Origin of the sequence: Paenibacillus catalpae (genome assembly GCF_900112695.1) — a bacterium.
Lineage (GTDB): Bacteria > Bacillota > Bacilli > Paenibacillales > Paenibacillaceae > Pristimantibacillus > Pristimantibacillus catalpae.
Window position 1 is genome coordinate 807,400 of the sequence record NZ_FOMT01000001.1, and the last position, 57,671, is coordinate 865,070.

The 57,671-nt window shown below is 48.7% G+C and carries 44 protein-coding genes (1 of these 44 running past the window's edge); 34 read left to right on the top strand and 10 right to left on the bottom strand.

The genetic code is table 11. The annotated features are described in order from the left end of the window. The first annotated feature begins 199 nt into the window (after nt 1-199). Both BM200_RS03225 and BM200_RS03230 read left to right on the top strand, forming a co-directional pair. Nucleotides 200-661 (top strand): carboxymuconolactone decarboxylase family protein, encoded by a 462-nt coding sequence (locus tag BM200_RS03225; protein WP_091181271.1) that lies wholly within the window; start codon nt 200-202, stop codon nt 659-661. A gap of 4 nt (nt 662-665) precedes the next feature. Further along, on the top strand, nt 666-1,367 hold the full coding sequence (locus BM200_RS03230) for a YjjG family noncanonical pyrimidine nucleotidase (RefSeq protein WP_091181272.1): 702 nt from the start codon (nt 666-668) through the stop codon (nt 1,365-1,367). 57 nt (nt 1,368-1,424) lie between these two features. Here the strand turns inward: BM200_RS03230 and BM200_RS03235 are convergent, their stop codons facing one another. Further along, nucleotides 1,425-2,834 carry an MFS transporter gene (locus BM200_RS03235; RefSeq protein WP_091181274.1) on the bottom strand — a complete coding sequence of 470 codons (1,410 nt, stop codon included), beginning with the start codon at nt 2,832-2,834 and terminating at the stop codon, nt 1,425-1,427. Nucleotides 2,835-3,017: 183 nt separating this feature from the next. On the opposite strand from BM200_RS03235, the gene BM200_RS03240 reads away from it, so the two are divergent. Next, nucleotides 3,018-3,977: an AraC family transcriptional regulator gene (locus tag BM200_RS03240; protein ID WP_091181277.1), complete on the top strand. Its 960-nt coding sequence runs from the start codon at nt 3,018-3,020 to the stop codon at nt 3,975-3,977. Between the two features lie 71 nt (nt 3,978-4,048). Here the strand turns inward: BM200_RS03240 and BM200_RS03245 are convergent, their stop codons facing one another. Next, nucleotides 4,049-4,885 carry a helix-turn-helix transcriptional regulator gene (locus BM200_RS03245; RefSeq protein WP_245772876.1) on the bottom strand — a complete coding sequence of 279 codons (837 nt, stop codon included), beginning with the start codon at nt 4,883-4,885 and terminating at the stop codon, nt 4,049-4,051. A gap of 149 nt (nt 4,886-5,034) precedes the next feature. Between BM200_RS03245 and BM200_RS03250 the strand changes: the two genes are divergently transcribed. Continuing rightward, nucleotides 5,035-6,978, top strand: coding sequence for a glycoside hydrolase family 127 protein (locus BM200_RS03250; protein ID WP_425434514.1), 1,944 nt, complete (start codon nt 5,035-5,037; stop codon nt 6,976-6,978). 134 nt (nt 6,979-7,112) lie between these two features. Beyond that, on the top strand, nt 7,113-7,334 hold the full coding sequence (locus BM200_RS03255) for an alpha/beta-type small acid-soluble spore protein (protein ID WP_091181282.1): 222 nt from the start codon (nt 7,113-7,115) through the stop codon (nt 7,332-7,334). Nucleotides 7,335-7,542: 208 nt separating this feature from the next. Here the strand turns inward: BM200_RS03255 and BM200_RS03260 are convergent, their stop codons facing one another. Further along, nucleotides 7,543-9,048: a cobyric acid synthase gene (locus BM200_RS03260; RefSeq protein WP_245772931.1), complete on the bottom strand. Its 1,506-nt coding sequence runs from the start codon at nt 9,046-9,048 to the stop codon at nt 7,543-7,545. A 418-nt stretch (nt 9,049-9,466) separates the two neighbouring features. On the opposite strand from BM200_RS03260, the gene BM200_RS03265 reads away from it, so the two are divergent. From BM200_RS03265 to BM200_RS03280, 4 genes are all read left to right on the top strand, one after another. Beyond that, nucleotides 9,467-11,497: a GxGYxYP domain-containing protein gene (locus BM200_RS03265; RefSeq protein ID WP_245772877.1), complete on the top strand. Its 2,031-nt coding sequence runs from the start codon at nt 9,467-9,469 to the stop codon at nt 11,495-11,497. Between the two features lie 197 nt (nt 11,498-11,694). Then, nucleotides 11,695-12,171 (top strand): GNAT family N-acetyltransferase, encoded by a 477-nt coding sequence (locus BM200_RS03270; protein WP_091181288.1) that lies wholly within the window; start codon nt 11,695-11,697, stop codon nt 12,169-12,171. Between the two features lie 39 nt (nt 12,172-12,210). Further along, the gene (locus BM200_RS03275) at nt 12,211-12,618 is read left to right on the top strand and encodes a VOC family protein (protein ID WP_091181289.1); all 408 of its coding nucleotides are present in this window, start codon (nt 12,211-12,213) and stop codon (nt 12,616-12,618) included. Between the two features lie 218 nt (nt 12,619-12,836). Further along, on the top strand, nt 12,837-16,709 hold the full coding sequence (locus tag BM200_RS03280) for a discoidin domain-containing protein (RefSeq protein ID WP_091181292.1): 3,873 nt from the start codon (nt 12,837-12,839) through the stop codon (nt 16,707-16,709). Nucleotides 16,710-16,875: 166 nt separating this feature from the next. On the opposite strand, the gene BM200_RS03285 is transcribed toward BM200_RS03280, so the two are convergent. Beyond that, nucleotides 16,876-18,171 carry an epoxide hydrolase family protein gene (locus tag BM200_RS03285; RefSeq protein ID WP_245772878.1) on the bottom strand — a complete coding sequence of 432 codons (1,296 nt, stop codon included), beginning with the start codon at nt 18,169-18,171 and terminating at the stop codon, nt 16,876-16,878. Nucleotides 18,172-18,359: 188 nt separating this feature from the next. On the opposite strand from BM200_RS03285, the gene BM200_RS03290 reads away from it, so the two are divergent. Genes BM200_RS03290 through BM200_RS03300 form a run of 3 tightly spaced genes read left to right on the top strand, consistent with a single transcriptional unit; the run spans nt 18,360 to nt 22,098 of the window. Continuing rightward, nucleotides 18,360-19,850, top strand: a complete 1,491-nt coding sequence (locus BM200_RS03290) for a spore germination protein (protein WP_091181293.1) — start codon at nt 18,360-18,362, stop codon at nt 19,848-19,850. Continuing rightward, nucleotides 19,847-21,016 carry a Ger(x)C family spore germination protein gene (locus BM200_RS03295; RefSeq protein ID WP_091181296.1) on the top strand — a complete coding sequence of 390 codons (1,170 nt, stop codon included), beginning with the start codon at nt 19,847-19,849 and terminating at the stop codon, nt 21,014-21,016. Before BM200_RS03290 ends, BM200_RS03295 begins: the two co-directional genes overlap by 4 nt. Further along, complete coding sequence (locus tag BM200_RS03300; protein ID WP_091181298.1) at nt 21,013-22,098, top strand: GerAB/ArcD/ProY family transporter; 1,086 nt, start codon at nt 21,013-21,015, stop codon at nt 22,096-22,098. Before BM200_RS03295 ends, BM200_RS03300 begins: the two co-directional genes overlap by 4 nt. 56 nt (nt 22,099-22,154) lie before the next feature. On the opposite strand, the gene arfA is transcribed toward BM200_RS03300, so the two are convergent. After that, the gene (gene arfA, locus BM200_RS03305) at nt 22,155-23,666 is read right to left on the bottom strand and encodes an arabinosylfuranosidase ArfA (protein ID WP_091181301.1); all 1,512 of its coding nucleotides are present in this window, start codon (nt 23,664-23,666) and stop codon (nt 22,155-22,157) included. A 149-nt stretch (nt 23,667-23,815) separates the two neighbouring features. Between arfA and BM200_RS03310 the strand changes: the two genes are divergently transcribed. The 3 genes from BM200_RS03310 to BM200_RS03320 all read left to right on the top strand — a co-directional run bounded on the left by BM200_RS03310 (nt 23,816) and on the right by BM200_RS03320 (nt 27,613). Beyond that, nucleotides 23,816-24,715: an ArsR/SmtB family transcription factor gene (locus BM200_RS03310; protein ID WP_091181304.1), complete on the top strand. Its 900-nt coding sequence runs from the start codon at nt 23,816-23,818 to the stop codon at nt 24,713-24,715. A gap of 86 nt (nt 24,716-24,801) precedes the next feature. After that, on the top strand, nt 24,802-26,400 hold the full coding sequence (locus tag BM200_RS03315) for a spore germination protein (protein WP_091181306.1): 1,599 nt from the start codon (nt 24,802-24,804) through the stop codon (nt 26,398-26,400). Further along, the gene (locus tag BM200_RS03320; RefSeq protein WP_091181309.1) at nt 26,393-27,613 is read left to right on the top strand and encodes a Ger(x)C family spore germination protein; all 1,221 of its coding nucleotides are present in this window, start codon (nt 26,393-26,395) and stop codon (nt 27,611-27,613) included. Before BM200_RS03315 ends, BM200_RS03320 begins: the two co-directional genes overlap by 8 nt. Nucleotides 27,614-27,616: 3 nt before the next feature. Here BM200_RS03320 and BM200_RS03325 read toward each other — a convergent pair whose 3' ends face one another. Continuing rightward, nucleotides 27,617-28,705, bottom strand: coding sequence for a GerAB/ArcD/ProY family transporter (locus BM200_RS03325; RefSeq protein ID WP_091181310.1), 1,089 nt, complete (start codon nt 28,703-28,705; stop codon nt 27,617-27,619). A 301-nt stretch (nt 28,706-29,006) separates the two neighbouring features. Between BM200_RS03325 and BM200_RS03330 the strand changes: the two genes are divergently transcribed. The 14 genes from BM200_RS03330 (at nt 29,007) to BM200_RS03395 (ending at nt 47,525) form a co-directional block, all read left to right on the top strand. Further along, nucleotides 29,007-30,332 (top strand): ABC transporter substrate-binding protein, encoded by a 1,326-nt coding sequence (locus tag BM200_RS03330; RefSeq protein ID WP_091181312.1) that lies wholly within the window; start codon nt 29,007-29,009, stop codon nt 30,330-30,332. Nucleotides 30,333-30,336: 4 nt separating this feature from the next. After that, nucleotides 30,337-32,121 (top strand): sensor histidine kinase, encoded by a 1,785-nt coding sequence (locus tag BM200_RS03335; protein WP_091181314.1) that lies wholly within the window; start codon nt 30,337-30,339, stop codon nt 32,119-32,121. Then, nucleotides 32,106-33,725: a response regulator gene (locus BM200_RS03340; protein ID WP_091181317.1), complete on the top strand. Its 1,620-nt coding sequence runs from the start codon at nt 32,106-32,108 to the stop codon at nt 33,723-33,725. Before BM200_RS03335 ends, BM200_RS03340 begins: the two co-directional genes overlap by 16 nt. A gap of 36 nt (nt 33,726-33,761) precedes the next feature. Further along, nucleotides 33,762-35,123 (top strand): GntP family permease, encoded by a 1,362-nt coding sequence (locus BM200_RS03345; protein WP_091181321.1) that lies wholly within the window; start codon nt 33,762-33,764, stop codon nt 35,121-35,123. A gap of 23 nt (nt 35,124-35,146) precedes the next feature. Beyond that, the gene (gntK, locus tag BM200_RS03350; protein WP_091181323.1) at nt 35,147-36,685 is read left to right on the top strand and encodes a gluconokinase; all 1,539 of its coding nucleotides are present in this window, start codon (nt 35,147-35,149) and stop codon (nt 36,683-36,685) included. Between the two features lie 136 nt (nt 36,686-36,821). After that, nucleotides 36,822-37,982 (top strand): MalY/PatB family protein, encoded by a 1,161-nt coding sequence (locus BM200_RS03355; RefSeq protein ID WP_091181326.1) that lies wholly within the window; start codon nt 36,822-36,824, stop codon nt 37,980-37,982. A gap of 313 nt (nt 37,983-38,295) precedes the next feature. Further along, nucleotides 38,296-39,717 (top strand): ABC transporter substrate-binding protein, encoded by a 1,422-nt coding sequence (locus tag BM200_RS03360; protein ID WP_091181329.1) that lies wholly within the window; start codon nt 38,296-38,298, stop codon nt 39,715-39,717. Continuing rightward, the gene (locus BM200_RS03365) at nt 39,714-40,619 is read left to right on the top strand and encodes a carbohydrate ABC transporter permease (RefSeq protein WP_091181332.1); all 906 of its coding nucleotides are present in this window, start codon (nt 39,714-39,716) and stop codon (nt 40,617-40,619) included. The genes BM200_RS03360 and BM200_RS03365 overlap by 4 nt, the downstream gene beginning before the upstream one ends. Then, a complete protein-coding gene (locus BM200_RS03370; protein ID WP_091181335.1) occupies nt 40,616-41,449 on the top strand; it encodes a carbohydrate ABC transporter permease in 834 nt (277 codons plus the stop codon). The genes BM200_RS03365 and BM200_RS03370 overlap by 4 nt, the downstream gene beginning before the upstream one ends. A 106-nt stretch (nt 41,450-41,555) precedes the next feature. Then, on the top strand, nt 41,556-42,566 hold the full coding sequence (locus tag BM200_RS03375) for a LacI family DNA-binding transcriptional regulator (protein ID WP_091181336.1): 1,011 nt from the start codon (nt 41,556-41,558) through the stop codon (nt 42,564-42,566). 72 nt (nt 42,567-42,638) lie between these two features. Continuing rightward, nucleotides 42,639-43,676 (top strand): zinc-dependent alcohol dehydrogenase family protein, encoded by a 1,038-nt coding sequence (locus BM200_RS03380; protein WP_091181339.1) that lies wholly within the window; start codon nt 42,639-42,641, stop codon nt 43,674-43,676. Further along, the gene (locus BM200_RS03385; protein ID WP_091181341.1) at nt 43,673-44,716 is read left to right on the top strand and encodes a Gfo/Idh/MocA family protein; all 1,044 of its coding nucleotides are present in this window, start codon (nt 43,673-43,675) and stop codon (nt 44,714-44,716) included. The genes BM200_RS03380 and BM200_RS03385 overlap by 4 nt, the downstream gene beginning before the upstream one ends. Before the next feature lie 23 nt (nt 44,717-44,739). Continuing rightward, the gene (locus BM200_RS03390; RefSeq protein ID WP_091181343.1) at nt 44,740-45,522 is read left to right on the top strand and encodes an HAD family hydrolase; all 783 of its coding nucleotides are present in this window, start codon (nt 44,740-44,742) and stop codon (nt 45,520-45,522) included. Between the two features lie 32 nt (nt 45,523-45,554). Then, nucleotides 45,555-47,525, top strand: coding sequence for a glycoside hydrolase family 127 protein (locus tag BM200_RS03395; RefSeq protein ID WP_175532718.1), 1,971 nt, complete (start codon nt 45,555-45,557; stop codon nt 47,523-47,525). A 133-nt stretch (nt 47,526-47,658) separates the two neighbouring features. Here the strand turns inward: BM200_RS03395 and BM200_RS03400 are convergent, their stop codons facing one another. Continuing rightward, nucleotides 47,659-48,522, bottom strand: a complete 864-nt coding sequence (locus BM200_RS03400; protein ID WP_091181348.1) for a dihydrodipicolinate synthase family protein — start codon at nt 48,520-48,522, stop codon at nt 47,659-47,661. 177 nt (nt 48,523-48,699) lie between these two features. Between BM200_RS03400 and BM200_RS03405 the strand changes: the two genes are divergently transcribed. After that, nucleotides 48,700-49,383, top strand: a complete 684-nt coding sequence (locus BM200_RS03405) for an HAD family hydrolase (RefSeq protein WP_175532719.1) — start codon at nt 48,700-48,702, stop codon at nt 49,381-49,383. A gap of 41 nt (nt 49,384-49,424) precedes the next feature. Here BM200_RS03405 and lacZ read toward each other — a convergent pair whose 3' ends face one another. Then, complete coding sequence (gene lacZ, locus BM200_RS03410; protein ID WP_091181353.1) at nt 49,425-52,538, bottom strand: beta-galactosidase, LacZ type; 3,114 nt, start codon at nt 52,536-52,538, stop codon at nt 49,425-49,427. A 115-nt stretch (nt 52,539-52,653) separates the two neighbouring features. Here lacZ and BM200_RS03415 point away from each other — a divergent pair, with 115 nt between their 5' ends. Both BM200_RS03415 and BM200_RS03420 read left to right on the top strand, forming a co-directional pair. After that, nucleotides 52,654-53,481 carry an AraC family transcriptional regulator gene (locus tag BM200_RS03415; RefSeq protein WP_245772879.1) on the top strand — a complete coding sequence of 276 codons (828 nt, stop codon included), beginning with the start codon at nt 52,654-52,656 and terminating at the stop codon, nt 53,479-53,481. A 144-nt stretch (nt 53,482-53,625) separates the two neighbouring features. Beyond that, a complete protein-coding gene (locus BM200_RS03420) occupies nt 53,626-54,543 on the top strand; it encodes an AraC family transcriptional regulator (protein ID WP_091181355.1) in 918 nt (305 codons plus the stop codon). Here BM200_RS03420 and BM200_RS03425 read toward each other — a convergent pair. Then, entirely contained in the window at nt 54,523-55,305 is a 783-nt protein-coding gene (locus BM200_RS03425; RefSeq protein WP_091181358.1) for a phytanoyl-CoA dioxygenase family protein, read from the bottom strand. The genes BM200_RS03420 and BM200_RS03425 overlap by 21 nt on opposite strands. A 104-nt stretch (nt 55,306-55,409) precedes the next feature. Then, complete coding sequence (locus BM200_RS03430) at nt 55,410-56,273, bottom strand: helix-turn-helix domain-containing protein (RefSeq protein WP_091181361.1); 864 nt, start codon at nt 56,271-56,273, stop codon at nt 55,410-55,412. A 142-nt stretch (nt 56,274-56,415) separates the two neighbouring features. Between BM200_RS03430 and BM200_RS03435 the strand changes: the two genes are divergently transcribed. Beyond that, a complete protein-coding gene (locus BM200_RS03435; RefSeq protein WP_091181363.1) occupies nt 56,416-57,351 on the top strand; it encodes an aldo/keto reductase in 936 nt (311 codons plus the stop codon). 13 nt (nt 57,352-57,364) lie between these two features. Further along, on the top strand, nt 57,365-57,671 hold the beginning of the coding sequence (locus BM200_RS03440; RefSeq protein ID WP_091181366.1) for a zinc-binding alcohol dehydrogenase family protein. The gene runs 710 nt beyond the window's last position; 307 of the gene's 1,017 nt are visible here — the first part of the coding sequence; the start codon lies at nt 57,365-57,367; its stop codon lies beyond the right edge, outside the window.

Here is a 57,671-nt window from a genome sequence, read left to right on the forward strand (position 1 = left end):
AGCAAGATGACCTATGAAATGGGATTGACAGCCGGGAAGGAAAGAGATATATTGTAGACAACTTTAATCGACGATAATTACTGTCGTCGATTAAAGTTGTCCATGGGAAAAGCATTAACCGATTTGACTCTGGGGATACTTTCTCTGGGGAAATCAGAGACGGATTGGCATAATCAAAAATCGAAGGAGTGTATCTGTTATGGAATTGAGATTGGATTATATGAAAGTACAACCGGAATCTTTTCAGACATTATTGAAGCTGGAAGGGTATGTGAAGAAGAGCGGTCTTGACCATAAGCTTCTGGAGCTGATTAAAATTCGTGCCTCGCAAATTAACGGCTGCGCGTTCTGTCTCGATATGCATACAAAAGATGCGCTTGCGATGGGTGAGACTACGCAACGGCTGTTCCTGCTTAACGCATGGCGGGAAGCTCCTTTCTATACGGAGGCAGAGCGTGCTGCGCTAGCATTAACCGAAGCGGTTACCAAAATTTCGGATGCCGGCGTGCCGCAGGAATTATATGAGCAAGTCCGCAAACATTTCGACGAGGGCCAATATGTGAATTTGATTATGGCTATTAATGCGATCAACAGTTGGAACCGCATGGCGATTTCAACGGGTATGGTGCCAGGAGAATATCAGCCGGCTGTAAGCAAATAAGTAAATGAGCTATAACATACTCCTATTTGATTTAGATGATACGTTATTGGATTTTGGCGCCAATGAGACGGATTCGTTAAACCAATTGTTTGAGCATCACGGTTATACGCTGTCGGATGAACTGCTTCAAATCTACCGCTCCGTTAACAAGCAGCTATGGACTGATTATGAGAATGGGGTTATAGAATTACAGGTTGTGCTGAACTCGCGATTCTCGGAAACACTGTCGAGACTGGACAAAGTGGTTGATGGTTTACAATGGGAAAACAAGTACAGAGAGCTGTTAGGCAGCGGAGTTCAGCTGCATATGGACGGCGCTTTGGAGATCTGCCAGAGCTTATCCGCCTCTCACAGACTGTTTATTATTACGAACGGTATCACTCAAACTCAGATCAAGCGATTGAAGCAGGCAGGCTTATATCCTTTTTTCGAAGACATTTTTGATTCGCAAAGCATAGGATTTCAGAAGCCTTCAACACAATTTTTCGACTATGTGATGAGTCATATTAAAGACTTCAATAAAAAAGAAGCCCTTATAATCGGAGATTCGTTAAATACGGATATAAAAGGCGGTCTTCTGTCTGGGATTGATACCTGTTGGATTAACAGAAAGGGCCTAGAACATCCTGCGGAAATACCAAGCACTTTCACGATCAAGAGTTTATTGGAATTACCCGATATATGTTCCCGGGGCAGCAAGTCATAATTCGCGTGCCATAAGAAAAAGCTGATGAGGAATCCTCATCAGCTTTTTTGCTTACCATTACTTATTCACCTGTAAGGCTTGTTTCGGGCTGACCTGCCGTGCCGGAAGCAAGCAGAGAAGGGTCGCGGCCAGAGCTGCAATTACAAATACCACGGACCCAAGTATAGAATGCGAGATCGCGTTGGCAAATTGCACATTAGATGCTTGCTCTGCATGGCTGGATCCATTAAATACGGTTATTAGAACAGCCAAGCCTAATGAAGCACCGCTTTGATGCGCGACGTTGATCAGGCCGGAGGCTGCACCTGAATTTTGAGGCTCCACGCCGGCAAGCCCCATGACGGTAAGCGGCTGGAATACCATTCCGGCGCCAATGCCCATAATAGCGAGGAGAATAAACATCTCGGGGTAGAAATGAGCTTGCGCCGAGACGATTCGACTTAGCCATAGTGTACCTATGATTGCGATTAGTAAACCGGCAACCAGAACCTTTATATTGCCAAAACGGCGTACGAGTCCCTGCAACAGGTACATCATACCGAACTGGGCGACAGTAAAGGGCAGGAAGGCCATTCCTGCTTCAAACGAACTGAAGCCAAGGACGTTCTGTAAATATTGGGGGATGAAGAAAAAGAGTGAGAAGTTCCCGCCCACCATCAGAAATCGACCAAGATAAGCTCCGGACCGCTGGCGGCTTGCAAATAATCGAAGCGGGATGATTGGCTCGGCCGCCCGAGCTTCAATCAGCACAAACGTCGTTAACATAACAATCCCGGCTGCAAGCGGAATCCATGTTTCAGTCGTCCTCCAGCCGTAATCCGCAGCTTGAACAAAGCCATATACCAATGCCGTCATGCCAATGACTGATGTGAGTGCTCCCCATAGATCAAAACGTCCGGTTCTGATCTCGGTCTTCTGGATAAATTTCTGTACCAAATACAGCAAAGCAATCCCGATGGGAACATTAATAAACATACCGAGGCGCCAAGAAACGAAATCGGTGAAGAATCCGCCAAGAATGAGGCCGATACTGCCGCCGGCAGCCGAAACCGCGCTGTACATGGCGATCGCTCTGGAACGTTCCTTAGCCTCTACAAAGGTTGCTGACAACAGTGCCAGCGCTGCAGGTGTTGCGAGTGCAGCCGCAAAGCCCTGGAAGGCGCGGGAGACCAGCAAAAATTCAGCGGTTGGCGCTATGCCTGCCAGCAGAGAGGTCAGCGAAAATAATCCAATGCCTATAGCAAGCATTCTTCTGCGCCCCAGTAGATCCCCTGCCCGGGCACCAAGCAGCAAGAATCCGCCAAACGCCAGAACATAGCTGTTCTGAACCCAGGTCAAGCTGGTTGTAGACATATGAAGCGAGCGGCCGATCTCAGGAATTGCCGTTACCATAACAGAAGCGTCAAGCACAACGATAAGTTGGCACGCGATAATAATCATTAGAATGATCCATTTGGTCTGATGCATATGCACGTTCCTTTCCATAATTCGAGTTTGTGGTTCTGAATGCTATTATGGATGGAATCAACATCAGGAAGTAGACCGTTCCTGCTTAAAAATTGCACAAAACTGCAAGATCATCGTTCTTTCCCTTTGCAAGCTTCTCGAATGCTTATATAATCTAGAAACAGGATGGGAGGAGTTGAATAGATGCTGGAACATACCCGCACGACAGGTGGAAAAAGTGTTTCTATTCATAAGAAAGTACTGGATCAGCTTATTGTGATGACAGAACGGATTACGCTGACAGAGGGACGTACACCAACCATAGTGCCGTTTCTAACCATCGTCAGGCGCAATAGCGAAACACTGAGGAGCCCAGGTGTATTAACTCCTTCTTTTTGTCTAATTCTCCAAGGGGAGAAGAAGCTTTACCTTGGTCAGGATGTTTTCCTGTACGAAGCGGGCGATTTCCTGGCGTCGCTGATTGATATTCCGGCTTCCGCCCAGATTGTTGGAGCTACGGAAGATTCCCCTTATATTGGACTGCGCATCGACTTTACGACGCAAGAGATTGCTTCGGTCATGATGGAGGCAGAAATCAACGCGGAGCCCAAGGATAAAAAGCTGACGGCCGCAGCTTTCATTGGTAAATCGGATGCTGATCTGCTGGACATTTTTTACCGCCTAATGAAGCTGATCGACAAACCAAACGAAGTTCGGTTTCTATCCGAGCTCCTCAAGAAGGAAATGATTTTTAACCTGCTCTCAGGTGATTTCGGCCATTTGTTTATGCAGAAGGTACTGTTTGATCAAAGAGCAGATGGAATCGGCAAGGCGATTCAATGGATCCAGGAGAACTACAAGAGATCATTTACCATTGAGGAGCTGGCAAAGTCCTGTAACCTGAGCACCTCCGGACTTCATCATAAATTCAAAGCGATTACAACCATGGGGCCATTGCAGTATCAAAAGCAGCTTCGCCTGCAAGAAGCAAGGCGTATGATGTTAAGCGGTCCCGTAGGCGTTACGACGGCTGCGCTGACGGTAGGCTACGAAAGTCCGTCGCAATTCAACCGGGAGTACAGGAGGCTGTTTGGTCAATCTCCTCTGCAGGATATTAAAGCCATTCGCAAAGCTTCCGGCGCTTTGGGATTCGAGAATAGTTAACATAAGCGAGCGTGTGAATAACAAAAGGACATTGCCGAAATGGCAATGTCCTTTTGTTACTCATACCCGAATTACTGCTGTACCGACTTTCGATAACGAAGCGGCGATACGCCTTCTCTTCGCTTGAAGCAGGCGGAGAAATACGGCGCGTAGCGAAAACCTACTTCCTCGGCAACCCGTTCGATCGACCACTCCGAGGAAATGAGCAGTTTCTTGGCCTGCTCCAAGCGGAACTCGAGCAAGTAATGACTTGGCGTCATCCCATATTTCTTCTTCATGCAGCGGACAATGTAATTAGGGTGGAAATGGAGTTCTTCGGCCAGAATTTCATTCGTAATGTCTTCACGGAAGTTCTGCTGCAGATAAAAGGCGGCTTTCTCCGCGAGTCGCGTGGCCGGAGTATGGGTTCTGTTCAAGCTCTCGCCTTCAAGCAAGGCGAGAAGCCGAGCAAGTAAACGCTGCTCTTCCCAGAAAGAATCCCCGACTGTCAAGTTAAGCAGCTCGCGCATCAGCTTAAAGGCACTCTCAGGATCAGCCAGCGTGATGTGCTTCGGAATGCGAATGACGTGCGGGTTCGCGAAGGAAGTCGCGGAAGCCCCATCCTTCGCGTGTGTTCTCCAGGCTGTATGCTCGAAATGAACCCAATAAAAAATCGTGTTCTGCTCGCAGGGCTTAACCGAGTAGTGTTCGCCATCGGGCAGCAGGAGTATGGTATCTCCTTTCCGAAGGGACCATTCTTGCCCATTCTCTCCGATAAACAGCCCTCCCTCAGCCACAATGATCAAGTCAAACAGACCGAAGTTCCTTCGGTTGGGATGCCGGTCGCCGATTCGAAATTCCGAACGCCCGGACTCCCAATAATAGGGAAGCGGCGGAGTCTGCATGATTACGAGGTTGTTTTCATTCAAGGAAATCACGCGCCTTGCTGTGTCATTTTGTATAAGAAAAAGTTCAATCCGTTCCTATTTCATTAGATGGATAAAGCATATACTGGGTAGCATGCGGAGTCAATTTTTATCGTTTTGAGTCCATACTGCAGTAGTTTTTAAGGAGGATTATGATGACAAATATACAAACCGCTATTCAAGATCATTTTTGGAGTCATTATTCGGAGCTCGTTCGTCAAACGGTTATTCCCTATCAATGGGAGGCTCTGAACGATCGGATTCAAGACGCGGAGCCAAGCTACTCTATCCGGAATTTCCGGATTGCCGCGGGCTTAGAGGTGGGAGAGTTCGGCGGCTGGATTTTTCAGGACAGCGATCTCTACAAGTGGCTTGAGGCGGTTGCTTATTCGCTCAAGCGTTATCCCGACCCTGAGTTGGAGAAAATGGCAGACGGCGCTATCGGGCTAATCGGACAAGCACAGCACGAGAACGGGTATCTAAACACCTATTTCACGATTCAGGAGCCGGGAAAAGAATGGACCAACCTGTATGAAGCCCATGAGCTGTACTGTGCGGGTCACTTGTTTGAAGCAGCTGTTGCTTATTATGACGCGACGGGCAAGCGCAATTTGCTTGACATCGCCTGCCGGTTCGCCGATTTGATTGCCAGCCTGTTCGGCACGAACCCGGGACAGATGCGGGCTTATTGCGGCCATCCGGAGATTGAATTGGCTCTGGTTAAGCTGTATCAGGCTACGGGTGAAGAACGGTATCTGAACTTGAGTTTATATTTCATTGACGAACGCGGCAGCAAGCCAAGCTACTTCCTTGAGGAGTGGGAACGACGTGGACGGACAACGATCTGGGCTCAAGGGGAACCCAATCTCGAGGTTTATCAGAGCCATCTGCCGGTTCGCGAGCAGTCAGTCGCCGTCGGGCACTCTGTCCGGGCAGTATACCTGTACACGGCGATGGCGGATATTGCCCGTCTAACCGGCGACAGCAAACTTAGTGAAGCCTGCGAGCGGCTGTGGGCCAATACGACCGGCAAACAAATGTACATCACCGGAGGAATCGGGGCGACTCATCTCGGTGAAGCCTTTACATTCGATCACGACCTTCCGAACGACACCGTATATGCGGAGACCTGTGCTTCGATAGGTATGATATTCTGGGCACGGCGAATGCTGCAATTGGAGGCAAAGAGCGAATACGCTGACGTGATGGAACGGGCTTTGTACAATAACGTGCTTGGAAGCATGGCAAAGGACGGCAAGCATTTCTTCTACGTGAATCCGCTGGAAGTCTGGCCGGAAGCCAGTGCCAAGAGCCCGGATAAGTTCCATGTCAAGCCGGTCAGGCAGAAATGGTTCGGCTGCTCTTGCTGCCCGCCCAATGTCGCTCGTTTGATCAGCTCGCTGGACGAGTACATTTATGGCGTGTCAGAAGACGGCCAAGCCGTTCACGTCCACTTGTATATCGGAAGTGAACTGTCGTTTGAGACAGGAGGCCGAAAGGTGTCGTTAAGCCAGAAGTCAGAGCTGCCGTGGAACGGCCGTGTTGAATTCTCTGTAATGATTCCGGGAAGCACGAATGACGGAATTGCATTTAATCTCGCGCTTCGCATTCCGAATTGGTTCGGTAGTGAACGCCCGACATTAACGGTGAATGGTGAAACTCTGCAGTACCATGTTGAACAAGGATACGCCATAATAAACCGCGCATGGAATGACGGGGATAAGCTGGAGTGGCTGCTGCCTATCGAGACAAAGCTGATCGCTGCGAACCCGCTGATCCGCGCGGATGCTGGTAAAGCCGCCATTCAACGCGGTCCGCTCGTATACTGCGTGGAAGAAGCGGATAATGGGAAGCCGCTTGCCACCCTGTCGCTTGCTGATGAACCGGTACTGAGTGAAAGCGAAGCTTCCGGACTTCTTGGAGGCTGTGTCGTTGTGGAAGGAAACGGGGTCGTTGCAGATCAGTCCGGCTGGGAAGAAGGACTTCCTTACCGGCCGCTTAGCAAGAAGAGAAAAGCCGTTCGGTTCAAGGCTATTCCTTATTACCTGTGGGGCAACCGCGAGCCCGGCGAAATGAGCGTCTGGCTCCGCTATTAAGTTCATAACGGACGGCCTTTAGTGTCATGTTGCTCTAACAAGAAATAAAAGTTCCTTGCCGTTTGCATAATGTGGGTTTGATTGGAGAAATTAATCTCAGCACCATAAATTACATCACATTAGGAGGGCTTTTCATGGCTAAGAGCAATTCTTTAGTGGTACCACAGGCATCGCAGGCTTTGGATCAAATGAAATTCGAAGTTGCTTCACAACTGGGTATTCAGTTATCGCGTGATGGTTATAACGGTGATTTAACTACTTACAACGCTGGCAAAATTGGCGGATCGATTACTCGCCGTTTAGTTGAAATCGCTGAACAAAGTCTCGGCGGTGGATCCACAGCTTTCCGTAAATAACGTATACTTAGAAACAAGGCTGCCTATCTGTGATAGGCAGCCTTGTTCTTGTCTTTTTCAACAATTGCGGTCGTCCATACGCCATGTCCGTCTGGTCCATCAATTCATCAACGTCGACGTTTCGGCCTAAACAATCCGGCATTTATTATCAGTTAGCAAGCGTTGCGTTTGAACAGATCACGCAGGGAGAATCCTTTAAAGGGTTTACTTACAGTTGTACCTTCGATATGCCCAGGATGCTATAAATCTGCTCCATATCCAGATGAGCGCGGACATGCTCGGCCAATCGGTCAAAAGCCTCAATCTGCCTGCTGCGAAATGGCAATATCTCTTCGATTGGAGCGAGATGGTTATGAATGCGAACCATATTCAGGTACTGTCTCCGGAAAGCGTCGTTATGAAAAATACCGTGCACATACGTCCCGAATATGCGGCCATCCTCCGAGATTGTCCCTTCAGCTTGTCCGTTAATGGAGAGTAGGGAATGAGCCTGCGCGAGCGGTATTGTTTGGCCCATATGGATCTCATAGCCTTCAATCGGAAGTCCTTGCATGGCTGGCCAATCGGGATGAGTGCTTGCCACGCTTCCGCTAACCCGTTCCGTTCGCTTTTCTGTAAAAAACGTCGTGGCGAGCGGGAGATAATCAAGACCGTTCGCTTCTACATGAGCGGATTCGACCTGCTGCGGATCGTACAGATTCCGACCAAGCATTTGGTAGCCTCCACAAATCCCGGCAAGATAGCTGCCCTCCGCCACCAGTTTGGCGATAGCCTCCGCTATGCGTGACTGTTCCAGGAAGAGCAAGTCTTCAAGCGTGTTTTTCGAGCCTGGAATCATAATAATGTCCGGTTGTCCGAGTTGATCAACACTCTCTACGTAACGAAGCGAGACGTCCGGTTCTGCCTCAAGTGGATCAAAGTCGGTGAAATTAGAAATACGCGGAAGCCGAATAACCGCTATGTCTATCTCTTTATCTTCGTTTCCTGCCTGATCCTTCCGCTTCTCCAGAACAACGGAGTCTTCCGCTTCAATATCGAGCCTTGGCATATGAGGGATGACGCCAAGAACCGGAATACCGGTACGCTCCTCCAGCCAATCCAGACCGGGCTGCAGAAGACTGACGTCGCCGCGAAATTTATTAATAATAAATCCTTTCACCCGGTTTCGCTCGTCTTCTTCCAGCAGCTCCAGCGTTCCGACGATCGAAGCAAAGACGCCGCCGCGGTCAATATCCGCGACAAGCAGAACGGGTGCGTCGGCCCATTTTGCCATCCGCATGTTAACAATATCCCGGTCTTTGAGATTAATCTCGGCCGGACTTCCGGCACCTTCCAGCACAACGATATCATACTCTCCTCGAAGACGGTTAAGCGCGTCTGTCACGATGCCACCGGCAAGAGGAATATACTCCTCCCGGTAGCGCCATGCGCTCATTTCTTCCAACGGCTTGCCGTGCACGACGATTTGTGCCTTCATGTCTCCGGTCGGCTTAATCAGAATCGGATTCATATCGGTCGTAGCCGCAATACCGCAAGCTTCTGCCTGGACGCCTTGTGCCCGGCCAATCTCCTTGCCGTCAAGGGTTACATAGGAGTTAAGCGCCATATTTTGCGATTTGTAGGGTGCCGTTTTCCATCCGTCCTGTACGAAAATACGGCATAAAGCCGTACTGAGCACACTTTTTCCTACATCTGAAGCTGTTCCTTGTATCATAATGGTTGCTGCCTGTTTCAAGCTTCTGCCTCCTCGAGTTGCTTGCTTAACCCTTGAATAGTCTTGTATTTCAATATAAACCATGTTTTGTAGAAGTGAAAGAAACAGGCAATTAGACATATTTAATATATATAATATGAGTGATATAATATTTTACAAATAAAGCGCTTACATCATTTTGGGGATTTCATAGAGTCTCAGCGCTTATTGGGCAGCTTGATGTCGGCACACTTCAGTTTAGGGTGAAGGCAGGTGATACGAGTAACTGAATGATGAGACGTTCTTGAGCAACAGGTGAAAGGATTTCATTAATAGTCGAATTCGTATTGATTGAAACCTAATGCTTTCGATGTATGAATCACCACAAATAGCCTGATCCAGGCAACATTATGAGGTCATTCTTTTGAGGAGGATTAAGATGAAATGGAATAAGAAATTAGGTGCAGCCATCCTTGCAACGGTTATTGTGGCTGCCTCCGCTCCATTCGTAGGGCTTCCGAAAGCGGAGGCATCCGGATTGTCCTGGCCATCAGGACAAATCCTTCCGTCTTTTTCAGCGCCTGCATCCACGCTCGACGTTATGAATCTGGTTACGGAGTATAAATATGAAGCGGAGGGGACGCAGGTCGGACATGGTACCGGTCATTTGGACGGCAACGGCTGGCTTGCACAAACGTCGATTGATGCTCCTAATAAGCACATGGTATACGGGCCGTATGCTACCGATATTCCGGCAGGTGCGAACCAAGCCTTTTTTGATATGATTATCGATAATAACACGGCTAATAATGATGTTATTGTAACGGTTGATGTAAGAGACAATACGAACGGGCAAATACTGGCCACACGCGATATTACCCGGAAGGAATGGACGAAGGTCGGCTCCTACGAGAGATTTACGTTAAACTTCAATAACCCGACAGTCGGACACGCGATCGAATTCAGGGTCTATTGGTACGGTCGGGCTTATACGAAAGTAGATGCTGTTGGTACTAGTCTGCAGGGCAAATCGGACGAAACCGTTGTATTTACGACTCTTAAAGGACTCGTCAATAAAACGCAGCCAAGAATCTACACCTATGATGATAACGTCAAAAATGAAGACGGGAAGGACAAATGGCTGAATGATTTGGGCATTGGTCATGCGGACGTGGCGGACAATTGGTCGCTGATCACCAAATATGCCAGCGAAATTAACGGAATTGTCGTCTATGATGCTGCCGTTCCTGATACGGTGAACCTGGCTACAACAATCGCATCGCAATCCGGCGGAATAGTGGCACCTCCAAGCCTGGTGAGCAAGCTGACTTCTACTCCGTACAATTTGCCGATATTGGATGATTTGCGCGGAGATTTCAGCACAAAGCTGCAGGTGTATCAATATTTGCACGACCATTATTGGTCCTCGCTGCCGCATAAACTCCTTATCGGCTTAAATCCGGGAATTAAGGGGGCCTTGCGCGAGTATGCGTTGGCAACCGGGACGGCTGTCGTTTGGCTGGATCCGTCTGTTCCGGCAGAAAAAACGCTGCTGCAAAGTTTCTTCTCCGATATGCCGTATGGCAGCGGGATTTACATGGGCTGGTGGCCGGATGAGGCAATAGGTGTTCAAGCGGCTTCCGAATATGGCATTTCTACGATTGCAAGCGACTGGTCCTCCAATCTGACCGTATTCAGCGGCACTTCCAGAACGGTTAATGTGAAGCCGGTGCCGAGCAAACCGCCGCTTCAGAATAAAATCTATGTCTCGCTCATCTTGAGTGACGGCGACAATCTGCAGTACATGGAGCATCGCTTCAAGAAAATTTGGGATTCGCCTAACCGCGGAGCAGTGCCGCTGGGCTGGACGGTATCGCCGGCGATGCTTGACGCGATGCCAGGCGTGCTGAATTATTTGTATAATACCGCTACTCCTAACGACGCTCTAATAGCCGGACCTTCCGGTGTTGGCTATACGTATCCAAACTTTTGGGCGAATCAGACCTATCTGGATAACTTCGTTGCCTTATCTAATGATTACATGAACCGTGCCGGCTTAAAGGTGGCTACCATATGGAATACAATTACCGGCGGCATTAATCCAAACGTAGGAAACAGCTTTGCGCAATATGCTCCGTCGTTATTAGGCTTAACGGGACAAAACGCCGGCAGTCCAATCACCATCTACGGCAACTCGCTGCCGACTCAAGGGTTGAGTGCGACCTATTGTTACTCCGAAGCAACGATCATCTCCGAGATCAATAATGCAATTGCCGGCTGGAATGGTACAGCGCCGCGTTTTGTGAGCATTCAGTCTAATCCATGGGATGTCTCCTATCAGATGATCGTCAATGCGGCGAATAACTTCAGCAGCAACAGCAATATCGTGTTTGTCAGACCGGATACGTACTTCCAATTAATGCGGGAACAATACAACCTCCCGATTGATCCGTCTGCTGCAGTACAGTAATACGCGGTTGAAAACAACATTACGATTCATTAACAGTTTAGGTTAGTTGAAGCGAGAGGGGCGCATGGTAATCATGCGTCCCTCTTTTACTTGGGCTTCACTCAGGTAAATAAGTTTGACTACAATCCCTTCGTACTGTAATGTGCAAGGGAGCAGAGAAAGAATAAAAATGATGAATCAGCCAAAGGGAGATACAAATGCCTTCAATTATTACAAAACCATTCGATAAATACATGCAAAACCTATTAGGTGAGTTAAGCTCCGGTTATCATGCAGGAGAACTCAGCAAGAAGGACCAATCAGAAATTCCGGAAGAGATTTATATCATCGAGAAGGATGACGAAATGGTTGGATACGCCGTTATTCGGGAATACGCGCAGGGCAACCAGTTAATACAGAAGGCCGAGAAGGATTATTTTCATCCGGATGAAAGGTATCTGGAGAAGGACTTCTATATCGAGATCAAGTACGAGACGAACTTTGTGTTTATTGAAGTACTCGACGTACTGAAGGAGCATGAAGGAAAAGGGTATGCGGCCTATTTCATCAATTGGCTGAAAGCGAAATACCCGAATAAAAAGATGTACGTATACACGCTGGATAAATCGCGCAACTTCTGGTTTAAGCAGCAGTTCGAGGTTGTGGGAAATACGGTTTGGATGACTTATAATTAATAAGACTTGCAGCTTACGTAGAATAGGAAGTGGATGGTAATGGCAAAGCTGACCCCTTATTTTTACTCGGAGGATGCCAAAGGACAAGCCGGGTTTTATGTGCAGGCGCTTGGCGGAGAAATTCGCGATCAGATGACTTATGGACAAGCTCCGGGTACAGATGAAGCGATGAAAGACAAGATTATTCACATGTCCTTTACGGCGGCGGGCGTAAACTTCTTTATCGCCGATACGATGCATGAGCCTCCAGGCCGCAGCAGCGCATTGGACTTAAGCCTCGAATTCAAAACAGTTGAGGAAGCGCAGCAAGCATTCGCTAATCTGTCTGAAGGCGGAAAGGTCATTATGCCCCTTGAAAAGCAATTCTGGGGAACCTTATTTGGCCGTCTGGAAGACAAGTTTGGCATCAAGTGGCAGATCAGTACAGAGCCGCAAGCGCAGAATTGAATGAATGATTGATCAGACCGCGTCCATCGCGGTTTTTTTGTTGTCTATTTATCATCTTGGAATCACCTACATTATCCGTAGGATTGCATCTTATTGCCGTTACCATTATGTTCCTATAATTAGAGGTACGGTAATGAAAGGAGGGCTGGTAAAAGAGTAAGCTTGTAATCGCTTCCAGTATTGATATCCGTCAGCATTTATCATTGAGGAGGAATATAATGCGCAACAAGTATGTTGCATGGTTGCTAATTGCAACGATGCTGGTCACCAGCCTGCTTATTTCTGTTGGAGAGCCTGTCTCCGCAGCCGGTGGACAAAATTTAGCTCTCGGCAAGACGATTACCGCGAGCGGACAATCTCAAACGTATGCACCGAGCAATGTCAAAGATAGTAATCAAGCAACTTATTGGGAAAGTGCCAATAATGCCTTTCCGCAATGGATACAAGTTGATCTGGGTGCAAATACAAGCATGGATCAGATTGTACTGAAGCTGCCGGCAGGCTGGGGGACTCGGACACAAACCCTGGCAGTCCAAGGAAGTACAGACGGGTCCGCATTTACAAACATTGTGGGTTCAACGGGCTATGTGTTTGATCCTGCTGTTTCGAATAATACGGTTACGATTAATTTTACGGCAACAAGCACCCGTTACGTGCGCTTGAATGTGACAGCCAATTCAGGCTGGCCGGCAGCGCAGTTATCCGAGTTCGAAATTTATGGCGCCAGCGCCCCGGTAACTCCCGGTACATACCAAGCGGAATCGGCAGCTCTATCTGGCGGAGCGAAGGTGAATGCCGACCATACCGGCTTCTCCGGTACTGGCTTCGTAGATGGGTACTGGGCGCAAGGAGCAGCTACCGCATTTACCGCTAACGTATCCGCTGCTGGAAGTTATGAGGTTACATTGAAGTATGCGAATGCGAACGGCTCTGCAAGGACTATCAGCATTTATGTCAATGGAACAAAGATCCGTCAGTCATCGCTTCCTAATCTGGCGAATTGGGATACTTGGGGAACGAAAGCGGAGACTTTATCCCTTAATGCCGGTAACAATACGATTGCTTACAAATATGATGCGGGCGATTCCGCTAACGTCAACCTGGATGAGATCAAGGTAACAGCGTCCAGTACACCAACACCAACACCAACACCGACACCAACACCGACACCGACACCAACACCAACACCAACACCAACACCGACACCGACACCAACACCGACACCAACACCGACACCAACACCAACACCAACACCGACACCAACACCAACACCACCGGCAACCGATAACATCGCGATTGGCAAGAGCATAACGGCGTCCTCCAGCACCCAAACTTATACGCCTTCGAATGCTAACGATAACAATACGAGTACGTATTGGGAAGGCGGCAGCAATCCAAGTACGTTAACCCTTGATCTTGGCAAAAACCACGATGTCTCTTCCATCGTGCTGAAGCTGAATCCGGCAACGGAGTGGGGCACCCGCACGCAAACGATTCAAGTGCTTGGCCACAATCAGGCCACAACGAACTTCAGCAATCTGGTTTCATCGCAATCCTATTCCTTTAACCCGGCAACCGGCAATACCGTGACAATCCCGGTTACCGCAACGGTTAAACGCCTTCAATTAAACATCACATCCAATTCCGGCGCTCCCGCAGGTCAAATTGCCGAGTTCCAGGTATTTGGCACGGCCGCAGCTAATCCGGATTTGACCATTACCAGCCTTTCATGGTCGCCTGTATCCCCGGATGAATCCAGCAATATCACTCTTAACGCAACGGTTAAGAACAATGGCAATGCAAGCTCTTCAGCTTCTTCGGTGAATTTCTATTTGAATAATGAGCTTGCGGGATCTGCTTCTGTAAGTGCATTGGCGGCCGGAGCTTCAACTGCCGTGTCCCTGAATGTCGGGACAAAGACGGCGGCAGCCTATTCGGTCAATGCTAAAGTAGACGAGAGCAATGCCGTTATTGAACTGAACGATTCCAATAATAGCTACACGAACGCAACATCGTTGGTTGTCGCGCAGGTTGCAAGCGCAGATCTTATTGGAACGACGTCATGGTCGCCAAACAATCCTGTCGCCGGCAACGCAATCGCATTTACGGTGAATTTGAAAAACCAGGGAACCGTTGCCTCTGCCGGCGGATCGCATGCGATTACCGTAGTTCTGAAGAACTCGGGCGGCTCAACGGTTCAAACATTCAGCGGTTCATATAATGGGGCCTTAGTTTCCGGAGCCACTGCAAATGTGAGCATTCCAGGATCCTGGACAGCGGTTAACGGCAACTACACGGTTACCACGTCCATTGCAGCAGACGCTAATGAAGTCACGGCCAAGCAAGCGAATAATGTAAGCACAGCTAACCTGGTTGTTTATTCCGTACGTGGTGCAAGTGTACCGTACACTAAGTATGATACAGATGACGCAACCCGCGGCGGGGGCGCAACCTTGCAATCCGCACCAACCTTTGATCAAGCTCTTACGGCTTCCGAAGCATCCGGGCAAAAATATATCGCTCTTCCTTCAAACGGTTCCTATCTGCAGTGGACCGTGCGGCAGGGTGAGGGCGGTGCAGGAGTAACGATGAGATTTACAATGCCGGACTCGTCAGACGGCATGGGCCTTAATGGCTCGCTTGACGTCTATGTGAATAATGTGAAAGTAAAAACCGTCGCCTTATCCTCCTACTATAATTGGCAATATTTCTCCGGGGATATGCCGGCAGATGCTCCAGGCGGCGGACGTCCACTGTTCCGCTTTGATGAAGTGCATTGGAAGCTGGATACGCCGCTTCAGCCAGGAGATACCATTCGTATTCAGAAAGGTAACGGGGACAGCCTTGAATATGGGGTAGACTTTATCGAGGTTGAACCAATTCCAACAGCTATTGCCAAGCCGGCTAATGCCGTGTCAGTTACCGATTACGGCGCAATTGCCAATGATGGCCAAGATGATCTGACAGCCTTTAAATCCGCTGTCACTGCAGCCGTAGCAGCCGGCAAGACCTTGTATATTCCCGAAGGAACGTTCCATCTGGGCAACATGTGGGAGATTGGATCGGTCAGCAACATGATTAACAATCTAACGATTACAGGAGCCGGGTACTGGTATACGAATATCCAGTTTACGAATCCAAATGCGGCAGGCGGAGGCATCTCGCTCCGTATTACGGGCAAGCTGGACTTCAGCAATGTGTACCTCAATTCGAAGCTCCGTTCCCGTTACGGACAAAATGCGATATACAAAGGCTTCATGGATAACTTCGGAACGAACTCCAAGATCCATGATGTTTGGGTAGAGCATTTTGAATGCGGCTTCTGGGTAGGGGATTACGCTCATACACCGGCAATCTATGCCAATGGACTGACAATCGAGAACAGCAGGATTCGGAATAACCTGGCTGACGGTGTCAACTTCGCTCAAGGCACCAGCAATTCCATAGTCCGCAACAGCAGTGTCCGTAATAACGGAGATGATGCTCTGGCGGTCTGGACGAGTAACACGAATGGTGCGCCTGCAGGAGTGAACAATACGTTCTCCTACAACACGATCGAGAATAACTGGCGTGCGGCAGGCATAGCTTTCTTTGGCGGCAGCGGACACAAGGCTGATCACAACGTTATTATCGACACCGTTGGCGGGTCCGGCGTTCGTCTCAACACTGTCTTCCCGGGATACCACTTCCAGAACAATACCGGCATAACGGTTTCTGACACAACTATTATTAATAGCGGTACGAGTCAAGATCTGTACAACGGGGAACGCGGAGCCATTGATTTGGAAGCTTCCAATGATTCTATCAAAAATGTTACCTTTACCAACATAGACATCATGAATGCGCAGCGTGATGCCATCCAGTTCGGATATGGAGGAGGGTTTGAGAATATCGTCTTTAACGACGTGACCATCGATGGAACCGGCAAAGACGGAGTGACGACATCCAGATTCTCTACCGCTCATCTGGGCGCTGCCATCTACACCTATACGGGGAATGGTTCCGCTACGTTTAATAATCTGGTCACGAGAAATATCGCATACCCGAATGTGAATTTCGTGCAAAGCGGATTTCTTTTAACTTTTAATTAATGGGCTGAAAATATCGAATCATTCCGTAAGGTAGTGTTGACAACTTCTCCGCAAATGACGGCTATATCGCAAAGCAAATGAAAAGAGCAGTCCCATTGTCATCTAGAATGACGATGGGACTGCTCTTCTTCGTTTGCAAACAGACGGATAACGCTCCAGCCGGCAATCAGCGCAGCGACCTGAAGGCCGCACGGAGTTCATTCGTAAATAACAACGGTTGTTCCCATGCCGCGAAGTGTCCGCCTTTATCGAGCACATTGTAATAGAACAGCCCTGGATAGGCTTGTTTGGCCCAGCTCTTTGGTGCTTCATAAAGCTCGTCGGGGAAGACGCTTACCGCCACCGGTATGGTGACGCCTTTGACACCAAAGAAAGGATATTTATTCTCCCAGTAGAGACGGGCTGAAGAAATCGCCGTGTTCGTCAGCCAATACATCGTGATGTTATCAAGGACATCGTCCCGCGATAGTCCTTCCCGTTTGCCGGCAAAGGCTTTGGAGATCATCTCCAGACTTTTGGCGTCGTGATCAAGCATAAAAGCTGCCAGACCGACAGGCGAATCAGCCAATCCGGTCAGCGTCTGCGGACGTCTTCCCATCATATCGCCGTAACCAAGATGCTTGAAAAAGTAATCCAGTTGTTCATAAGCACGTTTCTCGTCAGCGGAGAGTCCGGAGGGCATTGGACCGCCGGACTGAAGTGCCTTATCGATGTTGGCCGGAACCGTCCCCGGCATGTTGGAGTGAATAGCTATCAATCCTTCAGGCTTTTGAACGGCCATCAAATCCGTTATGATCGCTCCCCAATCTCCTCCTTGCGCTACATACTTCGTGTAACCTAGACGCTTCATCAGCTCTATCCAGGCACTTGCGATACGATCAAGGCCCCAGCCGGTTGTGGTCGGTTTTTCTGAAAATCCGTAACCGGGTAAGGACGGAATGACCACATCGAAAGCATCCGATGCCTGGCCGCCGTAGGCTGTGGGATTCGTAAGCGGATCAATGATTTTCATCATCTCGATAAAGGAACCCGGCCATCCGTGAGTCAGGATAATCGGCAAAGCTCCCTTATGCTTGGAACGAACGTGAATAAAATGAATGTCCAGACCGTCGATGTTGGTCATGTACTGCGGATAGCTGTTAAGCTTCTGTTCGAATTTACGCCAGTCGTAATCATTGGCCCAATAACGTGCCAGCTCCTTCATCGTCTCCAGCTGCGTGCCTTGCGATTGATCCGGGACGGTCTCCCGGTCGGGCCATTTGGTCTCGTTGATACGTCTGCGTAACTCGGTAAGCTCCGTTTCCGGTATATGGACCTGAAACGGACGAATGGCGTCTGTTTGTTGTGGTGGAGAGGAAGCTTTGGGATTCCCGTTTACTGTTGTGGACTTAATGCCGCAGGCTGTTAGAGCTAATGTCAGGATCATAATCATTGCCATATTCTTTCTCATTCTGCTGCTCATAAGTAGTCATTTCCTTTCATCAAGTATTTCAGGAATATTCACCATTAAGTTCCATCCAAATCGGAAATATTATTCTTCCTGTGACAAACCATCTTGCATGGATGAAGAGCGTCAAACGAGGAAACGCGGTTAAAACTCCGGCAAATTGGAAAATATAAACATGATTTTGTAGAGGCTGGAGGGATATCATGACGGCTCAAATAAGCGATTCGCTAGAAAAGAATGAAGAACTTCTTAAAGGTATTTTTAGCAGCTGCTATGATATTGTCTTTCGCCGCATACATGGACAGATGAATATTTTACTGGTTTATTTGGACGGCTTGGCTGATGCCAAACCATTGGATGATTTGCTGGTGAGAACTTTTGTGCCAGCTCATGAAGCGGGGGAACAATGCGATAAGGGGTATATGCTGGAGCAGCAGCTGGCTTCCATTGCAAAAACAACAACCGCACAGAAAATGGATGACATTGTATCAGGCGTTTTATCGGCGCAAGTCGTAGTCCTGGCGGACGGGCTAAATCATGCTGTAATAGCCGATTTGAAGGGCTTTGAGCAAAGAGCGATAGAAGAGCCGTCTAACGAGGTTACCATACGGGGGCCAAGAGAAGGCTTTACCGAGAGCATAAATGTGAATACGAGCATGGTTCGCCGAAAAATTCAAAGCTCCAAGCTTAAAATGGAGTCCATGACCGTTGGCAGTCTTTCAAAAACCACGGTTGTCATCGCCTATCTGGAAGGCATCGTAAAAGAATCGGTTGTCGAAGAAGTCCGGAAAAGAGTCAGCCAAATTCAAATCGATACGGTGCTTGGCGGAAATTTTATCGAGGAATTTATTGAAGATCATCCATTTACGTTATTCCCGCAAGTGCAGAACACGGAACGTCCGGATATTGTCGCTTCCTATCTTGCAGAACGAAAGGTAGCGGTGTTCGTAGACGGCTCGCCTTTTGCCCTGATCGTTCCATGTACATTGTGGAGCGCCTTTCAATCAGCGGATGATTATTATGAGCGATTTATTTACGCTACCCTCATCCGTTGGCTGCGGATGATCTTGATAGTAGGCTCATTATTTTTACCTTCCATCTATGTGGCCATAACGACATTCCATCCACAATTGCTCCCTGCGAATTTTTTGCTCAGCATCACATCTGCTCGCGAAGGAGTTCCCTTTCCAGCCGTTATTGAAGCATTTCTAATGGAATTCTTATTTGAGGGCTTACGCGAGGCTGGCATCCGTATGCCGCGTCCAACGGGATCGGCAATCAGCATTGTAGGAGCGCTCGTTATTGGACAAGCAGCCGTGGAGGCGGGGATCGTATCGGCTCCGATGGTCATTGTTGTATCTATCACGGGAATTGCGTCTCTCATTACGCCCAGATACAGTATGGGAATTGCTTTTCGAATGCTCCGTTTTCCGATGCTGTTATTCTCAGGGATGTTCGGACTATACGGCATTACGATGGCAACGCTATTCCTTCAAATTCACTTAACGAATCTGGAGTCATTCGGAGTGCCGTATTTAAGCCCAATATCTCCAATGTCGAAATCAGAGTTGAAGGATGTATTAATCCGCGCGCCAAGATGGAGTATGCATACTCTTCCGTTATCCGGTTCTAAGCGCCATCAATTACGAATTCCCAGAGGTCAAAAACCAGGTGATCAAGGAGACGAAACATGATGAAACAACGCCTGGGCGTTTTCATTGGTTTGATACTCTGTATCATCATAACGACAGGTTGTTGGGACCGTGTAGAGCTTTCAGACCGGGCATTTGATCTTGCAGCATCAACCGATCTGATGGAGGACGGGAGTTATCTGACTGCTGCTCAATTTATAATCCCTTCCAGGATTTCAGCGGGAGCAAGCGGGGAACAACCTTATTTTATCGAGACGGGTACCGGTAAAACGCTTCTTGAAGCCATTCAAAAAACACGGCAGAAGCTTTCCAGAATCATCACCCGCGGTCATCGGCGGAATTATTACATCGGAGAGGATTTGGCTAAACACGGAATAGGAGAGCTTCTTGACGGGTTTTCACGGGATCCCGGCAATCGTATCCGATTAGACATTTGGGTGGTGAAAGGGGGAAAAGGCATGGATGCTTTAAAGGTCCATTACCCTTTGGAGAAAATTCCTTCTATCGCTTCGGTCAAAATTCATCGGGCGGTTGGAGGAACGACGGCCACATCGTACCTCGACTTTATGATGGCAGCAAGCAGCGAAGGCAGCAGCCCAACCTTGCCTGTTGTCGATATCGTTCAAGGAGCTGCTCCGCAAGAAACGATCCGTTTTTACGGACGGGCTATTTTTAACCACGATTATAAATTGGTTGGCTATTTGAACTTTGTTGAAGGTGCTTACCGGCAGTGGATACTGAAGAGAATTTCTTATTTGGATTTAGCGGAGGAGATTCCGGAAGCAGGAGGAAACGTAGGCGTTATTGTTAACAGCTTCGGAAGTAAAATAAGGAGCAGCGTTTCCGAAAAAAATAAGGTAAAGATGGAGATTGAGCTTACGGGAGCCGGTCATGTTGCGGAAAACAATACCAATTTGAATCTTAACAAGGGGAAAAATTTGAAGCTTGTTCAGAATGAGCTTAACAAGAAGACAAGCGAACATGTTCTTGCAATGATTACCAAAGTGCAAAAGCAATTTGGCACCGATGTTTTAGGCTTTGATCAGGTTATGAATCGTCAGCATCCTGCGCAGTGGAACAAAATAAAAGGACAGTGGAATACGATTTTCCCGAATATTGAAGTTTCGGTCCGTGTCAACATCAATTTGAAATACATGGGTTTAGTAGGGCCGCCGCTTCAGTATAAAGAAAGTGAGATTAAAAAATGAAAATCTCCGGATATCAGCTGTTTTGGCTGATTTTTACGATGGAATTTGGGATGACAGCGATTTTCACTCTTTCACCCGCCGTTTTTTTGTCTAAACAAGACGCGTGGATCTCCATTCTCTTAGCAACTTTGATAGCTCTGGCAACTACTTTTGTTGCGGTTAAACTAAGTCTCCTGTATCCGGAGAAGACCTTTATTCATTCGAGTCAATTGATCCTTGGAAGGTGGCTGGGAAGACTTGTCTTACTCCCTTATTTTGTAATGTGGTTTTCGGTGACGGGAGTTATTTTAAGGGAGTTCGCGGATTTTGTTTACATCACCCTATTTAGCTCCACGCCACAATGGAGTATTATTCTCATCATGTTAAGTGCTGTCGTATATGCAACCTATACCGGAGGACTTAGAAGTATCGCCCGAAGCGGAGAAATTATTGGTCCTGTGTCCGCATTAGGCAGTATCCTCATCCTTGTCTTTAGTGTGAAGGACTGGGATTGGCTAAGACTGCTTCCGGTATATTCGAACTCGGGATTTTTGCCCATTGTGAAAGGTGGCATGACACCGGCATCCTTCCTGGCGGAATCCTTTATGGTAGTCATGTTAGTAGCTTTTATGAAAAAACCGCAGCGGGTGATGATCTCCACTTTATCAGGGGTTGCAGCTGCATCTATTGCTATTCTGGCCATGACCATGATTGTCATTATGGTCTTTGGTCCGGAATTGCCGGCTAAATTTATTTATCCGCTTTATTCCATCGTTTCGTATATATCGGTGATGGAATTTATTCAGAACGTGGATGTGTTGATTGTCTTGCTTTGGATCATTAGTATTTTTATAAAGCTGTCGCTCTATATGTTTATCACCAGTTACGGAACTGCTCAATTGTTTCATATCAAAAAATGGAAACGAACGATTTGGTGGATTGCGCCAATTGTTTTTGTGATTTCCTTTGTGCCGCGAAATACAAACGACACCATGGTTTACGCAAAAACAATCTGGCATGATTGGATCTTTCCGATTAATCTCGTAGCAATCCCGTTGTTGCTGTGGGTTATTGGTTCTATCCGCAAAAAAATGGCATCTTAAGCATTGAGGACTTGAAAAAAGGCAGCCTGATCGGCTGCCTTTTCGTATGGACCAGGTTATCCCTTCTTCGTTTGCAAACGGATCACGTTCCAGGATGCTTTACTTAGTATAGCTTGAACATTGCCGTTATCAACAGAGGACCGGCCTCCGGCATGCGGAACGACATGACGCGGATTGGCTTTGGTATTCGTTGCTTTCAGATCCTCGCTCTCAAGCACAATATGCTCAATGACACTCACGTCGCTGAAACTTGCGAGATCCAGGTTCAGCTCCATTTGCTCTTCCAGATGACGGTTGACGGCGAAGACGGTAACCAGACCTAGCTCCTCATCGTAAACGCTGATAGCTTCGAGGAAAGGTACATCTGTGAAATCCTTGGAATCGTATTTTGGAGAAGAAATAACGGCTTGAAGTACAGTCCCTCTGCCGAAGCTGGAAGCGTGAAGGAACGGGTAATAGGTCGTTTGCAGCCAGATCGCTCCGTTTGTTTCGGTCATAATCGGGGCAATTACGTTAATTAATTGCGCGATGCAGGCCATTTTGACACGGTCCGCATGCTTGAGAAGCGTAATGAGGAAGCATCCGACCGCAAGAGCGTCTTCATGCGTATACACATCTTCAAATTCCGGCGGGGCAATCTGCCATCGCTCATCGGCACGGCTTGTACCAATCGTGTTCCATACATTCCATTCGTCTAGGGAGAGCATCAGCTTCTTCTTGCTGCGCTTCTTCGCTTTCACATAGTCGCAGATCGCGGCTACGCTATCAATAAATTGATCCATATCGAGCGACTTGGCCAGAAAATTGGCTGTATCGTTATTGTTGTTATTGTAATAGGTATGCAGCGACAAGTAGTCGACTTGATCATAGGTCAAATCAAGGACGGTTGCCTCCCAATCCGCGAAGGTGCTCATGCCGCTGCTGGAGCTGCCGCACGCCACTAGCTCAATTGACGGATCAACCCATTTCATCACTTTGGCGGTTTCATTGGCAAGCCGGCCGTATTCCACTGCCGTCTTCGCGCCAATCTGCCAAGGACCATCCATCTCATTGCCAAGACACCAGGTTTTGAAGCGGTGAGGCTCTTTGTAGCCGTGGGAGATCCGGAGATCGCTCCAGTACGTTCCGCCGGGATGATTGCAATACTCGACAAGATTTCTTGCCGCGTCCATTCCACGTGTACCCAGATTGACAGCCATCATGACTTCGGTGCCAACCAGTTTCGCCCAATCCGCGAATTCATTGGTTCCGACCTCGTTTGTTTCCGTTGTCCACCAGGCCAGCTCGAGCAGCCGTTTCCGCTTGCTCTTTGGACCTACGCCATCCTCCCAATTGTAGCCGGATACAAAGTTGCCGCCAGGGTAGCGGATAATGGGAACCTGCAGTGCTTTGATCGCCTCTATCGCATCCTGACGGAAACCATTCTCATCAGCGGTCGGGTGATCAGGATCGTAAATGCCGCCGTAAACCGCGCGTCCCAAGTGTTCGATAAAGGAGCCGTACAGACGGGGATCAACGGGGGAGACAGTGAAGTTTTTGTCAATAAGCATGCTGGAACGAATAGCCATAAAATAACCTCCAAGTAGAATTTAGAATTAGCTTAAAGCAAAATCCATATTTTCATTGAAATGATATAATATTCGTAACATAATGGTTATTAACAGGCAACAATAAGTTTTAGGATTAGATTAAAACAAAATCCTGCTGGGGTGAGGAAATGCTGTCAACCAATGCAGAGTCTTTAATGGTCTATGAAGCTCTGGCAAGTGAAGTACGCTTGAAGATTATTGATAAATTATTTGAACGGGAAAGGCATGTGAAAGAGCTGGCCGCCGAGTTGTTCCTCAGCAGCGCGGTCATTAGCGGACATATCCGGAAGCTGGAGCAAGCAGGGATTGTTGGAAGCAAAATGAAAAGGGTGGACGGAGGCACGTATAAGATTTGTTTTATCAAGTCGGAATTTCTGCAGATCAAGCTGTCTCCCAATGTCTCCTCTTCTCTAAGCTTTCATGAGCTGTCCGTGCCGATCGGGCATTATACCGATTATGAGGCGACGCCAACCTGCGGGGTTGCGACAACGGAAAGGATGATCGGCCAATATGATAATCCGGTATGCTTTATGGACCCGGAGCGGGTGAATGCGGGTATTTTATGGTTTGCCAGAGGTTGGGTTGAATACAAGATTCCTAATTATTTGTATAAGGACCAGCAGCTTCATGAGATTGAAATCTCATTCGAGATTGGTTCCGAAGCACCACGCGTGAATGAACATTGGCCATCGGATATCCATTTCTATCTGAATGATAAAGCGCTTGGAGTATGGACGAGCCCCGGTGATTATGGGAAGACAAGAGGAAGACTGACCCCGGAATGGTGGTCTCACGATGTTAATCAATACGGTTTGCTCAAGGTCCTTCGGATCAAGGAGAACGGAAGCTATATTGACGGGCAGAAGATATCGGATGTAGGTCTTAAGGATATCGGGACCGATGCCATGAACTGGTCATTCCGGATAGCCGCCCAGGATACTGGCCGCGGGCGGGGAGGACTTACCCTCTACGGAAAGGGCTTTGGCAATTACAATCAGGACATTGTCTTTAGGAGTATATACGTGTGAATGTATACATTTAACTGGAATGATTATTGGCGGACCTGCCTTGGGGGTCCGTCTTTTTTGTTATTGATGGAGGTTTTGGAGATAATATGAAAACGATTGGAGGGATAGGTTTGTTTCGGATAAAGCACAGAAAAAACAGCTCTAAACAGCTTGAATCATCAGATCTCCATCTATCCGACGAACATAATTCGGAATTAAGCATGGAGCTCGCGTTAAACGAGAAATTGCTCAGTGAGAAGTTTCAGGCCAGTTCCGACATTATATTTCGTCCAATTAGCAGCAGCCCCAAGGTGCTCTTGATTTACGTTGATGGATTAATTGATACCAAAACGTTGGATCAGGTTGTAATAATGCCAATTCTTTATGATGGAGCTTCTAATGGTCGGGATCAAGTTCCTGTTTCCAGACATGTCATTGAAGAACAACTGATCGCCGTCGCGCAAGTCCAAACAGGGCTCACCATCAACGATGCAGTAAACGGAATACTAAAGGGGAATGTTCTTTTATTGGTTGACGGAGAAAACAAGGCGATCATCGCGGAGCTCAAAGGTTTTGAAGCTCGCACGGTAGAAGAACCGGCAGCCGAAGTTTCCATTCGAGGACCTAGAGACGGATTTACGGAAACTTTACGAGTTAATACAAGCTTAATACGAAGACGAATCCGCAGTCCAAAGCTGAAGATGGAATCGACGACCGTAGGACAGGTTTCTCAAACCGATATTGTAATCGCTTATATCGAAGGGATTGTATCCAATACGGTCTTGGAGGAAGTGCGTAATAGAATTGGGCAAATCCGGATCGACGGCGTACTAGAGTCGGGGTATGTGGAAGAGTTTATTGAAGACGTTCCTTGGTCTCCATTCCCCCAAATTCAAAATACCGAGCGACCCGATATCGTGAGTGCCAGCTTGCTCGAGGGAAAGGTCGCCATTCTCGTCGATAACACTCCGTTCGTGCTGATTGTCCCCATGACATTTTGGACCGGCTTACAGGCGGTGGAAGATTACTATGAAAGATCCATCTACACGACCTTTGTTCGATTTGTTCGGTTCTCCTTATTTAATATAGCGCTGCTTCTTCCTTCCATGTATGTCGCACTCTCAACCTTTCATCAACAGCTCATTCCTACTAACTTGCTCATCAGCATTGCAAATTCCAGGGAAGGTGTCCCGTTTCCGACGTTTGTCGAGACGTTGTTGATGGAGTTTATGTTCGAGGGACTCAGGGAAGCAGGGATTCGAATGCCCAAGGCCGTCGGTTCAGCCGTTAGCATAGTGGGAGCGCTTGTCATTGGACAAGCCGCCGTACAAGCGGGCATCGTATCCGCACCTGTTGTAATTGTCGTGGCTACTACGGGAATCGCATCTTTTGCCATACCGCGATACAATTTCGGGACCGCCTACCGGCTGCTCCGTTTTCCGATGTTGTTCTTAGCGGGAATATTAGGATTATACGGCATTATTAGCGGACTGTTTCTCATGATCATTCATCTGTTAAGGCTGCAATCGTTCGGAGTTCCTTATATGAACCCAGTAGTTCCGTTAGGGCAGAACCTGAAGGATGTCTTCATACGGGCACCAAGATGGAGTATGAACATGCGCCCCGAGTTTTCCGGACCTAACAAGAAACGTATTCCGGAAGGCCAACAACCAAGTTCCAAGCGAGGAGGCCAATCCAATGATTAAGAAATGGTACAGCAGAGGATTCATTCTGTTCTTCCTATTCCTATCGGGTTGTTGGGATAGTTCGGAGATAAACGAAATGGCCATTGAACTTGCATGGGGGATCGATAAAGCCTCGGACAAGAAAGTCATGATAAGCGCACAGGCAATCATCCCGTCCAAATTGGGCGGCGGGCAAAACAATGGCGCCTCTGGAGGAAGCAATGGAAAACCATTTTTTGTCGCCACGGGCAATGGCATGAATACGCTTGATGCCGTACAGCGGATGCAGACGAAGCTTTCCCGGCAAGTATTCCGCGGGCACCGGCGGGTTATCGTCATTGGAGAAGCTATGGCAAGGCAGGGAATAAAGGAAGTATTCGATACCTATACCCGAGATCCGAACTTGAAGCTGCGAACCGATATCTTTGTTGTCAAGGGAGATACGGCCAAAAATTTTTTGCAAGTTTCGTACCCATTAGAAAATATTCCAGGACTCGGGGCTTCAGGGGAGTTTACCCAGATGGGATCACCAGCTGAAATGGGGATGTTAAATTTTTTGCTTTCTGCAACCAGCGCAGGAGCTAGCCCGACTTTACCAGCTATTGCAATTGCCACGAACTCTTCTTTGCAAAATGAAGAAGATCAGGATGACCGGCCTAAATCGGGTAGAGAAGGGTTTAGAATCGATGGATCCGCTGTTTTTAATAAGGATTTGAAGTTGGAAGGGTATTTAAATTTAAAAGAAGATCAGGCTGTACGCTGGGTGATGGGGAATTTGAAGGAATTGACGGTTACTGCAACTGTACCGGATGAGAAAGGTAACGTTAGTATGAACGTTTACAAAGTGAGCAGTAAGATCCAACCGGTCCTCCAATCGGATAAATTAAGAATCTATATTACGCTGGCGGGCCAAGGAGCAATTCGCGAAAACAATACCCGTCTGGATCTTACACGGACAGAGAACGTCAAGCTCCTTCAAAGCGCCTTAAATAAAGACGCTGAAGAGAGGGTGCGTCAAACGATTGCTAAGGTCCAGCAAAATTATGGAGCCGATATCTTTGGATTCAGCGACGTCATTCGCAGAAAAAATTTGCCTTTATGGAAGTCTGTTAAGAATAACTGGGAAGAGGAATTCCGGGAAGCTGAAATATCCGTGACGGCAAAAATAAAGGTCCGGCGGATAGGCGTTACAGGCCCTTCGTTGCATCTGAACCCGCATGAGACTGAAAAATAAAAATCATTTTATCATTCGCCGAAACCGAGTCACGACGAGAAGGAGCATGGGTAAGATCAAGAGCAACGGTACCCAAATATAAGGAACGAGTATTTCAAAGTGATGACGATAAATGTGCTCGGCAATGTTTTGAGACATCGTTAGTCCCAGCAATAGGGAAATGGAGCATGCCGGGATGATAAGAACGCGGTAACTCTTCATTTTCGTTAACTGCTGAACTCCTTTTACTGCCGCAAGCATAATGATGACGCTTTTTAATAGAGCCGTCATCAAAAAATAAAGAGCGCCGAACATTTGTATGTTTTCAATGAATTTTCCGATGCTGATGACGCTCAGAAGGGTGTAAAGCGGATACAGTAATCCCGAAAACATATTGCCAAAAACTAAAATGCCCAGCACATCAAAGCAGGCTATTATAATTCCGGTTAATAATGAAGCATAAACGGTAATCTTCATCAATTTATCCGTATGTTTAGTCTCCGGCCAGAACATGGCGAGAACGAGGGTTTCGCCAAAGGATTGCGTGATTCCCGACGGATAAACGACATTCCACACAGGCTGCCACCCGTTTTCCAATAAAGGAAGTAAATTACGGGTATGCAAAACGCCAGAGCGGGCAAGAAGAACGATCTCAATACAAAACAAGAATAAGACGATGGGGAGGAACAATTCACCTAGTCGGGAGACCTCCTCGATACCGCCATACACGCAATAGGCAACTATAACGGTAAATATCAATGTGATAATTAGTAGCGGCGTATTCGGCAATAAAGCTGTTGAAACCATGTCCCTGATATCCGCAATGATCCTTCCGACAATATACAAAAACATGATGGGGTAAAGAAAGGCAAGAGGCGTTCCAATCCAGCGCCCGAGCTGCGCGGGAAACCACTCGACTAAGGTTAATCCCGGATTGAACCGCATTAAGGAAATATAGATCATAATGACAAGCAAGCCCAGACAAAGGGAAACGAGTTCTGCAATCCACGCATCCCGGCCGGCCGACCCGCCGAAGCCGAATATAATCGACGTGCCCATTTGGTAAATAAAAGTAATTGCGAATAACTGGTAACTGGAAATTTTATTTAACATTCATTCTCCCGAATCTTCTGACCTGCTTTGCAATACATCAAGTAAATTCAATTCAGTGCTCTCAAATTTTACCTGTCTCAGCTATTATTGCCGTTGGTTTGCTAAATGAATCATGATAATTCTCGAACAGGCAATAATAGGTAAAGCGCATCTTTAGGATTCGTTATCGATGTTTAGTATTCGTTATATCGAAGAAACCCGTGATCCAGTAATGTTAAGGGTGCTTGTAAAATTTTTCGACGCGAATCGACTTTGCCTTGCAGGCAATGCTGATTTCGCTTGAAGGAGAGCAGAGTTAGGCATGAGGAAGCTGCAGCTCTTACAGTCCGGATGGACTGGACTACTGATCGTTGCAGCATTAGCCGGCTGCAGTTACAGCTCGGGACAAAAAACGGGTTCGGCAGTTGGCGGAGGAAATTCCGGCGGGGGATTGGAAGGACGAACGATTACGTTCGTAACCGGCTCCCATCCCTGGGTTGACGTCATTAAGCCGTTATTGCCCGAATTTGAGGAGGAAACCGGCATTAATGTGCGGATCCAAGGTTATTTCGAGGATCAACTGACACAGAAGCTGACCGTGCAATTTGCGGCCCGCTCGGAGACGCCGGATGTATTCATGTACCGTCCGCTGCAGGAAGGGAAACTGTTTTTTCGGAACGGTTGGCTTGAGCCGCTTGATGCTTATGCGACGCGGGATGCAGAATATGAACTTGGCGATTTCTCGCCGGCATCGATCCGTTCATCAACTGTAGATGGCAAGCTGGCTGGAATCCCTATTGTTACGGAACAACAAATATTGTATTACCGCAAAGATTTGCTGCAAGAAGCGGGTATTGCCGTCCCGACCACGATTGGAGAGCTTAAAGCCGCCGCAGCTAAACTGAATCACCCGGAGCGGGGCGTATACGGCTTTGTTGCCAGAGGACAACGAAGCCCGCTTGTGACTCAGCTCTCGTCCTTTCTTTACTCGGAGGGCGGCGACTTTATCCGGAACGGCAAAGCAGCCATTAATACGCCGGAAGCGCTTAAGGCGTTCGAGACTTATGGCGGTTTGCTGAGGGATTACGGACCTCCAAATGTAATCAACATGTCTTGGCCGCAGGCAAGTGCCTTTTTCTCGGAAGGAAAGGCTGCGCTTTACACGGATGCAAATTCAATTTACCGGGCGGCTTTGGATCCGGAACGGTCCAAGGTGGCAGGAGAAGTCGGATTTGCGCCTTTTCCGGCGGGGGAGAAGGGATCAATGTCCTATAACATTACGTCGTGGGGGCTTGCGATCAATCCCAAATCGGTGGATAAAGAAGCAGCATGGACGTTTGTGGAGTGGGCGAGCGGCAAAGCAATGATGCTGCTAGCCCAGCAGGCGGGCAATCCCGGTCCAAGATCATCCGTATGGAACGATCCGCAGGGAACCATCGGGTTCCCGGATGAACTCGCCTCCGTTTTCAAACAAACGATTAACGGTGGTGTCGATCATGATCGACCGCAGACGGTAGATGTTGCAGCCGCGCGGGAGCAGGTCGGCAAAATCGTGCAGATGGTTATTACGGGAGAGCCTGACATCAGGAAAGCTGCCGATCAGGCGAATGCCGCTTTGCAGGCGATCCTTGATGAGGAAGCGGAGTAAGGGCATGCCGAGGCGACTATCGATCTTTAACAAAATGGCTTTAACGATTGTTCTGCTGCTTGTGCCCGTTCTGCTGCTGTACAGCTACTCCAACCGAATTTCGACCGGGGTTGTGGAGGAGCAAATGCGTTCGTCCAATTTGAGCAAACTGATCTTCTTTATGGATCAATTGGATGGAACGATGGAAAATTTATCGATGTTTCCGGTTATCTTAAGTGACGATCCGCATATACGAGATTTTCTGTCGCCGGCACCTGGCGAGCCGGAAAGCGGAATGCTGAAGGCACAGGCGAGAGTGACGGAAAAGCTGGGTCTGCAGAGCGTCTCCAGCCCTTGGTCGAACGATCTGACATTTGCCTTTCCGGAGAAAAATCTTGTGTTATCCTCGAACATTTACTTGAACGGCAGCGAAGTCCAATCGCCTGAGAGAAAGATTGTGACAGATTGGGCTTATGAGCAGGACAGCTCACGCGGTTATTCGATCCGTACGTTTGTCCGCGAGACCGGGGTTCCCGCCGCTGCCGATAAGGTCGGGGAAGCCGACGCCGTGATTCAGGTTCGTTTTCCTGTCCAGAACATCAGCGACATGCTCGATGTGTACAAAAAGGAGAACCGGGGCGATCCATTTTTATTTCTTCCGGATATGGAGCCGGTCCGCAACAGCACTTATGCCGAAGCGGCTTCGTCTGACGTCATCCGGGAGCTTGGGGATGGAGACTTAGGTCAAAATGGCCAGCTGAGCTTGAAGATGAACGGCCAAACCTACTTGGTCAGCTATGTGAAATCGCGTCAATTAGGCTGGTATCTGATTGATTATGTGCCGGTTAAGCGGATCGTGTCGCCAATCATACAGGCACGCAACTGGTTCTACGGCTCGATTGTCCTTCTTATTCTGATCGGCTTGCTTGCATCCGTATTGCTGTACCGCAATGTTCAGATTCCTTTATCCAACATGATAGCGGGCGTGAAGCGGATGAAGAGCGGCGATCTGTCGTGGCGGATCGGCTACAAAGCGAACAACGAGTTTGACGAGCTGATCCGGCATCATAATGAAATGGCCGGTCAGATTCAACGGTTGATTGAGGACGTGTATACCGAGAAGCTCAGGTCGAGGGAAGCGACGCTCAAGCAGCTGCAGTCGCAGATTAATCCCCATTTTCTGTACAACTCGCTGTTCTTTATTATCAATTCCGCCATGTTGGAGGACCGGGATTCGGTCATCTCGATGTCAGAAAATTTGGCGGAGTTTTACCGCTATACGACAAAGGTGGATAATCAGCTGCCGACGGTACGCGATGAACTTGAATTCGTTAGCCATTATTTGAACATCCATACGCTTAGGATGGGGAGGCTGACCTTTGAGATTGAAGTGCCGGAAGCCATGCTGGATGAGCCGATTCCCCGTCTGACTTTGCAGCCGATTGTTGAAAATGCGATTGTGCACGGCATTGAAGGCCGGGTTGGCGGCGGTCATATTGTCATTACTGGTCGACAGGATGGGGAATACAACTATCTTGAAATAGCCGACAACGGAGCGGGTATGTCGGAAGACGCGCTTCTCCGGCTGGAGTCCTTGCTTGACGAGAAGATGACGGATGAAATCGGCTGCGGCACATGGAATGTGCACCAGCGTCTTCGCAGCCGGTTCGGGGAAGGCTCGGGTCTTCGTTTCCGGCATGGTGTTAAGGAGGGTCTTGTCGTTACAGTATGCTGGTTAAAGGATGCGAGCAGGTCACTGGTTCTGGATGAAAATCGGTTGGAAGGTGAAGCGGGATGGCCCAGCTCTTAATTGTGGATGATGAAGCGCATGTCGTTGATCGTTTGGCGCTGACCGTCGATTGGAAATCCATTGGTATCGATCAAGTGTATAAAGCCTACTCCGGTCAGGAAGCGATTGAGCAGCTGCATCAGTTCTCCATCGATATCGTCATTACCGATATCCGCATGCCCGGCATGTCCGGGCTGCAGCTGATCTCGGAAATCGACCGGCAGTGGCCAAAGACGAAAAGCATACTGCTGTCGGGCTATTCCGAATTTACTTATGCGAAGCAGGCTATGCGGTTCCAGACGGAGGATTACTTGCTCAAGCCGGTCAAAACCGAGGATTTGCTGGCGACGGTCGCCCGCGTGCTCCGCAAGCTGGAGCGCGAATGGGAGGAGGTTATTTCCGCCCAGCGGATGACCTATACGCTTAAGGAGCATCTGCCTCTGCTGCGGGCTAATCTGCTGCATGAACTGCTCCAGGGAAAGTACCGTGGCGGAACTGCATTGCATGAGAAAATGATCAGGCTGGAGCTTGGGGGCGAGGCATGGCATCGGTTTTCGTTAATGGCCATTCGGTTGGATGAAGGGTTCGAGGAGAAGTCCGGGGAGGATTTGTCCTGGAAGGAGTATGCAGTCGCCAATATGGCGGAGGAAGTGTTCGGCGGGCGGTATGCGCTCTGGCAAACGAAGGATGCCCATGATTATCTGATCTTCCTGCTGACTCAAAGGAAGGATGCGGAAGGCGATGATCCGGGCTGGCTCGAACGGACGGCATCCGTGCTGCAATCCGCTGTTGGCGTATACCTGAAAGGGAAGGTATCCATTATGATCAGCGGAACCGGCGTCTTCCCCGGAGATGTGCCGGCAGCCTACAACCGGTCGATCACTGCGTTCCGCAACCGGATTGGACAAGAACCGGAACAGTTCATGCGGCTGGAAGACGAAGAAGATGTGGTCACTGCGGTTCGTTCGCTGGAATACTTATACGAACCGCCGGCTTTAATTCATCTGCTCGAAGCCGCACGATGGGAAGCGGTGGAGGAAAGATACAAGCGTATCTTCGCTGGCGTGGAAAACGGCGAACCGGTTTCGGAGGAACAATTGCTCGAAATCTATTTTGCGATTGCTTCGGCTTACACCTATATCGCTCATAAAAACGGCCGCCTGCTCGCGGATACTTTTGGAACCGATTACGGCCGGATGATCTCCGGCATGCCGTTCCGTACCGTGCATCAACTGCGGGAATGGTCATTCCGTACGTTGCAAGCCTTGCAGGAGGATATAGCCAAAGAAACGAAGGACAACCGTTCTTCGCTGATCGACAGGATCAGAAGCTTCATCGATGAGAATGTAACCGGTGACCTGTCCCTGCAGTCGGTGGCCGATCGGGTGAAGCTTCATCCGGTCTATGTATCCAAGGTGTACAAGCTGGAAACGGGAGAAAACATAAGTGATTACATTCAACGAGTGAAGATGGAGGAGGCCCAGTCGCTGCTGGTGAACAGCGACGAGAAGGTCTATGTTATCGCTGCCCGGCTTGGCTACCAACGGCCGCATTCCTTCATCGGTGCGTTTAAGAAAACCTTCGGCATGACCCCGCAGGAATACCGCGATGGACACATGCCATAAAGCATAGGTTTGAACATAATAAGGGGGAATTACATCATGTTGTTATTTATCGTACTTGCGGCCATTGTTGTGCTGCTGCTCCTCATTACGGTTGCCAAGCTAAATCCGTTTGTCGCCCTTATCATTACGGCGATCGGGACGGGACTTGCGGCAGGCATGCCGATTGTGGCCACGGAGGATCAGACCGGAATAATTGATTCCATCAAGACCGGGATGGGGAATACGCTCGGGTTTCTGGCGATCGTCCTCGCACTTGGCACAATGCTCGGGAAAATGATGGCCGAATCCGGGGGGGCCGAGCGGATCGCCCGGACGCTAATCGGCGTGTTTGGGGAGAAGAGAGTCCATTGGGCGATGATGTTTGTCGCTTTTATCGTTGGTATTCCAGTCTTCTTCCAGGTCGGCTTCGTATTGCTGGTACCGCTCATTTTCACAATTGCCAAACAGACGGGACTATCGCTCGTCAAAATCGGCGTACCGCTGGTAGCCGGCTTGTCCGTCGTGCACGGTCTTGTGCCGCCGCATCCGGCAGCAATGGCTGCCGTTGGTATTTTTAACGCGGATATTGGCATGACCATTTTGTATTCCATTATCGTTGGCCTTCCGACTGCTATCATTGCAGGGCCTGTGTATGGCAGCTGGATTGGCAAACGGATTCATAAGGAAGTACCTAAGGAAATGGGTGAACAGCTTGCCGAAACGGACTCCAATCGCGAGCTGCCGGGCTTTGCCAACACGCTAATTACCATCTTGATTCCTGTATTCCTGATGCTGATTGCAACGTTCGCGGATGTCTTCGTAGAGAGCGGTTCGCTTGCGAAGGAGGATACTCTGTTCCTCGCTGCTAAATTTGTCGGTGACCCCGTCGTAGCGCTCCTGATTGCAACGGTATATTCGTTCTTCAGCTTAGGCTTCGCACGCGGAATCAGCCGCGAGAAAGTACTGAAATTCACGAACGATTGTCTGGCGCCAACGGCAACGATTCTGCTTGTTATTGGTGCGGGCGGAGCGTTTAACCGCGTGCTGCTTGATTCCGGTATCGGTGACTACATCGCCGATCTGGCTACGTCGTCACATGTATCTCCGATCCTGCTTGGCTGGGGGATTGCAGCGATGATCCGTATCGCAACAGGCTCCGCTACCGTATCGATGATGACGGCAGCCGGCATCGTTGCGCCAATCGCGGCGGCTATGCCGGGAACAAACGTAGAGCTGCTTGTACTCGCAACGGGTGCGGGATCGCTTATTTTGTCCCATGTGAATGATTCCGGCTTCTGGCTGATTAAAGAATATTTCGGAATGTCGGTCAAAGAAACATTGCTGACATGGACAGCGCTCGAGACGATTATTTCAGTTGTTGCGCTTGTCCTCATTATGGCTTTGAATACGGTCGTTTAGGATAGAAAGGAGAGAACGCAGCTGTGGCTTCCTCTTATGTAATTGGAACAGATATCGGGACAACCAGCACGAAGTCGGTATTGTTCGACAAAGGCGGGCGCGTTATTGCAACCCATACGATCGAATATCCGCTGTTCTCGCCAAAGCCGGATGTTGCGGAGCAGGATCCGGATGAGATTTTCCGTGCGGTTGTTGGCACCATTAAGCAAGTGGTTTCATTGGGCGGCGTAGATCAGGAAGGCGTACTTTGCGTGTCGTTCAGCTCGGCCATGCACAGCGTTATCGCGGTGGACGGCGAAGGCCGCCCACTGACGCGCTGCATCACCTGGGCGGACAACCGCAGCGCTTTCTGGACGGAACGAATCAAGAACGAGATGAACGGGCATCAAATCTATCTGCGCACGGGCACTCCGCTGCATCCGATGGCCCCGTTGTCCAAGCTTGCTTGGCTTAAGGACACGGAGCCGGAACTTTTCGGCCGTACCCATAAGTTTATTTCCATCAAGGAATACGTATTTTATAAGCTGTTCAAACGGTATGTCATCGACTATTCCATTGCATCGGCAACCGGGCTGTTTAATCTATCGCAGCTCACATGGGATGCAGAAGCGCTGCGGGTAGCTGGCGTTACGCCCGATCGACTATCCGAGCCTGTGCCCACGACTTATGCCATGGAGGGAATGGAGGCGCAGTGGGCTGCCGAAATGGGACTGCCTGCCTCTACGCCATTCATTGTTGGAGCAAGCGACGGTGTATTATCCAATCTTGGTGTTAATGCGATTGAGCCGGGAACAGTTGCGGTTACGATCGGCACAAGCGGCGCCATCCGTGCTGTAACGGACCGTCCGGTCACCGATCCGAAGGGACGTATCTTCTGCTACGCGCTTGCCGACAACATGTGGGTAATAGGCGGACCGGTCAATAACGGCGGAATGATTTTCCGCTGGTTGCGCGACCAGCTTTGCTCGTCGGAGACAGAGACGGCAAAGCGTCTTGGCAAAGATCCCTATGATATTTTGACAGAGATTGCGGCTCGTGTACCAGCCGGTGCGGATGGGCTGCTCTTCCATCCCTATCTGGCTGGCGAAAGAGCACCGCTGTGGGATGCCAACGCAAGAGGCTCGTTCTTTGGACTTGGTCTGCAGCATAAGAAGGAGCATATGATCCGGGCTGTGCTGGAGGGTGTTATTTTCAACCTGTTTACGGTGTATATGGCATTGGAGGAACTGATTGGCCATCCGACGAAAATTCAGGCGACCGGCGGCTTCGCCCGTTCGGAGCTTTGGCGGCAAATGATGGCGGATATTTTCGAGCAGGAGGTCCATGTTCCGGAAAGCTTTGAAAGTTCATGTCTTGGTGCGGCTATCCTGGGCTTGTACAGCATCGGTGAAGTCGATTCTCTTCATGTGGTGTCTAGTATGATGGGGACGTCCCACAAGCATCAGCCTGAACAAGGAAATGTCGAGCGGTATAAGGAGCTGAGCCGGATTTATGTCCGGATATCGAGACTGCTAACTTCGGAATACAAGGAAATTGCGGCCTATCAGAAAAAATGGATGTAAGATGGAGGGAAGTCTGGATAACCGGGCTTCCTTTTTGTTTCTAATGGATTATGGCGGTTCATGATGGACATAGCTTGCGGGAGTTGTGATATTATATCTTTGACAGAAGTTGTGAACAGAAAAGGTGGCTTGCAAGATGAAGTATGATTTTGATGAAGTGGTTAACCGAAGAAATACAAACAGTACGAAGTGGGATACCTCACAAGAACATGAAGATATAATCCCTATGTGGGTTGCAGATATGGATTTCAAGGCAGCAGATCCGATCATTCGTGCTATGGAAAAAAAGCTTGCGCATGGCATATTCGGCTATGCTCATATCTCGGATGCCTATTATGAGGCAGAGATAAACTGGTGGCGGAATCGGCATCATTGCGAGATTGAAAAAGAATGGATTGCGTTTACTCCCGGTGTTATACCGGCGCTGTCTGCAGCCATTCAAGCTTTTACGGTCGCTGGAGATAAGGTGCTGATTCAAACTCCGGTTTATAACGCTTTCTCTATAGTCGTTACGAATAACGGCCGCGAGATCGTGGAGAATGAACTGATTAACGATGGCGCGTCCTATGAGATTGACTTTGAAGATTTCGAGGCGAAGGCGTCTGACGAACGGGTCAAGCTGTTTATTTTGTGCAACCCTCACAATCCTGTTGGAAAGGTGTGGCGCAAGGAGGAGCTTGAACGATTAAGCGACATCTGCCTGAGGCATAATGTTCTCGTCCTAGCAGATGAAATCCATAGAGACCTCGTATTTGACGGGCAGCCATACGTTCCGTTTGTTTCTGTCGACCGGATGAACGCGATTACGTGCACCTCTCCAAGCAAAACCTTTAATCTGGCCGGACTAAAGATGGCTAACGTTATTGTTCCTGACAAGGAGCATAAGGAGAAATTAATACATGCCCTGCATGTAAACGGGCTGCATGATCCGAATGTATTCGGGATCGAAGCGGTAATTGCAGCATACAACGAGGGAGAAGAGTGGTTAGATCAATTACTGGTTTATCTGAAGTCGAACCGTGATTACTTCCTTTCCTTTGTTCAGGATAAACTTCCGGAGCTTAAGGTGATCACACCTGAATCGACGTACTTAATGTGGTTGGACTGCAGTAGTGTTGGTATCGGTTCGGAGGAGCTTAGCCGCAGACTGCTTGAAGAAGCGGGCCTAAGGATTAACGAAGGCTCTATCTACGGGAAGTCTGGCGATGGTTTCATCCGCATCAACATTGGCTGCACCCGGGCCGTATTAACAGACGGATTGGAAAGACTTGAACAAGTGGTAAAAGCTATAAAATAAGCAATCGATCCTAAAAGCCGTTTCCAATCTTGCCGAATTGGAAACGGCTTTTTATTTTGTTGTAAACCATTTTATTCCTCCGTAATCGCGACATTATACACATGATGGATCGATATTGGATGTCCGAATTCTATAATTGACCATTTTATCTTAATGCTCTTATAATGACCCTGTAAGCTACATTAACGATAATGTTAACGTAAATGGAGGTGAAGGCTTTCCTCAAATCATGAATGGTATCGTTCATCTTGACTTGCATCATTGGTTGAAAAAAAGAGTGGGGATCTTTAACCAATTTGAAGGAGGTAAGTCTATGAGGAAAACAATTGGTTTAGCATCTGCAACAATGATAGCGCTTTCGGTAATGATGGTAGGTTGCAGCGGCAATAGTGGAAATAGCGGCAATGGAGGGGTTAAGGAAACATCCGGCAACACACCAAGCAATGCGGCAAGCACGACGGAACCGGAGAAGCATGACCCGGTCACCTTGAGGTATACGTTCTGGGGCAGCCCGAACGAGAAGAAGGTACAGGAAGCGGCGATTAAATCTTTTACGCAGAAGTATCCATGGATCAAGGTGAATACGCTTCATATCCCGGATTCCTATACGACCAAGCTGACAACGATGGCCTCATCCAATCAGATGCCTGATATCGGACTTCTTAATGGTGATGTTGCTCTGGAATGGGCCTCGCAGGGAAGAATCTACAACATCATGAATTTTCTAGCGAATGATCCGGATGTCAGCGTGAACGATATTCTTCCGAACACGATGTACTACTGGGAGGAAGGGAAGCTTGCGGGAGTCAACGGAGCGCTTGAAGCTTTCGCCCTGTTCTACAATAAGGAAGCCTTTACGGATGCCGGACTGGCGCTTCCCCCAACGAAAGCAGACGAGGCATACACCTGGGATCAATTTGTAGAGACGGCTCAAAAGCTGACGCTGGACCAGAAGGGGCGGAATGCGCTTGATCCGGATTTTGATCCAAAAGCAATCAAGCAATTCGGCGTCACGATGCCGCTATGGGCGTATATGAATGGCGTTGTGTCAAACGGCGGTCAGTTTGTGAATGAAGACGGTACGGAATTTAAGCTCTCTGACCCGGAGGCTGCCGAAGCGATTCAGCAATGGGCCGATCTGATTAACAAGTATCACGTCGCTCCATCGCCGACCCAATCGAAAAACATACCTTCCGGTGCCAACGCGCTATCATCCCGCAAGGTAGCCATGACGCTCGACGGCCAGTGGAGCCTCGTTGATCTGGGTGCAGCGAAGAAGCTTGATTTCGGCATTGGCGCTGTTCCGGTAATGAAGAACAAGGCCACTATGACGCTGGGCGAACCAATCGTGATTTTCAAGGATACGAAACACCCTGATGAAGCCTGGATGCTGTACAAGTGGATGATGAATCCGGAGAATACGCTGGAGCTGCAAACGAGCGGGCTTTGGATGCCCGTCCTGAAGAAATGGTACGAGAATGAAGAGTTGGTCGCGAAATGGGCGGCAGGTAACCCAGCACATCCGGAGGGCTACCAGGATGCTGTCATGCGAAATGCCTTCGATAACGGCTTTCCGAATACCTCGTATTACGTGAAGAATCTGTCCAAAATCAACAGCATTATCGATCCGGCGCTAGAACAGGTCTGGATTGGCAAGACAACCGCCCAGGAAGCGTTGACCAAGATTAAGCCTCAAGTGGAAAAAGAGCTGAAAGGGGTTTATACGGAGAGATGATCACCGGGAGGAAGCTATGGAATAAGGAAGCCCGGGCTGGCCTTCTGTTCGCATCACCGGTTATTGCCGGTTTTATCATCTTCGTCCTGGGGCCGATGATTGCCAGCTTTACCTTCAGCTTATCGGAATACAATGTCATCACTCCTTTGAAGTTTATTGGCTTTGGTAACTACGCGAACTTATTCGACGGTACAGATCCGTTATTCTATAAGTCGCTTGGTGTTACCGCCTATTATGTCATTCTGAGCGTTCCCCTGCAGATCTTGCTGGCCTTTATGGTGGCGCTGCTGCTTAATCATCCAATCCGGGGCAAAGCGTTCTTCCGGACGATCTTTTATATGCCGACCATTGTACCCGCTGTAGCTTCGTCAATGATCTGGCTGTGGCTGTTTGATCCGGATCTTGGATTGCTTAATCAACTGCTGAAGGTGTTTGGCATACCGGGACTGCAATGGATTTATTCCGAGAATTTGGCCGTACCCTCTCTGGTGTTAATGAGTCTATGGACGATTGGAGGCACGATGGTCATCTTTCTGGCCGGCCTTCAGGGTATCCCGAAGCATCTGTACGAATCGGTGGAGGTGGACGGCGGCAACTGGCTGCATAAGCTGTTCTTTATTACGATACCGCTTATGACGCCAACGATCTTTTTCAATCTGGTGATGGGGTTTATCGGAAGCTTTCAGGTGTTCGGGCAGGCATACATTATGACGCAGGGTGGACCCAATAACGCGACGTTGTTCTACTCCTATTATCTATACCGCGAAGCGTTTGAGTTCTCCGGTATGGGCAGCGCCTCGGCGATTGCCTGGGTGATGTTCCTGATCATACTGGTATTGACGATGATGGTATTCAAGACGTCCGCCTTATGGGTGTACAGCGAAAGCGAGGGAAAAAGATGATCAGAAGCAGACTGCTGTCCAAATCGCTCATCTACCTGCTGCTCGCCGCCGGAACCTGTCTTTGCCTGTTTCCTTTCTACTGGCTGCTCCGCAGCTCGGTGATGGATCAGTCGGATATTTTCGTAATCCCGCCGATCTGGACTCCCAATGATTGGCTGATCAGCAATTACCGAGAGGCGATGACGATCCTGCCGTTTAACCGGTATTTTCTGAACACGCTGATTATCGTTGTACTGGAGGTTACCGGGGTTGTGCTGTCGAGCTCCATCTGTGCCTATTCCTTCGCGAGACTGCGGTGGCCGGGCCGGAATATCGTGTTTATGGTCATCTTGAGCAGCATGATGCTTCCAGGAGCCGTTACGCTTATTCCCCAATATGTCGGCTGGGCGAAGCTGGGGGCAACTAATACGTTTATACCGTTGACACTGCCGGCATGGTTTGGCGGGGGAGCATTTAACGTCTTTCTATTAAGGCAGTTTTTTATGACGATTCCGAAAGAGCTGGACGAAGCTGCGCTTGTAGATGGAGCAGGCTATTTCCGGATTTACAGCCGTATTATGCTGCCGCTGCTTGTTCCTGCTCTGGTTGTTGTGGGATTGTTCTCATTCCTGAATGGCTGGAATGATTTTATGGGACCGCTTATTTACCTGAGTGACGAGAAATTATATACCCTTGCTTTAGGGCTTCAAACCTTCAAAGGGATGTATAATGCGCAGTGGCATTTAATGATGGCAGCTACAACGGTTGTGCTTCTGCCGGCCATGCTCGTCTTTTTCCTCGGCCAGAAGTATTTTGTAGAAGGGATTGTCATGACCGGCCTGAAAGGCTAAGAAACAGTTCTCCTCTGGACAACAATTGACTCCAAAAATTTCTAGTGCTAATCTATTTATCAAAAAGAGAGTCTAGCAAAGACACTCAGGTGCTGGGGGAGAATGCATGGAAGGCAGGAAAGTCACACTGAAGGATCTGGCGGTGAAAGCCGGACTTTCGGTCAATACCATCTCAAGAGCACTTAAGGATAAAGAGGACATTGCTGCTTCTACCCGGCAGATGATCAAAGATTTGGCCAAGGAAATGGGTTACGTCGGCAATGCGCTTGCCGGTTCGCTCCGGTCAGGGCTGACCCGCACGATTGCGGTTATAGTAAGCGATGTAGCCAATCCGCACTTCGGCATTATGGTGAAGGAGATTGAGAAGTCGGCGCGCAAGCATCTTTACACCATCTTCGTTATTAATACGGAAGACGATTACGAGATGGAAGAACGGGCGATCTACACGGCAATCGGTAAAAATGTAGACGCCATTATTATCTGTCCTTCCCAGCGGGGAGCGGAAAATATCCGGTTTCTGCAGAAGAACGGCGTTCCATTCGTGCTGATCGGCAGAAGATTCAAGGATGAGCCGGAGTTCGATTATGTCATCTGCGATGATGAGAAGGGCGGATACCTCGCAACCAAGCATCTGCTCGATAACGGTCACAAGAGAGTGCTGTTCCTGAACGGTCCAATCCGGATTTCCAGTGCGCAAGAACGGCTGGAAGGCTATAAGAAAGCCCATGAGGAAGCAGGACTGCAGGTGCACGAAGAGTTAATTATTGAAGTCGGTGCTACTGCCGGCGATACAAGGTCGGTCGTCAAACAGCTTATTGAGCAGCAGGCAGAGTTCACTGGCATCTTTGCTTTTAATGATGTGATTGCCTGGGAAGCGGCATATGTATTAAGCAAGAACGGATACCGGGTGCCTGACGATTATTCGGTAATTGGCTTCGATAACATCCAGTCGCGGATCTTTATCCCGTTCCAGCTGTCTTCGGTAAGCAATTCCAAGGGCAAAATGTCCAAACGGGCTGTTGATATTGTCCTGCATAAAATTAATCATCCGGAGTCAACCCGGAAATTTAATGAGATTATTGATACAAAGCTGGTCTTAAGGGAAAGCACCAAGTAAAAGTCGCTTGGAGGCGGACCTTTGCACCCTATTACATGAACGATAATGTGAACGGTTAAGGAGATGGAGAAGATGAGTCAAGTAATCCATGTACCACAAACAATGAACATTCCGCTATTTGTAGGCCAAGGGAAAATCGAATATGGTGAGAAATCTGTACCCGCACCGGGCGAAGGTCAGCTGCTCCTTCAGGTGAAGGCAAATGCTCTCTGCGGTTCTGACCGCAGCCAGTATTATGATGGCAGCACGACAGTTCCCGGCCATGAGGCTGCCGGTATTGTCGTCGGCGCTGGCGAAGGGGCAACAACCGCAATCGGAACGCATGGCGTTGTCTTCCTGATGGATTTCTGCGGGGAATGCCGCAGCTGCAAGCTGGGCTTCACGAACCAGTGCCTTCAGAAGAGAGCGGATTACGGCTTTACCCACGACGGTGGATACGCTCCTTATATCGTCATTAACGAGAATGTCTTCTTCCCGGTAGATCCATCTATTCCGCTGACCGAGGCAACCATGCTGCTCGACATTATGGGGACTGGCGGTCACGCGATTAAACGCGCCAAGCTGGTTCATCCGGATATTCAATCCGTGCTGGTAGCCGGTGCGGGTCCGATTGGACTTGGAGTCCTTGCGATGGCGAAGCTGCTGCTTGGTGAAGAGACTCCGGTATTTATTATGGATTTTGTTGATTATCGTCTGGAGCTAGCGGAGAAGATGGGAGCGATTCCGGTCCAGCTCTCGAACCGTTCGGTCACAGAGGTGATTCGGGAAGCTGGTCTTGAAGGTGTCGACATTGCCATCGATACAAGCGGCAAAACATCCGGACGACGAACATCCCTTGATGCGCTTAACCAGCGCGGGGTTCTGATCTGCGTGGGCCATGGCCAAGAGCTGAACCTTGGCATCTCCAATGATATCATTGCGCCTGAGCGTGCCGTGCTTGGCAGCGAATATTTCCAATACAATGAGCTGGCAGAGAATCATGACCTTATTCTTAAGCATCTTCCTTATCTGCAGCAGATTATTACGCACAGGTACGGCATGGACCAGATTCAGGAAGCCTACGAGCTGTTCTTTGAGGGCAATACCGGAAAGGTGTTAATTGAACAATGAGCGAAAGCAAAAAGCTGAAAGTCGCATTAATTGGCGCCGGTGGATCCGTAAGTGTTCACGGCAGGTCGGAAGGATTTCAATCAGCAGGCAGCTGGGGGATGCAGCATGCCCGGATTTGGGAAGCAAGGCCCGATGTGGACTTTTGCGCCATTGTTGGTCGTAATGCCGCACGGACAGAAGAGAAAGCAGAGTTATACGGAACAAGAGCGTATACCCGGATTGCGGATATGCTGGAGCGGGAGACCCCCGATCTGGTCAGCATGTGTCTTCCGAATCAGGGGCATTTCGAAGCTACACTTGAGGTTATACGGGCGGGCTTTCCCTTGCTGGTAGAGAAGCCGCTTGTCTTTGATCGGAAGGAAGCCGATATTCTTCTGAATGAAGCAGCCAAGAGAAACGTATTCTTCGCAATCAATTTCAATCACCGGTTCGCAAAGCCTGTTGAGCTTGCTCATGCGGCAATTCAGGGAGGAAAGCTCGGAGAGCTTTCCTTCGCCACCTGGAGATTCGGGGGAGAAGGCAGCAGTGACCATCCGCATGCCAATCTGATTGAAACGCAATGCCATGGCTTCGATATGCTGGAGCATTTATGCGGACCGATCGAATCGGTGATGGCAGAAATGACGGATAAGACAGGGGGCGGCTACCGTACTCTCTCACTTGCGCTGCGCTTCGCGAATGGGGCGGTTGGCAGTCTGGTAGGCAGTTATGATTCGTCCTATGCTTATCCGGACACTCACCGCGTAGAGATTAACGGCTCCTTGGGCAGGTCTGTTATTCAGGATACGGTGAAAAAATATACCTTCCATTCTGCGGGCAACGAAGTCGGAGAAAGCTGGGAAGCCGGATATTTCAACGATGTGGACCGTGAATTCCACCGCACATTTGATAAGCATGCGGATGCATTGCTTCGTGCGCTTCGTGATGGCGAGGCTCCTCCGGTACATGCGTCGGCCGGTTATCGGGCGCTCTTAATTGCTGACGCTGCAATTGAGTCTTATCAGCAGGGGCGCAGGGTACGTGTAAATGACAAGATCTAAATAGGCGATGAGGTGTATGGACGTTGATAAAGCTTTTTGTCTCAGATATTGACGGCACCTTAATGGACAGGAGCAAGCAGATTCGCAAGGAAGATATCGATGCCATCCGCTTGGCTCACCGGCAAGGTGTTCACATCTGTCTGGCATCGGGCCGCATGTATGAAGAAATCAAGGTTGTCATGGAGCTGCTCGCTGTTCCTTGCTATGCGATTTGCCAGAACGGCGCAGGCATTGTTGACCCGAGGGGAACGGTTATTCAGGAAAGCAAGTTTTCATCTGAATTGGCATTAGACGTACAGCAGAAGACGGCACCGGCCGATCTGGTTACTGTTATTTGCGGCAGTGAAGGCAATTATGTTGCGGAGCAAACCTTGGAAACAGAGCGGGTAGGTCAGCGGTTCTTGACTCCATTAATCGAGAACCATGATGTGATAGCGGATATGGCAAGCGGCATGCCGATCACGAAGTTTTCAATCTATGGGGAGGTACCGCTTCTTGAACGGATGCTCGATGAGCTGGATCAACAATTCGGAAGCCGGATAACAGCTTCCTTTTCCGATCCTGACGGCATTGATGTCATGCCTGGCGGAGTGGATAAGGGAGCGGCTGTGGAAGCGTTGATGCAATTATTAGAAGTCCGCAGGGATGAAACGGCATGTATTGGCGATTCCTTCAACGACCTGGCTATGTTCCGTATTTGCTCCCAAAGCTTTGCGATGACTCATTCGCACGGTGCAGTCCTTGCAAAGGCAACGCATCAGGCAGAAACCGTAGGTCAAGCTATACATGATTTGCTAACGGTTTGAATCCAATTCCAAGCAAAAGGGGTGTCAGAGTTTTGTCTATCAAAGCAACCCAGCTGAATAAGAAGCCAACCATTTATAAGTATCAGGCTGTTAGAAATGTGCCTGTTCAATCTGTTCAAATCCAGGATGCGTTCTGGGGACCCAAATTGAAAGTGCTTCGTGAAGTATCTTCTTATGACCTTCTAAATAAATTCGAGAACGACGGTGCTTTGCGGAATTTTGATTTCGTAGCGGAGGGAGAGAATGGATTCCACTCCGGCGAGCCTTGGTTCGACGGCCTTGTCTATGAAACGATCCGTGGCATTTCCGATATATTGGCCTCTTCTTACGATGAGCATCTCGATCATCGAGTAGATGATATTATTGATCGTATTGTCCGCGCGCAAGCGGCAGGTGATGACGGGTACATCAACACGTATACGATGCTAGACCGCCCAGGTCAGCGCTGGGGGGAGAACGGCGGATTCCTGAGATGGCAGCATGATGTGTACAATGCCGGTTGTCTGGTCGAAGCGGCTGTCCATCATTACAAGGCAACGGGTAAAACAACTCTGCTTAAAGCAGCTGTCCAATTTACGAACCATATGTGCGAGATAATGGGGCCACCGCCAAAACGGAATATCGTCCCGGCCCACTCGCTGCCGGAGGAAGCCGTACTTAAGCTGTATCAATTGGCTCTCGATGAGCCGGTGCTTGGAGCGGCTATGAAAGTTCCGTTTGCGGCACAGGAATATTTGGAGCTTGTCACGTTCTGGATTCATAACCGAGGGAATCATGAAGGCAGATACTCGCATGGCGGGGAGTATGCGCAGGATCATAAGCCGGTGCTGGAACAAGACGAAGCGGTAGGACATGCGGTACGTGCAACGCTATTGTATGCGGGGCTGACAGCACTCTATCTATGTACGGGCGAAGCGCCTTATCTCGAAACGGCGAAGAAACTATGGGACAATATCTCCTACCAGAAATCCCATATTACCGGCGGTGTCGGAGCCGTTCATCATGACGAGAAATTCGGCGCGAACTACGAATTGCCGGACAACGGCTATTTGGAGACTTGCGCAGGCGCAGGCATGGGCTTCTTCAGCTGGAATCTGTTTCTTGCTACAGGAGAGAGCCGCTATATAGATAAGCTGGAGACGATTCTCTACAATATTGTACTCGCCGGCCGCTCGATTGACGGCCACAAATATTTCTACGAGAATCCGCTTGTCAGCAAGGGAGGCCATAACCGCTGGGAATGGCATTCCTGCCCATGCTGCCCGCCGATGATTATTAAGATCCTTCCGGAGTTGGCCTCTTATATATATGCTTATGATCATAAAGGAGCCTTCGTTAATCTGTATATCGGAAGCGAAAGCCAGATGACAATTGGTGAAGTTCACGTTAGCTTCAAGCAGCAAACGAACTATCCGTGGGCGGGAGCGGTTGGCATTACGGTTACGCCAGAGCGGGAGGCGTCCTTCTCGATCCGGCTGCGCATTCCGGAATGGAGCGGGCAGTATGCGATTCGCGTGAATGATCAAGCCGTCAGCTTCGAACTGGAGAATGGGTATGCGGTGTTGAACCGAGTGTGGTCTCCGGGAGACACGATCCAATTGGACCTTGAGATGCCTGTTCACTTGGTAGAGGTTCATCCCAATGTAACGACGCATGCAGACAAAGCGGCAATCCGGCGTGGACCGGTACTTTATTGTCTGGAGTCGGTAGATAATGAGAAGTACGTAAACGGAACCATTCTATATACCCGTGAAGCGCTGCGCGAGAACCACATGGAACGCAAGCTGCCGCTGAATCCGGTGTTCGAAGCGGAATATGATGCCACGTTCTTTGACGGTGCGGTACTTGTCCGGACTACGGATGAGGCGGGTAGTCCGCTAACGGCGATTCCATACCCGTATTGGAATAACCGTTCCCGGGGAACGATGGTTCTCTGGCTGCAGCATGATCATCCTGCTCAGCAGGAAGGCTGGGAGAATAAGCTGTATCGGACAATCGAATAAATGAAAGAATCCTCTCTGTAGAAAACAGCAAAGGATCAAAAGCAAAAAATAGCGTTGCAGGGATAGTCCTCTGCAACGCTATTTTTATAGATCAGTTCTTTTACATACTTGCGCGAGCCAAAACCCTTGTGTGTTATTGACGGAGAGCAGCTTCTTCCTCCTCCGTTAATGGAGTGAGAGGCTCGCGGTAACCGCCGGAGATGATGCCTTGAGCAGCAAAAGAATGACGAATGACTCTAATCCAGCCGATGCTTCCGAGCAGCTCCAACTTAGGTAGAAGTGCCTTTAGCTTTAACCCTGCTTTTGCCTGTTGTCCAGAACCGAGCAGCTGAACGATTTCGTTCATTTCGATAGGAAACAGATTACCGGCTACACTTGTCAGACCGTCATAGCCTTTTGCAAAATAATCAGTGATTGTAGTGTCAATCCCTGACAAGATCTGAAAATCTGCTCCCAGTTCTTCCTTAACACGGATGACGCTGTCCGGGCTTCCGGTCTCTTTAAGGGCAGTAATTTGCGGATACTTCCTTACCAGACTTATTAATGTTGCCAACTCCAGATGAAAACCCGTCCGAAGCGGGTTGTTGTACAGCATAACAGGAAGTGAAGTTGCAGAGCAAACGGCTTCAACATACAAGGCAGCTTCACGCTGGCTTGGGCGGACATAAGGCGGGAAACCGAGCATAATAGCGGAATGCCCAGTCCGCTTAGCCTCCATAGCCAGTCGGATTGCATCACGAGTACGGATCGCTGCAACGCCTGTGTATAAGGGCAGCTGCTCCGGTGCAGCTTGTCTGATCATTTGATAGATCGTAATTCGTTCTTCCACGGATAAGGAATGCTGCTCCCCGGTTGAACCGCTAACGAGCAGGGCAGGTACTTGATGATCCATGTAATAGCGAACCATGCGGTGAATGCCTTGTTCATCGATGGTATCATCCTGCTCGAAAGGTGTAATCATTGCGACGCTGTAAGGCGAGAAACGGAACGGAGCCATACTTGTTGCAGCCTCCTCTATTAAGTAAACACTGTGGCTCTTTTTCGCTATAGTAGCATATTGGGCGATCGATAGAAAAGCCTTTCGCTAATGTGTATTTTAAATGTTGCTGTTGTTATTGGTTTATTCAAAAATTATAATTCTATTAAATGAAGATGCCTATCTGGAGGGATCCTATTGAGAAATCAAGCAGTGTTCTTCGATTTGTTTGAGACTTTAATCACCGAGTTTAAGAATGGCATCCGAAAGGCCCCGCGTTCCAACCACTTTGTAGCGCAACTGGGGATCGACTCCACATTATTCGAGAGAGAGTGGAGGAGCAGACAAGAGCATAGAATGAACGGAACCTTTCCGGACTTTCCCTCGGTATTAAAAGATATCTTGAATACGCTTGGACATGAAGTGTCCGAAGAGACTATCGATAACATACATGATGAGAGGATTGCATCAAAGACGATTCCTTTTAACGGGATAGATCCTTCAATTCTGGATATGCTTGGGCAGCTCCGTTCTGCGGGGATGAAGATTGGTCTCGTTAGTAACTGTACGCCAGAAGAAGTGAAGGCATGGGAGATCAGCGCCTTAGCTCCATATTTTGATGACGTGATCTTTTCATATGCCGTCAACACAGCAAAGCCTGAGCCTCTAATCTATCAGCTGGCTTGTAAAAGACTTGGTGTGTCCCCGTCTGAATCCGTATTTGTTGGAGATGGGGGCTCTAATGAATTATCTGGAGCATCTAGCTTCGGTATGACGGCTTACCATGCCGCATGGTTTCTTCCTGAGGATAGAGCGAGCAAGATCACGGGATATAAGAAGCTAAGACAGCCTTCCGAGCTAGTGGATTTGATAAGGGACTAGAATGAGAAAGACCATCCCGAAGGATGGTCATTTTTTTTGCCTTAGATTAGTGAAATAGTAAATGCGAAGTTATACGGCCGGTTGGCGAATAACTTGTATTCCGGATGAATTGGTGCCCCCCAGCTGTCATCGCCGCCAACGCCCATTTGTTTGTCGTTCACGCGTACGACCGTTTTAGATGAACGAGGCAGCTTGTACGGATGATCATTCGCTTCGAGCTCTGCCGGCGTCCATGGCAACGCATTGATTTCCATAACCGCGGCGCTATGGAACCGCAAGCCATTTCCGCTCGTACCATTCGTAATTTGTGCATGACGAACATCGGTCTTATTGCCGCATTCTTGAGGACGCAAATAGGGAACGAACTGATCCGCAACCTTACCGCTGTAGCTTCCTAATTTGGCACCGGATTTACGATCCCAATAGGTCTCATGCGGCCCTAAGCCGTACCAGTTGATCGTATCCAAACTTCCGTTAAGCACGAATAACATGCCAAATTCCGGAATCTCAGGCAGCTTGGCGCTGCCAGGCAGCAACTGTTCGTTGACGTCAATCGAGCCGTCTTGATGAACGGTATAGTCGATGTTCAAGGTGGAGACAGGATTGGTTGTAAGATGATGCACGGTTGAAATTCGGCATTGGTCGGGTGCTGCTGTCCAAGAGAAATGAACGAGCTGTTTCGTGCTTCCGGCATCCTTCCAAATTGCGCAGCGCTCAGGCATTTTGTTGCCCAAGTCATTATCTGTCACTGCACGCCAGAAATTAGGTCGCACCGGCTCAAGCAAGTGCTCCGTATTACCCGATTGGCAGGATACAATGTCGCCGGATAAGCGGCTGAATGTAACCGCAAATTGCTGATTACGGATCAATAATGTTTCCGGTTGCTCTTCGGCTTGCAATGGAGCAGTATCCGCTTTGTCATTGTTATGATTAATCTTAGTCACAAGAGGTGAAAGTACAAATTGCTCCCACGCCATTTCATGTTCGGCATCTGCCCATTTGGTCGCTTCTGGCAGAACGAAGGAAATGGTCAACACCGCTTCTTGATCGGTAAACGAAGCGGAATAAGGGATAGTCGCTTTCGTTGTCTCGCCCGGTGCCAGCGCAACTTTAAGGCGACCTTCCTGTACTGTCTGCCCTTCTGCTTGTACATTCCATTTCAGATCGTATTCCGCAAGATCGGTGAACAAGTGTTTATTGCTTATGCTAACCGTCTGATCCGCAAGATTAATCAATGAAATGTCGATATTCTCATAACATTTCTTCACTTCATCCAGCTTCGGAGTGACCGTCCGGTCAGCAAATAACAATCCGTTTCCGCTGAAATTGCCGTCATGAGGCGTTTCTCCGAAATCTCCGCCATAAGCGAGATATTCAACCCCGTCTGCTGTTGTGGTGCGAATCGCCTGATCGACCCAATCCCAAATGAATCCGCCTTGCAAAATATCGTATTTGTCGAACAGCTCCATGTACTTATGAAGACCGCCGTTCGAATTGCCCATGGCATGGGAGTACTCGCACAAGATATAAGGCTTCTTGGGATTGCCAAGCGCATAATGCTCAACCTCGTTAGGTTTTACGTACATCGTCGATTCAATATCCGATGCAGCCTCAGACGGCCGGTAATGGTAAACGCCCTCGTAATGTACAAGTCTTGTCGGATCTACTTCTTTCAAGTAATCATGCATCGCAATGAAGTTATCTCCGCCAAAGGATTCATTACCGAGCGACCAGATGACGATTGAAGGATGGTTCTTGTCTCGCTGGAACATCGAGTTGCATCGGTCAAGCACATTCTCACGCCATTCCGGATGGCTGCCCGGAACCGTATGAGCGGGCAGATCCTGCTGGGCATAACGCCATGAACCATGGGTCTCAAGGTTTGTCTCATCAATGACATAGAGTCCGTATTCATCACAAAGCTCATACCAGACCGATTGATTCGGATAATGGGAGGTACGGACGGCATTAATGTTATAGCGCTTCATCAGCTTGATATCCCGGATCATATCATCTTTGGTTAATGCCCGGCCCGTATCGCAGGAAAACTCGTGGCGGTTAGTGCCTTTGAAGAGAATTCGCTTGCCGTTGATTTGCATCAAGCCGTCCTTCAATTCAAATGTCCGGAAGCCAACCTTGCTGCTATGCGTTTCAATCAGGCCGTCTTCATTCGTCAGCGAGAGAACAAGGGTATACAAATGAGGAGCTTCAGCACTCCATTTGAGCGGGTTATCTACATGCCCGGACAGCAGAAGCTGATGCTCTCCGTCTCTGACGAAAGAATCGTTTGCCACCACCGGTTCTTGCCATACCGCTTGCCGCTTGGCATCGTACAGCTGTGCTTCAACACGGATACTGTCAGCAGCATCGTTATAGTAATTTTCGAGCGTAAGCTGGATATTCAGTTCTGCATGCCGGTACTGTTCATCCAGATTGGTGCGCACAAAGAAGTCCGAAATGTTAACCTTAGGTTTTGTATACAAATATACATCACGGAAAATACCGCTAAGGCGCCAGAAGTCCTGATCCTCCAGCCAGCTTGCGTCACACCAGCGGTAAACCTCAACCGCAAGCTTATTCTCGCCTTCGATCAGATAAGGGGTAATGTCAAATTCGGCTGGTGTGAAGGTGTCCTCGCTATAACCAACAAGCTCGTCGTTCAGCCATACATAAAAGGCAGATTCGACACCCTGGAAGCTTAGATAAACAGGTTGACCATTCCAGGACTCCGGGACATTGAAGGTGCGGATATAAGAACCAACCGGATTGTATTTAGTAGGGGCAAAAGGCGGCAATAAATCCGGCTCCGATTCAGCCCATGGATAACGAATATTCGTATATTGCGGATAATCAAAGCCATGGAACTGCCAATGAGAAGGGACAGGCATATCCGCCCAGCTGCCGGCATCAAAATCCTTTTGATAGAAATTGTGAATGCGTTTCTCCGGGACTTCCGCAAAGGCGAATTTCCAGATTCCGTTCAAGGAAAGATAGCGCGCAGAAGCAGATTTGTCACCAGCCAGTGCTTCTTCCAGAGAGCTGTAAGACATCATGGAAGCGTGTGCAGGAATACGGTTGAGCTGGAAGATCTCCGGGTTATTATTCCATTCCGGATAGCCGTTTGCAGGTGGTTGATAGTTAAGTTTGGATCTCAAAATTTTCAACTCCTAAAATTCAATGATAGTATATTCATATTATAAAGAGGAACGTATACTTATAAAATATAAGGATATTACATTCGTCTCTAAAAATATGAAACGAGGGCTTCTTATGATGGAAGGTAATTATATCTTTTGCTCACAGGATGAAACTTCCGGTCTTCCCCTATATGCAACGACGGTTGGTTACTGGGAGCATCAGATTGAAACAGAACGCCCCCAAGGCTTTCCCGACTATCAATTGCATCAAGTTCTAGATGGCTTTGGTGAGGTTATTGTAAATGGCAAGTCCTATAAAGTAGAACCGGGAGATGTCTTCTTTCTTTATCCGGATACCCCGCACTCTTACCGGCCTCTTAATCAGCAGTGGAAGGTATCCTGGGTTTCGTTTAACGGTCGCGAAGCCCAGCAGATGCTGCTGTTTGTCGGAATTGGCGAATCCGGCACGGGCAGGTTAAAAGCGAACAAGCTGATCAAGCCGTTGGAGCAGATGCTAACGCTTGACATGGACAATGAGCAGGAAGCCAATCTCGAACGATCGAAGCTGCTATATGGTCTTCTTATCGATCTGAAATATATATTGCTGTCGCCATCTTCTTCGGACCAAGAGTTTGACCGCATTAAGCCTGTACTGCAATATATTGAGAGCAATTTGCAAAGAGCTTTATCGCTGGCTGAGTTAGCTGAAGTGGCATCCGTTACGCCGCAATACCTGTGCAGGATCTTTCAACAAACGCTGAATATCAGGCCGATGGAGTATATCAATCAGCAGCGTATTAAAAGAAGCAAGCAGCTTATGTTTCAATATCCGAATATGCGGATGTACGAGCTTGCGGGAAGAGTAGGATTTGAGAGCTCCAGCTATTACGGCGCGGTTTTCCGAAGATTGACTGGGATGAACCCCGAAGCGTTCAAAAAGCTGCATGGTTTAGTTCAGTAATCTCATTGACGGAAGGGTTGAAACTACGTATTGTTGATTTTGTAAGGGGTTACAAAGCCATTGCAAATGAGAGCGTTCCGCTGGAATCGGCATGAGAAAATTCCTGCATCACGAGAGTGATCCAGGAACTTCACGGGGGATGATATGATCATTGAGCTCAAGAGCGATCAGCATTTGGAGAGCAAAAACTTCTTATTCCATATTGAACCCTACCAACTGAACAAAGGAACGATGATTGCGCTGCATCGGCATGAATTCGTAGAACTTGTCATTATTAATCAGGGTGCAGGTATTCACGAATATGACGGGAACGCCTATTCGATCGCCGCAGGTGATGTGTTCATCATAGAGCCGGGGATGGATCATGCTTATTCCATCGATCACCGTGAAGGGATGGAGGTCGTGAATGTATTATTCGTTCCATCCCTGCTCGAACGGGAGCTGGCCGTGCTGTCAGGCGTAACTTCTTTTATCGAATTCTATTATATGGAGCCGTTTCTTCGTTCCGACGTATCCTTTCAAGCGAAGCTGACCTTGTCTCCCAGGCAATTACTCGACATTCGGGGGGTAATTGATCAACTCATTAAGGAGTATCGGCGTAAAGAAAGCGGATACCAATTTCTGATCAAATCCAAACTGATAGAATTATTTATTATCCTCAGCCGAATGTATGATAGCAATCGGAAGCATTCCCTGACTTCCATTGATGGCGACCAGGAAATGATGGGCCGGATCTGCGAGTTCATTCAACGTCATCCGTCTCGTCCGCTTACGCTGGAACAAATCAGCCAGATGGCAGGGATGAGTCAGAGCAAGTTTACCGTCCTGTTTCGTCAAATTACCGGCATGTCTTTCGTGGAATACCGCAACGCGGAACGCATTCAGCTTGCCAAACAATTATTGCAGGCGACGAGCGACAAGATTGCCCGGATTGCGATGGATACGGGTTATGAAGACTTAAGCCATTTCAATCATATATTTAAAAAGATAACGGGAGAGACGCCAAGCCAATATAGAAGGCGGTTGAGAGAAAGCTCCGAATCAAGCCAGCTTAGGGAATAATCCGCCCGCAAGCACATCACCCTTCGCTAGCCCCAGTCCGTCTGTACATACATGGTTGGCGCCGCTGTACGTCGTGCCGTCCGGCATATAGATGATCGCGAGCGCCCGGCGCGGTTTATCGGTCTGATTGGCATGAGCGTAATGGAAGGTAAGACCGTCATGAAAGCTGCAGCTGCCAGCCTTCATCCGGACAATGGCTGCTGTATTGCGGTCAACATCCTTGGCTCCCTCGTCAGAGAAAATATCTTCAGGATTGACGAGATCAATCGACTTTAAGTTTTTTATCTTTTGCGTTTTGGGAACCAGCATCAAACATCCATTATTCTCGTCCACATCATCAAGCGCGATCCATATGGTTAATGCGCCTCGCTCATTCATCGGCCAGTATGGCAAGTCCTGATGCCAAGGGGTTGGTTTTGAATCCTGGGGCATCTTGAGCAAGGCATGATCGTGGAACAAACGAAGACCATCCGCTCCGCATAACTGCTTGGCAGCGTCGGCAAACCGGCGGGACAATACAAACCGGGCCATGCCTCCATGATCCCTCCACGTATTAACCCGTTGATTCAACACTCTGTAATACAAATCCCCGGAAGCTGCCGTTTGGGTGGATCTCCCGTTTTGTACCCCCATCGTTTCTTCCAGATAACCTCGAAGCTCCTCAACTTCTTCCGAAGACAATATTTGATCGACTTGAACAAATCCATTTTCACGATAATAGCGCACTTGCTCATCTGTTAATTGTACGGTGTTATCCAACATGAATTGTCACCCTTTCTTGTCGTGTGATTTCACCATTAGCATATAAGCTGGACAGCTCTTTTTCTTGGTGAATCGACCGAAAAATAAGGGGGAAATCGCCAATGTTAACGGCAGCTCCGTCTATACGCCACAGGTGTCATACCTGTAATCAGCTTAAACTTTTTATAAAAATAAGATTCGCTTTCAAATCCGCACGCAAGACAAATGGTACTGATCGTATCATCGGTCAGCATGAGCTTTTCCTTCGCCAGCATGATTTTCTTAATGAGAATATATTCACTTACATTCATGCCGGTATATTGTTTGAATACCCGGGAGAAATGGGCGTACGTTACCGCCGCTTTGGCAGAAAGGTCGGAGAGACTCATCTCGCTAACGCCAATGTTAGCCTCGATATCATTCAGGATGGATCGAATCCATGAAGGCTCTGTACTGGAGCTTCGTTGCTGCTCCATCTCCGGCAAGCCCATCCGGTTCAAGGTTACTAAGAAATCATACAACCTGACGACGATAGCCGCACGGTAGTTTGGAAGCTCGTTCATCCATTCCTCGTTCATTACGTCAATTATCCGGGAGAAAATCATATGTTCGTCCTGTGACGGCTCCAGCTTATAGCTTTTGCTTTTCCTGGCCTGCTCGAAGCAGCGCAGCAGGGAATAGGATTCGCCAAACTCCATCGGCTGGATCAGCCGGGGGGCGAAGAAAATTGCGCTGGAGGTAACCGGAGTAAGCTCATCCGGAAAGGCTCGGTGTACCGTATTGCCCGGAATCAGGAACACATCACCGGGGTTCATTTCGTAAAAGCTGTGATTGATGAAAAAGGTGCCTTTGCCGGAGTAAACATAAACAATCTCGTACCAATCATGCAGATGGTCAGGCAGCTCGCTTTGGGGGGATTTCGTATCCTGATAGACCAGGCTGAACGGAAATTTGTCAGAGTCCTCGAATCGTTTGTGTAACGCTTGCACGGCTGCTTCCCCCTTCCTCGTATTGATAATCTAGATAATAGCAAATTAGAGCATAAAATAACAGGAATAGAGCGTTTTCATGTGTGATTATGCTGATGTAATATAGAGTTACAAACCTTTTTGGGGCAGGAGTGAAATCACATTGAAATATAGAAAGCTTGGCAAGACCGGCCTGGAAGTGTCGGCACTCAGCTTTGGCGCATCTTCTCTTGGCTCCGTATTCCGCGAAACGGATGATAATGAAAGCATTCGAACGGTCCATACCGCCTTGGATGCAGGCATTAATTTCATTGACGTATCGCCTTATTACGGGCTGAAGAAAGCAGAGACTGTGCTAGGCAAGGCGCTCCAGACCGTACCGCGTGACCGTTTCTACCTGTCGACGAAGGCGGGGAGATACGGGGCGGATGTGTTTGACTTCAGAAGCAGTACGATTATCGCCAGCGTAGAAGAGAGTCTGCAGCGTTTGCATACGGATTACCTGGATATTCTGTTCCTTCATGATATTGAATTTGTAGAGTCTGCCATTATATACGAGGAAGCGATCCCTGCTCTTCAGCGTTTGAAAGCAGACGGAAAAATCCGCAATACCGGCATCTGCGGTCTTCCGCTGAGCGTGTTCGAAGAGTTCCTGCCTACCGCCGAGATTGATGCGATCATTTCGTATTGTCATTATTCCTTGAATGATACGACGCTCGAGAGAATTCTGCCATTAATAGAAGAGAAGCAGATCGGGCTTGTTAATGCATCTCCGTTATCCATGGGGTTGCTCGGAACACGCGGCACGCCGCAGTGGCATCCAGCCAGTCAGGAAGTAAAGGACATTTGCAAGCAGGCAGCCGAGTATTGCTCGGCGCAAGGCGAGGATATTGCCCGGCTGGCGGTCCAGTTCTCTACGATGAACGAACGGATTCCGACAACATTGGTCAGCACGGCTAATCCTTCCAATATTGTGAAAAACGCTCTCTGGGTGGATGAACCTATTAATGTGCAGCTGCTGAAGGAAGTAAGAGAAATTCTTAAGCCTATTTTGGATCAGACTTGGGAAAGCGGTATTCCTTTTTATAATGAGCGATAAAGGAGCAAACACGATGAAGGGGATTGTATGCGAGCAGGTCGAGCAGTTTAAGCTTCTGGAGCTCGAGGAGCCGGTTTTTACAGAGGGCGAAGCCATTGTGCGAATAAAGCGGGTCGGGATTTGCGGGACAGATCTGCATGCTTATAAAGGAAATCAGCCATTTTTCAGCTATCCCCGTATTCTCGGGCATGAGCTGTCGGGCATTATTGAACAGATCGGAGACAATGCTGAAGGCTTTCAAGCGGGTGATCAGATCAGCGTCATTCCTTATCTGCATTGTGGAGAATGTGTCGCTTGCCGTAACGGCAAGACAAACTGCT

What these genes read in the sequence shown, in the direction of transcription:
- BM200_RS03225 (WP_091181271.1), top strand. Translation starts at nt 200, where the DNA reads ATGGAATTGAGATTGGATTATATGAAAGTACAACCGGAATCTTTTCAG.
- BM200_RS03230 (WP_091181272.1), top strand. Translation starts at nt 666, where the DNA reads ATGAGCTATAACATACTCCTATTTGATTTAGATGATACGTTATTGGAT.
- BM200_RS03235 (WP_091181274.1), bottom strand. Translation starts at nt 2,834, where the DNA reads ATGCATCAGACCAAATGGATCATTCTAATGATTATTATCGCGTGCCAA.
- BM200_RS03240 (WP_091181277.1), top strand. Translation starts at nt 3,018, where the DNA reads ATGCTGGAACATACCCGCACGACAGGTGGAAAAAGTGTTTCTATTCAT.
- BM200_RS03250 (WP_425434514.1), top strand. Translation starts at nt 5,035, where the DNA reads ATGATGACAAATATACAAACCGCTATTCAAGATCATTTTTGGAGTCAT.
- BM200_RS03255 (WP_091181282.1), top strand. Translation starts at nt 7,113, where the DNA reads ATGGCTAAGAGCAATTCTTTAGTGGTACCACAGGCATCGCAGGCTTTG.
- BM200_RS03260 (WP_245772931.1), bottom strand. Translation starts at nt 9,048, where the DNA reads ATGATACAAGGAACAGCTTCAGATGTAGGAAAAAGTGTGCTCAGTACG.
- BM200_RS03265 (WP_245772877.1), top strand. Translation starts at nt 9,467, where the DNA reads ATGAAATGGAATAAGAAATTAGGTGCAGCCATCCTTGCAACGGTTATT.
- BM200_RS03270 (WP_091181288.1), top strand. Translation starts at nt 11,695, where the DNA reads ATGCCTTCAATTATTACAAAACCATTCGATAAATACATGCAAAACCTA.
- BM200_RS03275 (WP_091181289.1), top strand. Translation starts at nt 12,211, where the DNA reads ATGGCAAAGCTGACCCCTTATTTTTACTCGGAGGATGCCAAAGGACAA.
- BM200_RS03280 (WP_091181292.1), top strand. Translation starts at nt 12,837, where the DNA reads ATGCGCAACAAGTATGTTGCATGGTTGCTAATTGCAACGATGCTGGTC.
- BM200_RS03285 (WP_245772878.1), bottom strand. Translation starts at nt 18,171, where the DNA reads ATGAGCAGCAGAATGAGAAAGAATATGGCAATGATTATGATCCTGACA.
- BM200_RS03290 (WP_091181293.1), top strand. Translation starts at nt 18,360, where the DNA reads ATGACGGCTCAAATAAGCGATTCGCTAGAAAAGAATGAAGAACTTCTT.
- BM200_RS03295 (WP_091181296.1), top strand. Translation starts at nt 19,847, where the DNA reads ATGATGAAACAACGCCTGGGCGTTTTCATTGGTTTGATACTCTGTATC.
- BM200_RS03300 (WP_091181298.1), top strand. Translation starts at nt 21,013, where the DNA reads ATGAAAATCTCCGGATATCAGCTGTTTTGGCTGATTTTTACGATGGAA.
- arfA (WP_091181301.1), bottom strand. Translation starts at nt 23,666, where the DNA reads ATGGCTATTCGTTCCAGCATGCTTATTGACAAAAACTTCACTGTCTCC.
- BM200_RS03310 (WP_091181304.1), top strand. Translation starts at nt 23,816, where the DNA reads ATGCTGTCAACCAATGCAGAGTCTTTAATGGTCTATGAAGCTCTGGCA.
- BM200_RS03315 (WP_091181306.1), top strand. Translation starts at nt 24,802, where the DNA reads ATGAAAACGATTGGAGGGATAGGTTTGTTTCGGATAAAGCACAGAAAA.
- BM200_RS03320 (WP_091181309.1), top strand. Translation starts at nt 26,393, where the DNA reads ATGATTAAGAAATGGTACAGCAGAGGATTCATTCTGTTCTTCCTATTC.
- BM200_RS03325 (WP_091181310.1), bottom strand. Translation starts at nt 28,705, where the DNA reads ATGTTAAATAAAATTTCCAGTTACCAGTTATTCGCAATTACTTTTATT.
- BM200_RS03330 (WP_091181312.1), top strand. Translation starts at nt 29,007, where the DNA reads ATGAGGAAGCTGCAGCTCTTACAGTCCGGATGGACTGGACTACTGATC.
- BM200_RS03335 (WP_091181314.1), top strand. Translation starts at nt 30,337, where the DNA reads ATGCCGAGGCGACTATCGATCTTTAACAAAATGGCTTTAACGATTGTT.
- BM200_RS03340 (WP_091181317.1), top strand. Translation starts at nt 32,106, where the DNA reads ATGGCCCAGCTCTTAATTGTGGATGATGAAGCGCATGTCGTTGATCGT.
- BM200_RS03345 (WP_091181321.1), top strand. Translation starts at nt 33,762, where the DNA reads ATGTTGTTATTTATCGTACTTGCGGCCATTGTTGTGCTGCTGCTCCTC.
- BM200_RS03355 (WP_091181326.1), top strand. Translation starts at nt 36,822, where the DNA reads ATGAAGTATGATTTTGATGAAGTGGTTAACCGAAGAAATACAAACAGT.
- BM200_RS03360 (WP_091181329.1), top strand. Translation starts at nt 38,296, where the DNA reads ATGAGGAAAACAATTGGTTTAGCATCTGCAACAATGATAGCGCTTTCG.
- BM200_RS03365 (WP_091181332.1), top strand. Translation starts at nt 39,714, where the DNA reads ATGATCACCGGGAGGAAGCTATGGAATAAGGAAGCCCGGGCTGGCCTT.
- BM200_RS03370 (WP_091181335.1), top strand. Translation starts at nt 40,616, where the DNA reads ATGATCAGAAGCAGACTGCTGTCCAAATCGCTCATCTACCTGCTGCTC.
- BM200_RS03375 (WP_091181336.1), top strand. Translation starts at nt 41,556, where the DNA reads ATGGAAGGCAGGAAAGTCACACTGAAGGATCTGGCGGTGAAAGCCGGA.
- BM200_RS03380 (WP_091181339.1), top strand. Translation starts at nt 42,639, where the DNA reads ATGAGTCAAGTAATCCATGTACCACAAACAATGAACATTCCGCTATTT.
- BM200_RS03385 (WP_091181341.1), top strand. Translation starts at nt 43,673, where the DNA reads ATGAGCGAAAGCAAAAAGCTGAAAGTCGCATTAATTGGCGCCGGTGGA.
- BM200_RS03400 (WP_091181348.1), bottom strand. Translation starts at nt 48,522, where the DNA reads ATGGCTCCGTTCCGTTTCTCGCCTTACAGCGTCGCAATGATTACACCT.
- BM200_RS03415 (WP_245772879.1), top strand. Translation starts at nt 52,654, where the DNA reads ATGATGGAAGGTAATTATATCTTTTGCTCACAGGATGAAACTTCCGGT.
- BM200_RS03420 (WP_091181355.1), top strand. Translation starts at nt 53,626, where the DNA reads ATGATCATTGAGCTCAAGAGCGATCAGCATTTGGAGAGCAAAAACTTC.
- BM200_RS03425 (WP_091181358.1), bottom strand. Translation starts at nt 55,305, where the DNA reads ATGTTGGATAACACCGTACAATTAACAGATGAGCAAGTGCGCTATTAT.